54 protein-coding genes (2 of these 54 cut by a window edge) are annotated in these 57,671 nt (G+C 44.3%); 37 read left to right on the forward strand and 17 right to left on the reverse strand.

Annotated elements, in window-relative coordinates; genetic code table 11:
- Positions 1–99, reverse strand: the beginning of a protein-coding gene (locus BLQ81_RS00865; protein ID WP_092728060.1) for a TolB family protein. 1,005 nt of this gene lie to the left of the window's left edge; the window shows 99 of its 1,104 coding nt (coding positions 1–99); it begins with the start codon at positions 97–99; its stop codon lies beyond the left edge, outside the window.
- A gap of 75 nt (positions 100–174) precedes the next feature.
- Between BLQ81_RS00865 and BLQ81_RS00870 the strand changes: the two genes are divergently transcribed.
- The 3 genes from BLQ81_RS00870 (at position 175) to BLQ81_RS00880 (ending at position 2,296) form a co-directional block, all read left to right on the forward strand.
- Positions 175–1,416 (forward strand): M28 family peptidase, encoded by a 1,242-nt coding sequence (locus BLQ81_RS00870; RefSeq protein ID WP_092728061.1) that lies wholly within the window; start codon positions 175–177, stop codon positions 1,414–1,416.
- A gap of 234 nt (positions 1,417–1,650) precedes the next feature.
- The gene (locus BLQ81_RS00875; protein WP_092728062.1) at positions 1,651–1,899 is read left to right on the forward strand and encodes a ribbon-helix-helix domain-containing protein; all 249 of its coding nucleotides are present in this window, start codon (positions 1,651–1,653) and stop codon (positions 1,897–1,899) included.
- Positions 1,880–2,296: a type II toxin-antitoxin system VapC family toxin gene (locus BLQ81_RS00880; RefSeq protein WP_092728063.1), complete on the forward strand. Its 417-nt coding sequence runs from the start codon at positions 1,880–1,882 to the stop codon at positions 2,294–2,296. Before BLQ81_RS00875 ends, BLQ81_RS00880 begins: the two co-directional genes overlap by 20 nt.
- An 88-nt stretch (positions 2,297–2,384) precedes the next feature.
- On the opposite strand, the gene BLQ81_RS23055 is transcribed toward BLQ81_RS00880, so the two are convergent.
- Positions 2,385–2,507, reverse strand: coding sequence for a GxxExxY protein (locus BLQ81_RS23055; RefSeq protein WP_217636635.1), 123 nt, complete (start codon positions 2,505–2,507; stop codon positions 2,385–2,387).
- Positions 2,508–2,601: 94 nt separating this feature from the next.
- On the opposite strand from BLQ81_RS23055, the gene BLQ81_RS00885 reads away from it, so the two are divergent.
- The 17 genes from BLQ81_RS00885 (at position 2,602) to BLQ81_RS00965 (ending at position 19,671) form a co-directional block, all read left to right on the forward strand.
- Positions 2,602–4,761, forward strand: a complete 2,160-nt coding sequence (locus BLQ81_RS00885) for a TonB-dependent receptor (protein ID WP_092728064.1) — start codon at positions 2,602–2,604, stop codon at positions 4,759–4,761.
- Positions 4,762–4,865: 104 nt separating this feature from the next.
- Entirely contained in the window at positions 4,866–5,510 is a 645-nt protein-coding gene (locus BLQ81_RS00890) for a tetratricopeptide repeat protein (RefSeq protein ID WP_092728188.1), read from the forward strand.
- A gap of 350 nt (positions 5,511–5,860) precedes the next feature.
- On the forward strand, positions 5,861–6,937 hold the full coding sequence (locus tag BLQ81_RS00895) for a sensor histidine kinase (RefSeq protein ID WP_092728065.1): 1,077 nt from the start codon (positions 5,861–5,863) through the stop codon (positions 6,935–6,937).
- Entirely contained in the window at positions 6,934–7,686 is a 753-nt protein-coding gene (locus BLQ81_RS00900; protein ID WP_092728066.1) for a LytR/AlgR family response regulator transcription factor, read from the forward strand. The genes BLQ81_RS00895 and BLQ81_RS00900 overlap by 4 nt, the downstream gene beginning before the upstream one ends.
- A gap of 73 nt (positions 7,687–7,759) precedes the next feature.
- Complete coding sequence (locus tag BLQ81_RS00905) at positions 7,760–8,575, forward strand: DUF4349 domain-containing protein (RefSeq protein ID WP_092728067.1); 816 nt, start codon at positions 7,760–7,762, stop codon at positions 8,573–8,575.
- 66 nt (positions 8,576–8,641) lie between these two features.
- Positions 8,642–10,159, forward strand: coding sequence for an amidase family protein (locus BLQ81_RS00910; protein ID WP_092728068.1), 1,518 nt, complete (start codon positions 8,642–8,644; stop codon positions 10,157–10,159).
- Between the two features lie 10 nt (positions 10,160–10,169).
- Positions 10,170–11,066 (forward strand): cation diffusion facilitator family transporter, encoded by an 897-nt coding sequence (locus BLQ81_RS00915; protein ID WP_092728069.1) that lies wholly within the window; start codon positions 10,170–10,172, stop codon positions 11,064–11,066.
- A gap of 161 nt (positions 11,067–11,227) precedes the next feature.
- The gene (locus tag BLQ81_RS00920) at positions 11,228–12,292 is read left to right on the forward strand and encodes a DUF3500 domain-containing protein (protein WP_092728070.1); all 1,065 of its coding nucleotides are present in this window, start codon (positions 11,228–11,230) and stop codon (positions 12,290–12,292) included.
- Between the two features lie 8 nt (positions 12,293–12,300).
- A complete protein-coding gene (locus BLQ81_RS00925; protein WP_245693116.1) occupies positions 12,301–13,683 on the forward strand; it encodes a sulfatase family protein in 1,383 nt (460 codons plus the stop codon).
- A gap of 220 nt (positions 13,684–13,903) precedes the next feature.
- Positions 13,904–15,397, forward strand: a complete 1,494-nt coding sequence (locus tag BLQ81_RS00930) for an amidohydrolase family protein (RefSeq protein ID WP_092728072.1) — start codon at positions 13,904–13,906, stop codon at positions 15,395–15,397.
- A gap of 18 nt (positions 15,398–15,415) precedes the next feature.
- Positions 15,416–15,568, forward strand: coding sequence for an alpha-hydroxy-acid oxidizing protein (locus BLQ81_RS23060; protein WP_092728073.1), 153 nt, complete (start codon positions 15,416–15,418; stop codon positions 15,566–15,568).
- Between the two features lie 16 nt (positions 15,569–15,584).
- Positions 15,585–15,794, forward strand: coding sequence for a hypothetical protein (locus tag BLQ81_RS00940; protein ID WP_092728074.1), 210 nt, complete (start codon positions 15,585–15,587; stop codon positions 15,792–15,794).
- Between the two features lie 66 nt (positions 15,795–15,860).
- Positions 15,861–16,067 (forward strand): hypothetical protein, encoded by a 207-nt coding sequence (locus BLQ81_RS00945; RefSeq protein WP_092728075.1) that lies wholly within the window; start codon positions 15,861–15,863, stop codon positions 16,065–16,067.
- 50 nt (positions 16,068–16,117) lie between these two features.
- Positions 16,118–17,011, forward strand: a complete 894-nt coding sequence (locus BLQ81_RS00950) for an alpha/beta hydrolase (RefSeq protein ID WP_092728076.1) — start codon at positions 16,118–16,120, stop codon at positions 17,009–17,011.
- Between the two features lie 10 nt (positions 17,012–17,021).
- Positions 17,022–18,197, forward strand: a complete 1,176-nt coding sequence (locus BLQ81_RS00955) for a DmpA family aminopeptidase (RefSeq protein ID WP_217636631.1) — start codon at positions 17,022–17,024, stop codon at positions 18,195–18,197.
- 11 nt (positions 18,198–18,208) lie between these two features.
- Positions 18,209–19,120 carry an amidohydrolase family protein gene (locus BLQ81_RS00960; protein WP_175454137.1) on the forward strand — a complete coding sequence of 304 codons (912 nt, stop codon included), beginning with the start codon at positions 18,209–18,211 and terminating at the stop codon, positions 19,118–19,120.
- 137 nt (positions 19,121–19,257) lie between these two features.
- Positions 19,258–19,671, forward strand: coding sequence for a nuclear transport factor 2 family protein (locus tag BLQ81_RS00965; RefSeq protein ID WP_245693117.1), 414 nt, complete (start codon positions 19,258–19,260; stop codon positions 19,669–19,671).
- Positions 19,672–19,938: 267 nt separating this feature from the next.
- On the opposite strand, the gene BLQ81_RS00970 is transcribed toward BLQ81_RS00965, so the two are convergent.
- Positions 19,939–21,669, reverse strand: a complete 1,731-nt coding sequence (locus tag BLQ81_RS00970; RefSeq protein WP_092728080.1) for a Vgb family protein — start codon at positions 21,667–21,669, stop codon at positions 19,939–19,941.
- A 282-nt stretch (positions 21,670–21,951) separates the two neighbouring features.
- Positions 21,952–26,055, reverse strand: coding sequence for a hybrid sensor histidine kinase/response regulator transcription factor (locus BLQ81_RS00975; RefSeq protein ID WP_092728081.1), 4,104 nt, complete (start codon positions 26,053–26,055; stop codon positions 21,952–21,954).
- 381 nt (positions 26,056–26,436) lie between these two features.
- On the opposite strand from BLQ81_RS00975, the gene BLQ81_RS00980 reads away from it, so the two are divergent.
- The 5 genes from BLQ81_RS00980 (at position 26,437) to ggt (ending at position 31,139) form a co-directional block, all read left to right on the forward strand.
- On the forward strand, positions 26,437–27,063 hold the full coding sequence (locus BLQ81_RS00980; RefSeq protein ID WP_092728082.1) for a type IV toxin-antitoxin system AbiEi family antitoxin domain-containing protein: 627 nt from the start codon (positions 26,437–26,439) through the stop codon (positions 27,061–27,063).
- The gene (locus tag BLQ81_RS00985; RefSeq protein ID WP_092728083.1) at positions 27,047–27,280 is read left to right on the forward strand and encodes a nucleotidyl transferase AbiEii/AbiGii toxin family protein; all 234 of its coding nucleotides are present in this window, start codon (positions 27,047–27,049) and stop codon (positions 27,278–27,280) included. The genes BLQ81_RS00980 and BLQ81_RS00985 overlap by 17 nt, the downstream gene beginning before the upstream one ends.
- Positions 27,281–27,290: 10 nt before the next feature.
- A complete protein-coding gene (locus tag BLQ81_RS22150; protein WP_175454138.1) occupies positions 27,291–27,464 on the forward strand; it encodes a hypothetical protein in 174 nt (57 codons plus the stop codon).
- A gap of 332 nt (positions 27,465–27,796) precedes the next feature.
- Complete coding sequence (locus BLQ81_RS00990; RefSeq protein ID WP_092728084.1) at positions 27,797–29,437, forward strand: arylsulfatase; 1,641 nt, start codon at positions 27,797–27,799, stop codon at positions 29,435–29,437.
- A 4-nt stretch (positions 29,438–29,441) separates the two neighbouring features.
- On the forward strand, positions 29,442–31,139 hold the full coding sequence (ggt, locus tag BLQ81_RS00995) for a gamma-glutamyltransferase (protein WP_092728085.1): 1,698 nt from the start codon (positions 29,442–29,444) through the stop codon (positions 31,137–31,139).
- A 71-nt stretch (positions 31,140–31,210) separates the two neighbouring features.
- Here ggt and BLQ81_RS01000 read toward each other — a convergent pair whose 3' ends face one another.
- The 10 genes from BLQ81_RS01000 to BLQ81_RS01045 all read right to left on the reverse strand — a co-directional run bounded on the left by BLQ81_RS01000 (position 31,211) and on the right by BLQ81_RS01045 (position 43,101).
- On the reverse strand, positions 31,211–32,077 hold the full coding sequence (locus BLQ81_RS01000) for an RnfABCDGE type electron transport complex subunit B (RefSeq protein WP_092728086.1): 867 nt from the start codon (positions 32,075–32,077) through the stop codon (positions 31,211–31,213).
- 246 nt (positions 32,078–32,323) lie between these two features.
- Entirely contained in the window at positions 32,324–33,181 is an 858-nt protein-coding gene (locus BLQ81_RS01005; RefSeq protein ID WP_092728087.1) for a ferredoxin reductase domain-containing protein, read from the reverse strand.
- A 30-nt stretch (positions 33,182–33,211) separates the two neighbouring features.
- Complete coding sequence (locus BLQ81_RS01010) at positions 33,212–33,403, reverse strand: hypothetical protein (protein WP_092728088.1); 192 nt, start codon at positions 33,401–33,403, stop codon at positions 33,212–33,214.
- 15 nt (positions 33,404–33,418) lie between these two features.
- A complete protein-coding gene (locus tag BLQ81_RS01015) occupies positions 33,419–34,000 on the reverse strand; it encodes an electron transport complex protein RnfA (protein WP_092728089.1) in 582 nt (193 codons plus the stop codon).
- Positions 33,997–34,635 (reverse strand): electron transport complex subunit RsxE, encoded by a 639-nt coding sequence (gene rsxE / locus BLQ81_RS01020; protein WP_092728090.1) that lies wholly within the window; start codon positions 34,633–34,635, stop codon positions 33,997–33,999. Before rsxE ends, BLQ81_RS01015 begins: the two co-directional genes overlap by 4 nt.
- A complete protein-coding gene (locus tag BLQ81_RS01025; RefSeq protein WP_092728091.1) occupies positions 34,632–35,339 on the reverse strand; it encodes an FMN-binding protein in 708 nt (235 codons plus the stop codon). Before BLQ81_RS01025 ends, rsxE begins: the two co-directional genes overlap by 4 nt.
- The gene (locus BLQ81_RS01030) at positions 35,336–36,349 is read right to left on the reverse strand and encodes an RnfABCDGE type electron transport complex subunit D (RefSeq protein WP_092728092.1); all 1,014 of its coding nucleotides are present in this window, start codon (positions 36,347–36,349) and stop codon (positions 35,336–35,338) included. The genes BLQ81_RS01025 and BLQ81_RS01030 overlap by 4 nt, the downstream gene beginning before the upstream one ends.
- On the reverse strand, positions 36,342–37,679 hold the full coding sequence (gene rsxC / locus BLQ81_RS01035) for an electron transport complex subunit RsxC (RefSeq protein ID WP_092728093.1): 1,338 nt from the start codon (positions 37,677–37,679) through the stop codon (positions 36,342–36,344). Before rsxC ends, BLQ81_RS01030 begins: the two co-directional genes overlap by 8 nt.
- A gap of 18 nt (positions 37,680–37,697) precedes the next feature.
- Positions 37,698–42,611 carry a 2-oxoacid:acceptor oxidoreductase family protein gene (locus BLQ81_RS01040; protein WP_217636632.1) on the reverse strand — a complete coding sequence of 1,638 codons (4,914 nt, stop codon included), beginning with the start codon at positions 42,609–42,611 and terminating at the stop codon, positions 37,698–37,700.
- 127 nt (positions 42,612–42,738) lie between these two features.
- The gene (locus tag BLQ81_RS01045; RefSeq protein ID WP_092728094.1) at positions 42,739–43,101 is read right to left on the reverse strand and encodes a HEPN domain-containing protein; all 363 of its coding nucleotides are present in this window, start codon (positions 43,099–43,101) and stop codon (positions 42,739–42,741) included.
- Positions 43,102–43,648: 547 nt separating this feature from the next.
- Between BLQ81_RS01045 and BLQ81_RS01055 the strand changes: the two genes are divergently transcribed.
- The 3 genes from BLQ81_RS01055 to BLQ81_RS01065 are packed head-to-tail and all read left to right on the forward strand — an operon-like array spanning position 43,649 to position 46,863.
- Positions 43,649–45,682 carry a S9 family peptidase gene (locus BLQ81_RS01055; protein WP_092728096.1) on the forward strand — a complete coding sequence of 678 codons (2,034 nt, stop codon included), beginning with the start codon at positions 43,649–43,651 and terminating at the stop codon, positions 45,680–45,682.
- The gene (locus BLQ81_RS01060; RefSeq protein WP_245693118.1) at positions 45,679–46,125 is read left to right on the forward strand and encodes a nuclear transport factor 2 family protein; all 447 of its coding nucleotides are present in this window, start codon (positions 45,679–45,681) and stop codon (positions 46,123–46,125) included. Before BLQ81_RS01055 ends, BLQ81_RS01060 begins: the two co-directional genes overlap by 4 nt.
- Before the next feature lie 6 nt (positions 46,126–46,131).
- On the forward strand, positions 46,132–46,863 hold the full coding sequence (locus tag BLQ81_RS01065) for a DUF6090 family protein (RefSeq protein WP_092728097.1): 732 nt from the start codon (positions 46,132–46,134) through the stop codon (positions 46,861–46,863).
- A gap of 50 nt (positions 46,864–46,913) precedes the next feature.
- Here the strand turns inward: BLQ81_RS01065 and BLQ81_RS22155 are convergent, their stop codons facing one another.
- Positions 46,914–47,069, reverse strand: a complete 156-nt coding sequence (locus BLQ81_RS22155) for a hypothetical protein (RefSeq protein ID WP_175454139.1) — start codon at positions 47,067–47,069, stop codon at positions 46,914–46,916.
- A gap of 49 nt (positions 47,070–47,118) precedes the next feature.
- Here BLQ81_RS22155 and BLQ81_RS01070 point away from each other — a divergent pair, with 49 nt between their 5' ends.
- The 7 genes from BLQ81_RS01070 (at position 47,119) to BLQ81_RS01100 (ending at position 53,508) form a co-directional block, all read left to right on the forward strand.
- On the forward strand, positions 47,119–48,474 hold the full coding sequence (locus BLQ81_RS01070; RefSeq protein ID WP_092728098.1) for a DUF418 domain-containing protein: 1,356 nt from the start codon (positions 47,119–47,121) through the stop codon (positions 48,472–48,474).
- Positions 48,475–48,525: 51 nt separating this feature from the next.
- Positions 48,526–49,044: a YybH family protein gene (locus BLQ81_RS01075; protein ID WP_092728099.1), complete on the forward strand. Its 519-nt coding sequence runs from the start codon at positions 48,526–48,528 to the stop codon at positions 49,042–49,044.
- Positions 49,045–49,173: 129 nt separating this feature from the next.
- Positions 49,174–49,653, forward strand: coding sequence for a nuclear transport factor 2 family protein (locus BLQ81_RS01080; RefSeq protein WP_092728100.1), 480 nt, complete (start codon positions 49,174–49,176; stop codon positions 49,651–49,653).
- A gap of 38 nt (positions 49,654–49,691) precedes the next feature.
- Positions 49,692–50,708 carry a DUF3500 domain-containing protein gene (locus tag BLQ81_RS01085; protein ID WP_092728101.1) on the forward strand — a complete coding sequence of 339 codons (1,017 nt, stop codon included), beginning with the start codon at positions 49,692–49,694 and terminating at the stop codon, positions 50,706–50,708.
- Positions 50,709–50,824: 116 nt separating this feature from the next.
- Complete coding sequence (locus BLQ81_RS01090; RefSeq protein WP_092728102.1) at positions 50,825–51,457, forward strand: DUF2306 domain-containing protein; 633 nt, start codon at positions 50,825–50,827, stop codon at positions 51,455–51,457.
- A gap of 27 nt (positions 51,458–51,484) precedes the next feature.
- Positions 51,485–52,486, forward strand: a complete 1,002-nt coding sequence (locus BLQ81_RS01095; protein WP_092728103.1) for a cytochrome c — start codon at positions 51,485–51,487, stop codon at positions 52,484–52,486.
- 218 nt (positions 52,487–52,704) lie between these two features.
- A complete protein-coding gene (locus BLQ81_RS01100; RefSeq protein WP_092728104.1) occupies positions 52,705–53,508 on the forward strand; it encodes a sterol desaturase family protein in 804 nt (267 codons plus the stop codon).
- Positions 53,509–53,550: 42 nt separating this feature from the next.
- On the opposite strand, the gene BLQ81_RS01105 is transcribed toward BLQ81_RS01100, so the two are convergent.
- On the reverse strand, positions 53,551–54,282 hold the full coding sequence (locus BLQ81_RS01105) for a LytTR family transcriptional regulator DNA-binding domain-containing protein (RefSeq protein ID WP_092728105.1): 732 nt from the start codon (positions 54,280–54,282) through the stop codon (positions 53,551–53,553).
- Positions 54,282–56,228 carry a tetratricopeptide repeat-containing sensor histidine kinase gene (locus BLQ81_RS01110; protein ID WP_092728191.1) on the reverse strand — a complete coding sequence of 649 codons (1,947 nt, stop codon included), beginning with the start codon at positions 56,226–56,228 and terminating at the stop codon, positions 54,282–54,284. The genes BLQ81_RS01105 and BLQ81_RS01110 overlap by 1 nt, the downstream gene beginning before the upstream one ends.
- Positions 56,229–56,396: 168 nt before the next feature.
- On the opposite strand from BLQ81_RS01110, the gene BLQ81_RS01115 reads away from it, so the two are divergent.
- Together BLQ81_RS01115 and BLQ81_RS01120 are read left to right on the forward strand one after the other, a co-directional pair.
- Positions 56,397–57,164 carry a hypothetical protein gene (locus BLQ81_RS01115; protein WP_092728106.1) on the forward strand — a complete coding sequence of 256 codons (768 nt, stop codon included), beginning with the start codon at positions 56,397–56,399 and terminating at the stop codon, positions 57,162–57,164.
- Positions 57,165–57,180: 16 nt separating this feature from the next.
- Positions 57,181–57,671, forward strand: partial view of a hypothetical protein gene (locus BLQ81_RS01120; RefSeq protein WP_092728107.1) — the 5' portion only. Its footprint extends 37 nt past the window's final position; the window shows 491 of its 528 coding nt (coding positions 1–491); the start codon lies at positions 57,181–57,183; its stop codon lies beyond the right edge, outside the window.

Consider the following 57,671-nt stretch of genomic DNA (forward strand, 5'->3'; position numbering starts at 1 on the left):
GGAATCTGAAGCAGAATGAGGTTCGGGAGCAAGAATGGTTTCGGTTTTCGGACTGCAGGCAAAGGCTGCAATCAAAATTGGAACGAGGAGTTTTCTCATTATAAGGGCGATATTTAAAAGAATTGCTGGCCGAAGATACCAATTATTATCTTTGGACTAAATCAACACACGGCCATGAATAAAAATTTGAGATTTTCGTTTTTTGCAATATTAACTGGTGTTATCATCATCGGGTGTGATGGACCTCCAAGCGATGAAAAGCTGCTTTCCAACCTCAAAGAAGATGTGACTTTCCTCGCCGCCGATGACTTAGAAGGAAGGGCTATAGGTACAGAAGGGGAAGTAAAAGCCGCTGAATACCTCGCCCTGCAGTTCAAAAAAGCCGGACTTCAGCCAAAGGGAACCGATGGCTTTTTCCAATCATTTACCGTTTCCAAACCCTCAAATCCACATGAAGAGGCTGTAATCGGAACCGATGGAACAGGAATTACCGGCCGGAATGTGGTCGGATTTTTAGATAAAAAGGCAGATAAAACCATCGTGATCGGGGCACATTTCGATCACTTGGGTATGGGCGGATCCGGCTCACTGCACCGAGGCGATTCTGCCATTCATAATGGAGCGGACGACAACGCCTCCGGCACAGCTGCATTATTGGCTTTGGCAAAAATTCTCAAGCATGAGGAATTAAGCAGCAATGTACTTTTCATCGCTTTCTCGGGAGAGGAAAACGGGCTTTGGGGATCTAATTATTTTGTCAAAAACCCAACTATTGACCTAGCCAGTGTTAATTATATGATCAACATGGACATGGTAGGTCGATTGAATGAGGAAAAATCTCTTGCTGTGTATGGCATTGGAACAAGCCCAGGTTTTCCATCTATTCTGGATCCAATTAATTCTGACAGCTTGAAAATTGTCACTACCGAATCCGGAGTAGGACCTTCAGATCACACGTCATTTTACCTTCAGGATTTGCCAGTATTGCATTTTTTCACCGGACAGCACGAAGATTATCATAAGCCATCGGACGATTCTGACAAGATCAATTATGAGGGATTGGTGAAAGTGGTCCGTTACATCTCCAGAGTCATAGATCAACTGGATTCTGAACCTAAACTCGCTTTCACCAAAACCAAAGATTCCAGCGATTCTCCACGATTCACAGTGTCGATGGGTGTAGTTCCCGATTACATGTATGACGGAAAAGGAATGCGAGTGGATGGCGTATCTGAAGGAAAACCGGCGCAAGCCGCCGGACTCCAAAAAGGAGATATCGTCGTTCAGTTGGGCGACTCCACGATCTATGATATGATGAGCTATATGCGTGCGCTAAGCGCATTTCAAAAAGGAGATTCGACCAAAGTAGTGATCGAAAGAAGTGGACAGAAAGTAGAGGCGTTGGTGAAGTTTTAAATTGCAAAAAAGGGAATTCCTGTTGATTCCAAGGATAGAAAACTCCTTTGAGAGTCCACAGATGGGTTTTCATTTGAAGGCTAAATCCTCACTCACTTTTTTATTTTACATAATGAATAAGTTGGAACTTGGAAGTTGAAAATCCGCATTCAGTTTACCAATTTGAAAAAAACTTTTCCTAGCCCGAACTATTTTGTAATACATTTGTATTACATTAATAAAAACTAATTTAACATGCTCAATATCAGACTTGACGAAGAGATGGAGCGGAAGCTTGATCTTATTCGATTGAAAAAAGGAGTATCAAAAACCACTTTAGTAAAAGAAGCTTTGGATCAATATATCCAAGGAGAAATCCAATTACTTTCCGCTTACGAATTGGGAAAAGACTTATTTGGTACTGAGGAAGGTGGAAGCCCTGATGGATCAGTCAATTATAAAACAGAAATTAAATCACGACTTCATGGAAAATTCCCTCATTGATGCCGGTCCACTCATTGCATTATTCAATAAACGGGATCGATACCACTTACCCGTCGTTGATTTTTTGAAGGATTATAATGCAATTTTTTGGACTACTTGGCCGGTTATAACGGAAGCATCTCATATGCTTGATTTCAGTCTCAAGGCCCAAATGAATCTTTTGGAATGGGTAAATAGAGGCGGAGTCCATTTCGTTCCTTTGACAGAAAAACATCTCAATTCAATCATTTCCTATTCACAAAAATTTACTGATGTTCCCATGGATTTAGCTGATGCAAGCTTGATGGTAGCTTCAGAAATCATTCAAACAAACAAAATAGTGAGCATTGACTCTGATTTTTACATCTATCGAAATTTTAGAAATCAATACTTGACAAATGTATTTTTGAATTCTTAGACTAACCGCTGTAATTTGAAATCTCGGTTTGAAGAGAAAGAAAAATTTTACGTTGCCATTCTATCAAAATACTCGTTGACAAAAGCTCTCATGGATTTGGCGATATTGTCGGTATAAAATTGAACCAGAGACCCTGTAGCTTTTTAAGCAACTTCATATAGCTCATCAACTGGGCTGAATGGACATGTAAAAGTTCTTGGACAGTTTCAATAACCTACAGCTCAGTCACGGATTTTGACGCTTCAGTCAGCTTTAGTTTTTTGAACGGATAAAGCCCTTCAATTTTGGTTCATATCTGAATCGAAATGAACCTCCGGCTTTTTATTTTAACCTACTTATTCCACAGCCAGACAATGGCCTTTGGCCAAACCATTATTTCTGGAAAAGTCCTAGACGAAAAAGGCATTTCTCTACCTGGTGCCAATGTTTTTATCAAAGGGAGTTTTGACGGTACAAGCAGTGATGCCTCAGGTGCTTTTTCTTTTGAAAGCAGCGAATCAGGCGATCAACTCTTGGTCGTAAGCATGATGGGTTTCAAGTCACAAGAATTTCCTATCACCCTTTCCCAATCCAAGATTGAAATACCATCCATTAAATTAATTGAGGAATTCAATGAAATGAATACTGTCACGATATCAGCCGGAGCCATGGAAGCCTCGGATGAGAAAAAATCCGTCATCCTTCGCCCGATCGATATCGTCACCACCCCTTCTGCCATGGGTGATATTGTGGGAGCTTTTCAAACTTTACCTGGCACCTCCACCGTCGGAAATGACGGCCGCCTCTTCGTTCGTGGTGGTGATGCAAGCGAAGTAGGCATTTACATTGACGGGATGCGTGTAGGAAATGCCTATGGTACCACCGCCGGAAATGTACCTACCCGCACCCGATTCAACCCAAATCTGTTCAAGGGCACTTTCTTCTCCACGGGTGGATATTCTGCGGAATACGGTCAGGCACTTTCCTCCACTCTGGCACTGAACACCAAAGATCTGGCAAAACGAAGCCAAGGCGATTTGTCCATCATGTCGGTTGGCGGTGGCTATTCCCACACCTTGGCCAATGAAAAAAGGAGCATTAGCATCAGCGGAAATATCTTTGATCTGAAACCCTATCAGGCTTTGATCAAACAAAATTTTGACTGGGAAAGAGCTCCGTTTGGTCGGGATGTCGAACTTGCCGCCCAGCAAAAAACGTCCAAAGGCGGTCTTTGGAAAGTCCTCGCACGAACCGAATCCGGAGGAATGCAACTCTGGCAGCCGCAGCCGGGTATGCCCGATCGGGGATTGCTGATCGACCTGAAAAATACCTATTCCTATGCCCAAACTAACTGGAGAAGGGGCTTTGAAAACGGTTGGTCGCTCTTCGGTGGAATTTCTTTCTCCCAAAACAAGGACATCCTCAACTTGGGAGGTTTAGACTTGGAGCGAAAAAATCAACTCAGCCATGCCAAATGGACTGCTGGATATGATTTCTCGGATCGCCTTGCGGTGAAAAACGGAGTCGAATACTTCCGAAATGACTATTCCGAAGTCCTGACTCAGGAAAGTCTCGAGCGTAGCTTTGGCGAAAATCAGGGCTTTCTGTTTACCGAATGGGATTGGTATCTCAGCCGAAAATTGGTCCTTCGATCAGGACTTCGTGCTGGAATTTCCTCCCTTGCTGAAGAAAAATGGCTTGATCCGCGCACTTCTTTGGCCTACAAAATCTCCAAAAACGGCACCCTCTCTTTTGCCACAGGCCGCTTCCATCAATTGCCTGAAGAACGCTTCCGCATCCTGGCACCAAGCTTGAAAAATACCGAGTCGAAGCATTTGATTCTGAACTACCTCTACCAAAAAGACGGCAAGACCTTTCGGGCCGAGGCTTTCCACAAGTCCTATGACCACTTGGTCAGATTTGAAGGAATTCATCAAAACCCACGAAATGTCCGAAACGAAGGAGATGGTTTTGCCCGAGGTTTTGATGTGTTTTTCCGGGATCGGGAAAGCCTGAAAAATACAGACTACTGGATCACTTACAGCTTTGTGGACAGCAAGCGGAGTTATTTCCAATACATTGGACAGGTGCAGCCTGACTTTGCACCCAAACACAACCTGAGCGTGGTGGTCAAGCACTTTGTCCCAAGCCTGAAATCACAACTCGGCCTGTCTTGGTCCTTCAATGACGGCCTGGCTTACACCGACCCGAATCTCACAGGAGAAATGAACTCCAAAACAGGGATGTTCCAAAACCTCAGCCTAAGCTGGAGTTATTTGCCTCAGCCCAACCTGATCATCCATGGAGCGATCACCAATGTGACTGGGCATCAAAACATCTTTGGGTATCAGTATGCACAGAATCCAAACGAACAGGGACGGTTTGAATCCCTTCCTCTAGGTCAGGGGGCACCTCGCTTCCTTTTCCTTGGGATCTTCTTTACCCTTTCCAAAGACAAAAACGCAAATAATCTAAACAACCTCTAAATCTTATTATGATGAAATCGAGCGCAACACAAACAGCAAACAAATGGGATTTTACTAATCAAGCGAGATTCCATGTGGCCTTAAAAAAAATAAAACTCTATCACATGAAAAAGTACCTCTTCACTTTCGCTCTTTCCCTGATGTGGATCACGCTCGCTTTTGCTTCTGATCCTGCCTATGAGAATGCCATGAAAAAGCAGATCTCCTCGATGAATACCATCCAATCCTCAGAACAATCTCAGACGGTGGCCAATGGGTTTATCCGAATTGCAGAAGCAAAATCCGAAGAATGGCTCCCCCTTTACTACGCAGCTTACATTAAGGCCACGGCCGCATTTCGATTCGAGGTCAACAAAGACCAATACTTTGATCAAGCTATGGAGTTGGTGAACAAAGCCGAAAAAATCGCACCCAACAATTCCGAAATAACGGCATTGAAAGGCTTTGTAATCATGGGGAAACTTTCCGTCGATCCCATGAGCCGAGGTCAGGAAATGAGTCCCTTGGCCATGCAAACTTTTGGAAAAGCAATTGCCTTGGATAAGGAAAATCCACGTGCTACGACACTGATGGCTCAGATGGAATTGGGAATGTCTCAGTTTTTCGGCAGCGGACCCGACAAAGCCTGTGGATTGGCAAGGGTTGGACTGGAGCTTTTTTCCAAAGAAGAAGCCAAAGTAACCGAAAATTACATCTTGCCCACTTGGGGTAAAAGAGAAGCCGTGCAGGTTGCCAATGCCTGCAAGTAATGTGCGCTTTGAAAAACTAAACCAACAAATCCTCCACCAAAATTGCTCTTGGTGGAGGTTCAAATTCCGAAACTTGTACTGAGCTCTTCGAAGTATCCAAAATACTATGGAAGCCCCAGTGAGTGTCCTCACTCACTGGAAATCTGAAGATCTCAAATTGATCCATTCACTTTCCGGTAAGAATTACAAATAATCCAAATCTTGTGCTCCGCCAAAATGAGTATCTCACTCACTTTCAAAAAAAATGAATTCTAAAAAACACAAAACTTGTGCTGAGCATCTGTACTGAGCACCTTTAATCTTCCGAAACCTGACTTTCGATCTTCATTCCCTTTTTCCTAACTTCCGACATGATCCAAGCCGAGAAACCAACAGACTGTAAAGAAGACACAGGGATCTGGAGAGACCTTCGAAAATTTCTCCTGATCAATCTGGCAATCGCCCTGGTCTTGCAGGTGATTTTTTGCCCGATTTGCTTTTTGAGTCTGAAGGATTTGAAGGGACTTCTGCCTGATTTTATCTTTTCCTTTTGCGTGTCTATGGCACTGAGTTTTGGGGGCAGCCGGGTGCAAGAATATTGGGATGTTCGGATTTCATGGGTTCACGAACCTGTAAAGCGACTTTTGGCGACTGCCGCTACTTACATGGTCTATGCGTTTATGGTCAGCTTTATCATCGTGTTTTGTTATGCGTGGATCGAATGGAGGTTTCCCTCAGACCAAATCCCATGGCGGGGAATTCTGAAGTTCACTCTTACACCTATGACCATCGCACTGGTATTTATGGCGATTTTCACATCAAGGTCTTGGCTGATAGAATGGCGGAAATCCGCTATCGAAGCCGAACAACTCCGATCCGAAAAGCTAGCCAGCCAATACCAAAGCCTCAAGGACCAACTTAATCCCCACTTTCTGTTTAACTCGCTCAACGCCCTGTCCAACCTCGTCTATGAAGATGCGGACCGCTCAGCTGCTTTTATCCAAAAACTCAGCAAAATCTACCGCTACGTTCTCGATGTGCAGCAGGAGGAATTGGTCGAGCTTGACAGGGAACTTGACTTTGCCAGAAACTTCCTCGAGCTTCAGAAAATTCGATTTGAAGAGAATCTAAATTTCAAAGTGGATGTGCCAGATTGCAAAGGCTGCTTTTTGCCGCCACTTTCCCTACAGCTTTTGCTGGAAAACGCCATCAAGCACAACATCGCCTCCCAGGAAAATCCCCTGTTCATCTTCATTTTCCAAAAAGGGGATGAGCTTTGGGTTAGCAATACCTTTCAACCCAAAACCAGCCAAAATGAGCCTTCCACAGGTGTAGGTTTGGAAAATATCCGTTCCCGCTATCGGATTTTGAGTGATCAAATGCCTGAAATATTTCAGTCGGAACATGAATTTTTGGTTAAGCTTCCTCTTTTGAAAGTGAACGTATGAGGATCCTGATCATCGAAGACGAAAAGCCCGCAGCAGCCCGATTGAATAAGCTGCTGCAGGGATATTTTCCCCCAGCCGAACTGATCGGAAATCTGGATACTGTAAGCAGGTCGATTCGTTGGTTTACCGAAAATCCGGCACCGGACTTGATCTTTTGCGATATTCAGTTGGCTGATGGCTTGAGCTTTGAAATTTTTGAACAGGTGAAAGTAAAAGCTCCGGTGATTTTCACGACTGCTTTTGATCAATATGCGATTAAGGCGTTTCAGGTTAATGCAATTGATTACCTACTCAAGCCCATAGATCCCAAAGACTTGGAACGGGCAGTTGAAAAATTCAATTCCCAGAAGATTCAGCCCCATCTGGATTTGGAACTGATCAAAACACTGATCCAACCTCAGGCAAAATCTTATAAAAGCCGATTTTTGGTTCGATTTGGAGAAAAAATCCAAAGTGTTCCAGCCGAGGATATCGCTTTCTTCTTCAGTGAGGAGCGGGTGACTTTCCTCCAAACTCAGTCCGGGAAAAAGTATGTGCTGGACTCTACCTTGGAGCAGATGGAAGCCCAAGTCAATCCCGCAGATTTCTTTCGCCTCAACCGAAAATACCTCAGCCATGTAGACACAATCGAGGAAGTCCTCACCTATTCCAACAGCCGATTGAAAGTCAAACTCCGAGGCTGTCCCGATTCGGATATTTTGATCAGTCGGGAAAAAGTGGCTGAGTTTAAGGATTGGCTGGACCGCTAGGTGTTAAATTTCATATCATAAGCAGCGAAAAATCAGATTCCTCCGTTTGACCTTTGACCCAAACCCTCTCACTATGAAGCTTTTTCTGCTCAAACTCCCAATCCTCTTCGGCTTTATTGTGGGCGCCTGTGGTACTCAAGATACAGTCGATTTGGCACCTGAAGACGCTGCAGTTTCCTATGAAAAACTATTGGATTCACCGGAGACAGAACAACCCGCTGCCGGAACTGAATTCACGGAGGGAAAAGTCATCCGGGAAGGCGATATTTATTTTGAGTGTAGAGACATTCAGGAGACTGATACGTTTCTTAAAGCCGAAGTAAAAGCTGCCAAAGGCTTTATTTCCAATGAATCAGCCAACAGCTATGGCGAGCGAACAGAAAAGCGTTTAACCATCCGAATCCCCTCAGACCAGTTGGATCAGTTGCTGGAAAAAATCCAATCTCATGCAGTCCGCATCGAAAACACCAACATCCGAAGCGAAGATGTCACCGAGCAGTTTATCGATGTGGAAGCCCGGCTAAAAACCAAAAAGGAACTGGAAATCCGATATACCGAGCTGCTCAAGCAAGCCAAAAATGTCCAAGAAATACTTGGGCTGGAGCGGGAACTGGCAAATGTCCGCGGCGAAATCGAATCCATGCAGGGCAGGCTCAATTACCTCAGTGATCGAGTAGCTTTGAGTACGCTAAATGTCTCCTTTTTTGTGGAAGGAGAGCGTGCCTTTGGTTTCCTAAGCAAAGCAAAAGAGGGACTAAAAAACGGCTGGAGGAATTTACAGTGGTTCTTCATTTTTATCCTCAATCTTTGGCCATTCTTCCTGATTTTCGGCGCCCTCTTGATTTGGCTATTGAAACGAAAGAAATCTCCTCCACCTCCGATGAGCTAAGGGAAATAAACTATTGAAATTTTAGAGATTACTGGAAAAAAGCATGAAGGAAAGCTATATTCCGCAATGAATCGACTCGTAGCTTTCTTGATTTTAAGCTTGGCTTGGGCTTGCCAAGCGCCCTTGAAAGAACCCATCATTTTGGAGGAATTGACCATTTCAGAAATTCACCAAGCCTTCCAAAACGGAGATTTTTCAGCTGAAGATTTGGTAGAAGCCTATCTCAGTCGAATCGAGGCGCTGGATTCTTCGCTAAATTCCATCTCGGTCACTAATCCTGAAGCTTTGCCTACCGCCAAAAAACTTGACGCAGAGTTTTCCAAAACAAGGAAGCTTCGTCCCCTTCACGGCATTCCATTAATCGTCAAGGATAACATCAACACCAAAGGGCTTCCAACCACAGCAGGGGCTTTGGCTTTGGCGGATTTTTACCCGGAGGAAGATGCCTTTATTATCCAAAAACTCGTGGCTGCCGGAGCAATCGTCATCGCCAAGTCCAACATGGCCGAGTGGGCCTTCAGTCCCATGCACTCGGAGAGTTCAACCCAAGGGACTACCCGAAATCCCTACAACCTGGATCACGTTCCTGCCGGGTCAAGCGGGGGAACGGGAGCTGCCGTTGCTGCTAATTTTGGCACCATTGGATTGGGTACCGACACCGGCAATTCGATCCGTGGACCTTCCTCCCACCACGCCTTGGTAGGTTTTCGGACTACCTTAGGCTTGGTCAGCCGGGAAGGAATCGTGCCGCTATACCTCCGGAATGATGTGGTAGGCCCCATGTGCCGGACGGTGGAAGATGCGACCAAGGTTTTGCAAGCCATCGCCGGAATTGACCCAAAAGATCCGATTACTCACTATTCCCAAGGAAAGACCACCACAAACTACACGCAATTCCTAAAAAAAGACGGAATGAAAGGAGCAAGAATCGGAGTGTTTAGAACCTTGAGTGAAAAGGATACAGATCCCGAGATTTCTGCGCTGTTCAACCAATCCCTGAAAGACATGGCTATGCTAGGTGCGGTGATCATTGACTCGGTGGAAGTAGAAAACTTTGATTCCCTCCGTAGAAATCAATGGTGTCCCGTTTTCCGGCAGGATCTGGAAAAATTCTTGGCAGACTATGTCAAGCGAGACACAATGAAAACACTCGAAGATGTGATCCGGGTTGGGACGAAATCCGAATACGCCAAAGAAGGACTTGAAAGCTTTCGTGAAAGCGAATTGCCAGAAAATATGGTTGAGGATTGCGGAGATCCTTTTACCGATTTGCGACGAATAGCTTTTCGCGAAGCGATCGAAAAAGTCATGGATTCTCTAAAATTGGATGCACTGGTCTATCCAAGTTGGAATAATAAGCCTGCACGGATTGACAGATTCCAAGAAGAATACTTAGGTGACAATTCCCAAATTATCGCTCCGCATACGGGACAGCCGGCATTTACAATTACAATGGGATTTACTTCAGGAAATCTCCCTGCGGGACTTCAGTTTCTAGGGAAAATGTGGACTGAACCAACATTGATCCGCCTTGTCTACTCCTACGAACAAGGCACCAAACATCGCAAAGCTCCGGTATTTTAAAAGCTCATCTATGGCACACCATCATTCCCATGATTCCGGTAAAAATCTAAGGCTTGCCTTTTTTCTCAATCTGTCTTTTACCCTGATTGAGTTTGTGGGGGGATGGTATGTGAACAGTGTTGCGATTATTTCTGATGCGGTGCATGACTTGGGTGATTCAATTTCCCTGGGTACTTCCTGGTATCTGGACAAGCTTTCGAAAAAGAAAGCAACCGAATCCTATTCCTTTGGATATCGGCGATTCTCCCTTCTTGGAGCCTTGATCAATGCCATTGTTCTGATTTTGGGGTCAGTCTTTGTGATCCGGGAGGCTATTCTCCGACTCCAAAGTCCTGAAATGTCAGATGCCAAAGGCATGTTTTATTTTGCGCTGCTGGGAGTGGCAGTCAACGGCTATGCGGCCTGGAAACTGAGTAAAGGAAAAACCCTGAATGAGCGGGTGATTACCTGGCACCTGATCGAAGACGTTTTGGGTTGGATTGCAGTGCTTATCGCTTCGATTATCCTACTTTTCTATCCAAATCCCTATCTGGATCCGGCCCTTTCGCTGCTTATTGCTGCTTTTATTCTCTGGAATGTCATCAAAAGACTTCGGGAGACTGTTTTTATTTTCTTGCAAGGTCAGCCCTTGGATGTGGACAAGTCAGCGATTGAAAAGGAAATCCGGGCAATCGTCCATGTGGACTCCACCCATCATACACACATTTGGTCTTTGGACGGGGAGCATCATGTGTTCACATCCCACGTTAAGCTAAAGCCGCTGCAATCCATGGAAGACATTCTCCATGTGAAGAATGAACTGAAACGGATCATGAAAAAATACCCATTTGAACATTACACCATCGAAACGGAATTTGAAGGAGAGGATTGTGTCTTGCTGCGGGAAGAGAAACACGATCATTCCTGATTCTGATGCTTCTCTTAGTGGGAGATATTCGAAAAAATAAAAATCCCTGGCCATTTCCGATCGCTCTTGGCTTGTACTTCCCGCTCCAGGCTTTTTATTTGACACTGACCGAAACGGTTGGTTGGGAGAAATTTGTAAATTTTGTGTTTAATTGATCTTCTATGAAAATAATACCCGTTTTATTCTTCCTTTTCTTATCCTCACTTACGGCTTGGTCCCAATCTACAACCCTTCTGAAAAAAACAGCTGTTTCCTTACTTTCCACACTGGGGGAGGTGGAGAGGACTCAAGTGCAGCTTGGACTGGAGGATAGTGCTCGTACCGCTTGGACCAACCTTCCGCTGGGTCTCGCTCCCCGTGTCGGACTTCGATACGGCGACCTCTCTGAGGAAAGCAAAATTGCATTTCACAAGGTTTTGAGTGCTGTTTTCAGCTCACAGGGATATCTGAAAACCTTTGCGATTATGCAAGTGGATGATATTCTTCACGAGCTTTTTGAAATCCAGTTTCAGCAGGGCAAAGTGAATGAACGAAGTATGGAATTCATCCGAAAACTGAATTGGGACTATGGAAATTACTACCTCGCCATGGCAGGAAATCCTGAAACAGATGAAGCTTGGGGGTTGAAATTCGAAGGTCATCATATCTCGATCAACCTGACTGTGGCAGGAGACGAATTTACCATGACTCCCCTCTTTTTCGGATCTGATCCGGCGGTGGTCGAAGCCACACAGTATGCCGGTTTACGGCCTTTGAGCAAAGAAGAAGATTACGGCTTTTGGCTGATCAATGCCTTGGATGAAAGTCAAAAAGCCAAGGCAACCATTAGCGATAAAGTCCCCGGCGATATCATCACCAGCCCGGATCGACCGCAATGGCTTGAGGAATTCCAGGGAATAAAAGGTGCAGAATTATCCGGGGGACAGCAAAAAATCCTCCACTACTTAATCGAAGAATACATCGGAAATCTGGAAAAAGAAAAAGCCGAAGCCTACCTTGAAAAACTCCATACCCGGGGAATGGATGAAGTCTATTTTGCCTGGATAGGAAGTTATGAACCGATGAAAGCGCACTATTATGTAATCCACAGCCCTGACTTCCTGATCGAATACGACAATGTTGGCTTTCTGGACAATGCCAATCACATCCATACAATCCTGAGAGAAAAGGGAAATGATTTCGGTGAGGATATTTTGAAAAGGCACCGCCTGGATCATAAACACTGATAGAAATGATGAAAAATCCTTTTGTCTTATTTTTGGTTTTTTTGCTTTGCTCCTGCGGAGAAAAATCAAACACTTCAACTGTTTCAGCCCTTCCAAATATCGTTTTCATCTTCGCCGATGACCTTGGCTATGGTGATTTGGGGTGTTTTGGCGCCACGGATATTGCTACCCCAAACATTGACCGAATCGCTACTGAAGGAATAAAATTCACCTCTTTCCTGTCTGCATCTCCGGTTTGCAGCCCTTCCCGTGCGGGATTACTTACAGGCCGGATGCCACAACGCATGGGGATAAACTCGGTATTTTTCCCTGAAAGCCTGACAGGAATGGATCCCGAGGAAATCACTATGGCAGAAGTTCTAAAAGCCAAAGGATACCGAACCGGAATCGTCGGCAAGTGGCACCTTGGCCATATGGAAAAGTTTCTTCCGCTCAATCAGGGATTTGATGAATACTTTGGAATCCCCTATTCCAATGACATGGCCTCGGTGGTTTACATGAGGGGAAATGAAGTCGAAGAATTCAAAGTCGATCAGCGCTATACCACCAAAACATACACGGAAGAGTCCCTGAAATTCATTGATTCAAGCGAAGGAAATCCCTTTTTCCTTTACCTAGCGCACAGCATGCCCCATGTACCGATCTATGCTTCACCGGAGTTTGAGGGAAAATCGGAACTCGGTCTTTACGGAGATGTCATTCAGGAATTGGACTGGAGTGTGGGAGAGGTTTTAAAAAAGCTGGAAGAAAAAGGCATCCTCGAAAACACGCTAATTGTCTTCTCCTCAGACAATGGCCCCTGGCTGGTGATGGAAGATCATGGAGGTTCGGCAGATCCGCTGAGAGAAGGAAAGCAGTTTACGTTCGAAGGTGGAGTGCGTGTCCCTACCGTTGCCATGTGGAAGGGGAAAATTGATCCGGGCCAAGTCTATGAAGATTTGGCTACTCAGATGGATTGGTTTCCTACTTTTTGCAAACTGGTCGGCGCGGAAATTCCCCAAGACCGGGAGATCGATGGCAAAGACCTTGGCCCGGTGCTTTTTGAAAATGGAAATCGGGAAGAAGATACCTTCATTTACTACATGCTGGCCAGTCAGGAGGGTTATCGGGAAGGAGATTGGAAGATCAAACGACCTTATGCTGGATTTGCGGGTTCCAGAGGCATGAAAAAAGTGGATGCACATGATACCCTTTTGTTCAACCTTAAAAATGACCCCGGAGAAACCACAAATCTCGCTAAAGAAAACCCTGAAAAAACTGCGCAGATGATGCGGGCAATGGAATTGGCCGTGAAACAACTGGGTCCTTTACCAGAGAGTAAAGTTTCAAGGACTCCTCAGGACAACAGTCATTACGAATATTTGGAGAAGAAACGAAACCAGCAAAATTGAGGTATTCGGTTTAATAAATTTTTAGAGGGGTTATTCTCAAAATCTTCCTCCGAAAAGTATTCCCTTGCCTTGGGAAATATTTTGGTACAGTTCGTCCTAGGTTGAGGCAATGGTACATTTGCTTTTTTTAGATTAATAGAAACATCACGCTATAAATAGTCAATTCCTATTTACCCGTTTTCAGTAATTTTTCATTTCAACCTTCTTAAAAAAACAGCAAATGAAATCGAGGTATTTTAATTTCCTATTCAGTCTTTTTCTGACTCTTTACTTCGGGCCTGAGGGAAAGGCCCAGTCAACAATTCAATATGACATTATTTTGGAAGGAGGCCGGGTCATGGATCCTGAAACCAAACTCGATGCCATCCGGAATGTAGGCATACTCAATGGCCGCATTGCGATGATCAGTTCCGAACCTTTGCAGGGAAAGGAAACCGTCAACGTCAGTGGCTTGGCCGTCTCCCCCGGATTTATTGACCTTCATGTGCATGGGAGGAGTAACATAGAGCAGGAATTCCAACTGCATGATGGAGTCACTACGGCGTTGGAACTGGAGTGGGGCATAGAAAACCTGAAAGAGTGGTACGCCTCTCGAAATTCAAAAGCGTTGATCAACTATGGAGCCAGTGTAAGCTGGCCTTACGAGCGCTTTAAGGCAATAAACAAAGACGAAAAGATACTGGATGAATTACGAGGTTTAAGTAGTAGTGGGCTTTCTAGTTTATCGGCCATGCAAGATCGAATTCAGCACACTTACACCATTGACATCCAAAGCAATCAAATGAGTTCGGTGCTGGAGAACATCAAAGCCTCATTAGCCGAAGGCGGCATCGGAATAGGTGTTCCAATAGGATACTTACCCTCAACAAAACCTGAGGAAATGTATCAGGTGTTCAAATTAGCAGGCGAATTAAATGCCTTGGTATTTACCCATGTAAGACAACCTGACATCATTTCAATACAAGAAGTTATAGCCGATGCCATGCTCACAGATGCACCGCTGCACATTGTTCATATCAACAGCATGTCTTTGGGGAGTATTGACATGGCATTGGATATGGTGAATTCCGCACAGCAAAATAAGTTTGACATCACGACAGAATTATACCCCTACACAGCAGCATCAACCCGACTTCAAAGCGCCATGTTTACTGAAGGCTGGCAACAGCGGCTCGGTATGAGCTATGGGGACTTGCAATGGGTGGATACCGGTGAAAGATTAACCAAAGAAACATTCGAGGCCTATCGCAAAACGGGTGGAATGGTAATCATGCACATGATGAAACCTGAATGGATTCAAAGAGGAATTGCCGCACCCGGAGTCATGATAGGATCGGATGGAATGCCTTACAGTAAGCTTGCCCATCCCCGTACCGCGGGGACTTTCTCGCGGGTATTGGGCAAATATGTAAGAGAAGATCAGGTCCTTGACTTGAATACTGCCATTGAAAAAATGACCCTGATTCCGGCAAAGCGCCTGGAAGCAATCGCTCCCATGATGCGGTTCAAGGGAAGGATCCAAGTCGGTGCAGATGCAGACATCACCGTTTTTGATCCCAATACGATTATTGATAAAGCCACTTTTGAAAAAGGACTGGAATTTTCCGAAGGGATTGAATACGTGTTGGTCAATGGGACTTTTGTGTTGAAAAATGGGAAGACCGTCTCCAATGTTTTTCCGGGACAAGGGGTATATGGGAAGTTTAAGAAGTGAGAATTCCCCGCGTCCAGATTGTTTCCATTTTGCTGGGGACTTGGAGCGCTTGGTCAACAAGGTGTAGAAATAGCTCTGGAGATTCTACAAGGGGAGTTGATCCGTGATATGCAACTTGCCGGAACAACTTCAATTGATAAAATCACGAGAGACTTTGTAATGAGACAATAAATAAGATACAGCCATCATGATAAATACAAAGTTCACAAAAATGCTACTATTGAAATTTTTAATGTCACTGGTTTTCTTTTCAGCTTGTGACCAAAAATCCAATGAAAATAATTCAGAATCAGAACAGGTGGATCTAGCTGTACTTGAAAAAGAAATTGAATTTAGGCTACGGGAGTATGAAAATCATTTGCAAAATGAAGATTCAATAGCATTGGGAAATATGTAAACAATAGACGCCGAGGTCATTCCATCCACAGCAGGCAGGGATAATATCACAAAGGTATTTGGAAGAATGATCCGGGATAGTATTACCGGCTCGAGTTTCAAAACTATACACTTATGGGGAAATGACCAATTGCTTGTGGAAGAAGGAAGAGGCACTTGGTCTCATAAAAACGGGGAAATAGTTGGGACCGGAAGATATCTATTGGTTTGGCAAAAAGAGAAGGGAGAATGGAAAATCCTTCGCGACACTTGGTTTGCCGATAAAAAGAAGTAGTTCACAGTAAATCAAAGAATTACTCCCTGATAATCTAAAAGATAAAATGAATGAAAAATACAGCCATCTCTCTGACCCTCATTTACCTACTTATCGCATCAACCTACGCCCAAAAGCTGGCTGAAATTCCGGATTTGTCTCCTGAGGAAAGAGGCTCTACCTATGAGATATATAAAGATGTCTTCTATGGGTCAGATGCTGAGCAAAACATGGACATCTACCTCTCAAAACAGGCTGGCAGGTATGGGAAAAGCAATTTCACAATTGTGTTCCTTCACGGAGGAGGCTATTACTTCAGCGACAAAACTCAGGAGGAACGATACATCGAACCTTACCTCAAGAAAGGTCTGAATGTAGTCAACCTGAATTACCGCTTGAAAAAAGGGGTTCCAATGGCCACGAGCGATCTGACCCATGCTTTGAATTTTCTCAAAGCCAAAAACAGTGATTATGATTTGAATTTGGAAAACGTGATTGTGACAGGCTTTTCGGCAGGGGCGCATATTGCGACCAATGTAGGATTAGCCCAGAACAATCCTGAGTATCCCAATCGGCTCGATCAAGGCATCATAATCAAAGGCATCATCAATTTTTCGGGTCCTGTGGATGGCTTGGATGTGGTGGAGCGGATTTTTACCGAGCATCCAAATGAACAGTACCAAGCAGTGGGAAAAGCGCTGTTCTCTCCTGAGGAATATGAGTCAAAAGAGAACCTCGCTGTTTTTGAACCGATCACCTATTTCGACACGAATGATCTTCCGGTTTTTTTATGGCATGGAGGTCAGGATGATCAGATTCCGCCTGTGACTTTTGAACGATTTGTTCCCCTGCTAAGAAAAGATAAAGACTTCAGGATTTTTATCCCTGAGGCAAAACACAGCCCGACAAAGGAGGAATTGGAAAAGGCTTATATTGAGGTATTTAAGTTTTTGGATGAGTTATAAAAACCACATAATGAAAAACGCAAATCTACTTCTGATCCTTTTCTTCACGCTGTCAGTTTCCTTTGCCCAAAAACCCCGGGCAAGAGATCTAGGCGTGCCATTTAACGGCACAACTGGCCAATGGAATTCCATCACTGATGTGAAAGGCATAGAAGTAGGATACAGCACTATCATCTCCGGAGGCGGAGAAAATATCGTTGGTAAAGGTCCGGTCAGAACAGGCGTTACTGCCATTTTCCCAAGAGGAAAAGCCCAGAAGTTCAGTCCGGTTTTTGCCAATTGGTATAGCCTGAACGGGAACGGCGAAATGACGGGAACCACCTGGTTAACTGAATCGGGCTTCCTCGAAACCCCAATTATGATCACCAATACCAACAGTGTGGGAGTAGTTCGGGATGCCGTCTTAAAGTGGTATGTGGATTCCGATTGGTACAAAGGGGAAGAATGGTGGTACACCTATCCTGTGGTAGCGGAGACCTACGATGGATTCTTGAATGATATCTATGGATTCCATGTCAAGGAAGAGCATGCCCTCGAAGCAATAACCAATGCGGCATCGGGTAAAATAGCTGAAGGAAATGTGGGTGGAGGAACCGGAATGAGGTGTTTGGGATTTAAAGGCGGAACAGGAACCTCATCCAGAATCGTCAAGATTGCAGATTCCACCTATACAGTCGGTGTCTTGGTACAGTCCAATTTTGGCAGAAAACCCGATCTGACCATTGCGGGTGTCCCTGTCGGGAAAGAGCTTTTGGATACCCTAAACAATGAATTGAGGTTGCCTCCACAATCTTATCGCCAGGAAGGTGATGGATCCATCATCGTGGTGGTGGCGACGGACGCACCTTTGCTTCCGCACCAATTAAAGCGAATTGCGAATCGGGTTCCGATCGGTATCGGCCTGACTGGTGGAATTGGAACCAATGGGTCCGGTGATATTTTTATCGCTTTTTCCACTGCTAATCCTGAGGCTTTTCAGCGCTATGACTTCTCAACTGTTGACATGCTTCCAAATGATCTGATCGATCCGCTATTGGAAGCAACTGTTCAATCAGTCGAAGAAGCCATCATCAATGCTATGATCGCAGCAGAAACTATGGAAGGAATCAACGGAAATAAGTCTTATGCATTGCCCCATGGATTGCTAGTGGAGGTACTCAAAAAATACAATCGACTGAATGAATGAAATTGGACAAAATGAAAAAAATCTTAGCTCTTTTAGCTTTTGCACTTTTACCTACACTGGTAGCCGTTTCGCAAACTCGAATTATTGACATGCACATCCATTCCTACACTGAAAGTGACTTTGGTGAACGCGAAGCCCCCACCGACCATTATGGGGTAAAAGGATCTGTCAATGCAGAACAACATCGCATGGAGACTTTTGCGGCATTTGAAAGATTCAATATTGTCAAAGCCGTGGTCAGTGGAAATCCTGAAAGTGTAAAAAATTGGAAGGAGAAAGATAAAGACAGTAGGGTAATTCGGGGTATTTTGAGTTTTTTGCCTGACGATCACGGGATGAATATTGTCAAGTTCGAGCAAATGGTCAAGGCCGGCGAAATTCAAATTTTTGGAGAATTAGGCCCTTACTACAGCGGGACTACTTTAAGTGATTCCATTTGGCAGCCCTATCTGAAGATCTGTGAACAATATGATATTCCTGTAGCAGTTCATACTGGAGGTGGTGACCCACTGGGTAATAACTCATGGGCACCAAAAGCAAGGCTACCTTTGGGAGATCCCTACCTCATTGAGGATGTGCTGGTAAAGTATCCAAAACTACGGCTCTATTTAATGCATGCTGGAGGAGAAGATTGGCCGGAGCATGCCATTCGATTGATGGCCTACTATCCGCAACTCTACACTGACATCGCTGTGTTGCTTTGGGTGGAACCCAATACCCAGCGCTATGTCACTGATTTTCTTCGAAACATAAAGCATGCTGGCTATCTCGACCGTGTCATGTTTGGCTCCGATCAAATGATCTGGCCTTATGCAATCGAAAAGTCAATTGATTTCCTGAATAGCCTTGACTTTCTCACTGAAGAAGATAAAGAAGGTATATTCTATGGAAATGCTGCAAGATTCTTGAAATTGAAAGAGTAGTAGAAACAGAAAGCTATAATGAAAAAATGAAGAATTCAGTTGTGTTAAACCTGATTGTATTAGGTGCTTTACTCGTGCAATTTAGTTGCAGGGTAAACAGCAATAATTCCTCAAAGGAGGAAAAACCAATGCAAATTATGACCAAAACCCAACTGGAAGATGAAGCATGGCAAATGGAAGAACTGTATTGGGAGTATGTGCAAAAAAGTGATACTGTGAATTACAAAACCCTTTGGCATGACGACTTCATTGGCTATCCGAGTTTTGGGAATGGAGTGTCTGACGTAAGCAAAATTGCCAGTTGGATACCTGACTTGCATAAAGACCCGAATTTGAAATTCCTTTATATCCTTCACAAAAAGGCATCAAATGCAATTGAAGATGTAGTGATGGTATTCTATGATGCGGATGAGATCTGGACCAACAAGCAAAATCAAGTAGTGAGAAAAGAGACATACAAGTTTACCCATACCTGGAAAAAAGTGGATGGCAAGTGGGTGATCCTAGGAGGTATGGCTGCAGAGAAGAAACAGGAGGTATTGAACAATTGAAAACCAATTTTGGTGGATAAAATGTGGTGAATCCTTTCACAAAAAAACTCCCCCTTTTCCAAAAGGAAAAGGAGGAGTTGGTCACCCATCTAGTTTTTAAAAAATGTATTAATCCAGAGCGGATTTTCTTAAAAAGTCCCTGATTGATGTATTCACTCTGTTTAGATTCTTTCCCAAAGGCTTGGCCTTTGGGAAAGTTTCCAGTTCTCTTTGAAATTCCTCAACTGTTCCATCAGAATTTTCGACAGACTAAGGTTTTTATGAATCTCAATTTTTAGAGATACGGTAAATCACATTCTTGCCTCCACCCGACACATAGATATCGCCCGATTGACCGACGGCTACGCCATCAAATGCGTAGGTCGGAGGGAAGGCATCCAGCCCAACTGCAGGCGGACTAAGTTTGAGACCATCAGCTATCGTGCTCTTCACTCCGGTTGCCAGGTCTATCCGTGATAACCGGGAAGCACCAGTTTCAACTACCAGCAGTCCACCTTCTTTATCCCAAGCCAATCCTTCCGGATTCATTAATCCGAAGACAATAGGTATCGCCGGCAGTGGAATGTTGCCGTCAAAGCCTATCTGCCAAACAATCCCGCTGCCCCAGTCTGCGACCCACAACTTTTCTCCGTCAGTTGCCAAACCACTTGGCGCAAATACATTGGCGTTGTCAATTGGCAGGATCATCGAATGGTCACTGGCCCGGACCACACCTCCCAATACCAGATCGGATACAGCTATATCATTCTTGAATCGTATGGCATCTATAGGAGCCCCCACGTCAAAAGTTTGAACTACATGATCGGATTGTGGATCCCAGATTTGAACTACTCCTCCAAACCAAGAAGAAACGATCAGATTATTCCCATCAGCAGAAAGGGTGAAGGGTGTGGTCAGGTTTCCTTCACGACCGAGTAAATCACCTTTATAAACTTTTTCCTCTTTTCCTGTAAGACCATTGTATTTCCTCAATCGGAACAGGTCGGAAACAAACAAAGCGTCCTGCTTATTGGCTCCCGGTAGAACTGCCAAGCCCATAGGTGCGATCATCCCTCCCTTACTGACGGTGCGGGGCTGGCCACTAGGCAGAATTTCTACTATTGAGCCAAAATCTGCATTAGAGATAAAGAGAGAACCATTGGAGTCAAAGGCTAAGTTGTCAAGTCCCTCTTGGATTTTTACAAAAAGTGTTTTTTCTCCGGTTGTGGTATTTACTTTAAATACTTCCCCTGATTGATCCAAGACGTGCAGGACTCCTTTGGAATCGAACTTTGCAGCAACCGGAACTGTGAATCCTCCCGAAACCACTGTAACTGTTCCATCGGTGTAGGGACTTGTGGAGGGTGGTCCTGGTCTGTCGATGTCCACTTTCACTACGATGCCCGCGGCAAAAATAGGTCCATACAACCTGCCATCTGCGCCAAAATCAAATGCATTTAAAAATCCAAGAGGAAATTGATTCCCCTCGGAGGCAACGATGATCGGTCTTGGTGGGGCGATGAGGTCGGGATCCAGCTCGTACAATCCGTCGCCCAGAAAACAAAGTCCTACAAAAAGACGCCCGTCTTCTGAGAAGGTAATTGGATTGACTCCCGGTGCCACAAATTGCTTGGTCACCACCCCTTGGGGAGTCATGCGTCCTACATAACCAATATTGATATCAGTCCAATAGAGCGAACCATCCGGTCCAAAGGCCAAATCATCCGGGGAGATTACCCCCTTGTCGGATCCAATCCTCTTGATGATTTTGCCGTTTTGCTTATTCATCACAATTATTTCCTGAGGAAGAAAAGAAGCAATATAAAGATTGCCATCTGGGCCAAAGTTGATACCATTTGTTCCCTTTATGACTGCGCCCGTGGCAATCTCCTGAACCAAAACTTTTGAATTCTTCTTGCTATTTGCACCCTGAGGAATAAGCTCATTGAATTCCTGACATGCTGTAATAGCCAGCAGCAAACCCAGGGATGTTAGAATGGAATACAGTTTACGTTTCATGATTATTAGATTTTATGGGTTAAAAATTTGAAAATGGATTCTTATGTTAATTGAATTTCATTTTTTAAGGATTGCATTAGAACCATATTTTTGAAAAAACATACATCAAAATGCAGGTATGAATTCTTTGAAAGAATTAGGGAGGAAAGGTATTTTGACAAAGAGAAATCGACGGTAGCTATTGTTGCAGATCCTTTAGACTTTGTTCCAAATCAGAAAAAATGTTGCTGTATTATCTGTTTTGACCAAAATCAATTCCCAGAGTGAATCAAATTAAAAAAATCACCCTTTTCTAAAAAAGCTCGGGGCTTCCCCAAATTCTTTGGTAAACTCTTGTGTAAAATGACTGGGATTGCCATAACCCACTGCATAACCGATTTCCGAAATGTTCAAATCCGGATTGAGCAATAGTTTCTTTGCTTCCTGCATCCGAATGGTCCGGATGACTTGGGAAGTAGACTTGTTGGTCAGCGCCTTCAGTTTACGATGAAGCTGAGTCCGGCTTACTGCCAGTTCCTTGCATAACTCGCCAATGCCAAACTCCTCACTTTCCAAATGAGCATCCACGATGGAGCGAAGCTTTTTCAGAAAAGCATCCTCTTGTATTTCGGCATGAGTTTCGGGTGTACCCACAGGGTCAAGTGTCCCATAGCGCGCTGTCAGCTTTTTTCGTGCCTCAATCAATTTCCGCAGACGGACTTCCAGCTCTTTCTTCTCAAAGGGCTTGGCAAGATAGGCATCCGCTCCTCTTTCCAGACCTTCCAATCGTGATTCCAGATCTGCTTTGGCAGTAAGCAGGATGATGGGAATATGACTGGTGCGTTCATCTTTTTTTAGCCTCTCGACGAGTTCATAACCGTCCTCTTCGGGCATCATCACATCACTGACGATGATGTCCGGAATTATTTCAATGGCGAGTTGGATTCCCTGGAGGCCATTTCTGGCTTTTTGGATTCGATATTTTCCTTCAAGGCAAAGCTCCAGATAGTTTAAAACATCTTCATTATCTTCTACCAGCAAGGCAAGCGGGTGGCTTTCATCGTAATCTTCTTCTGTTCCAAAAGCTGACGCCTCCACCAAATCGGTGACAGATGACCGTGAATGTTGCGTGAATTCGCCTGCATTTCCTTTTGGAGCCTTATTCTCAACGGGAAGTCTGAGTGTGAATTCCGTACCTTTTCCTATCTGACTACTCACTTCAATAGTACCTGCCATCAATTGCACCAGCTCTTTGGTGAGTGCCAGGCCTATTCCGGTTCCTTCATCTGATCGGGTTGCCGAATCATCCACCTGATAAAAACGATCAAAAATATAGGGTAAATGCTGGGAAGGAATTCCTTTGCCGGTATCCTTTACTTTGATTTCCAAAAAATCCTCCATTTCTCTGGAGCTGATCTTTTCTATTTTGATGTAAATATTTCCTCCCGGGGGTGTGAATTTTATGGCATTCCCTACCAGATTGGAAAAAATGGCTTGAATTTTTTCAGGATCAAAGTCCATATACAACTGTTCAAAACCAGAAAGCAGATGTAGTCTGATATCCTTAGAATCTGCAAAAGAATGAAAAGACTCGGTGAGGTATTTCAGGTAACCCAAAATATTGTCATGGATCATGTTTGCGGATAATCTGCCCGACTGAAGTTTGGATAGATCCAGCATCTGATTGATCAATCTCAGCAAAGCCGCGCTATTCCGTTTGATCATTGGCAGTCCTTCTTTCAGATTCTCCGCAGAAGGTTGTGATAAAATATGATCCGCAATACCCGAAATCACCGTCAATGGGGTGCGGAATTCGTGAGTCAGATTGGTGTAAATCCTGGTTTTGAAGAGATCCAGATCTTGCAGACGTCCGACTTCGGCCTCGGCCAGCTTTCTGCGAAGCAAAAAGCCATAGACCAAATAAAGCAGTAAAAACAGCAATACGGCATACGCCAGCCAAGCCCACCATTGGGTAAACCAAGGCGGCAACACTACAATAGAAATCGATCGCTGCCCCATTTTTCCATACCGGTTAGTAGCCTGGACGTGAAAAATATATTCTCCCGGCGGTAATGAATAATAATCCGCTGTGTGTGCAGCTCCACTCCTCCAGTTTTTATCATAGTTTTCAAGGGTATAGCGGAGGTTTTTCTCAGACTCCAATGTCACGAAATCAATACTGCCAAATTCAAACGTAAAGGTATTCTGATGGTGAGGCAATCGGATCTCACTGGTTTCATTGAGATGCTTGGGCAGGATTTTTTTATCTGTTTGGGAGGATATAATACGGTCTCCCAGAAAAAAAGCCGATAGATAAGGGGTAGGCCCGGTTGGATATTGGTTTTCCAATTCTGCCGGCATGAAAGAAAAATAACCTGAGGCATTTCCGACAAAAATCTCTTTATTCTTGGAAATAAACGCGTTTAAAGAGTAGAATCCTGAATCGCTCGGTTTTTTCCAACTGTTCCCAAACATGGCTGCATTTTTAGTTTCAGGATCCAAACGGATGAACCCAATGTCTGTGTACAACCAAAGCCATTTTGATTCATCCTCTACAATCCCTGTGATGAGGAGCAAATCTGTAATCAGACCAGTATTGTCGTAGTAAGGATTGAAGATTCCTGCTTCCTGATCGAACAAAAAGAACCCTGACCTGTAGGAACTGGCCCAAATTCGCTTTTTGCTATCTTCATAAATTTCGAGAACAGGCACAGCGGACTTATCCAAAAACCGTTTAAAATCTGCCGTTTCTTCCCGATAAAGGTTAAGACCATTACCCGTCCCTATCCAAACTTTTCCATTGGAATCTTGAAGAAGACTATATATAGCATTTGCGCTAAGACTGTTCGGGTTGGATGGATCTTGGGTGAAATGCTTGAATTTTCCACTTTTTGAATTGAATAAGTCTAGCCCTCCAGTCGTGCCTATCCAAGTATTGCCGTCCGGGATTGGCAATATCACCTGGGGCATCGAATTGGAAAGTCCGTTTTTACCCTGCTCCTCCGGCCCATATAGCTTGTAGGTCATTGCCTGCCGATCGAAAAAGTACGCTCCGCCCCATAGGGTGGCGACCCATAAATTGTCCGAATTGTCAAATTTCAGATCCCAGAGAATTACTGATCCCACTGTATTGCGGACAAAAGTGAAAAAGCTATCCTTCGATTGGTTCACATCATGACCAAACAGTCCTTTCTCGGTGCCAATCCAAACACCGGCTTCTTGGTCTTGGGCAAATACCATAGCCCGTGTTCCGATAGGGGTATGATCAAAATGGTTTTGAAAGGTGGAAATTTGAAAAAGTACCTGATTCTCTGTTTCTGGCTCCCAGCCTGAAACCCACAGGAGATTATCTTTGGTTTTCAGTGAAGTCCAAAAGTCGTTCTTATCCACATAATGATAACCTGTTCCGGATTTACCAAAAAACTCCATGGTCTTCGATTTAGGATTGTAGCGGTTGATTCCTCCCGCATAGGTTCCGATCCAAATAGCCCCTTGGGAATCCTCATTGATAAAGGTAATGTGATCCACTGCATAGGATGCATTAATATTGACAGGTGGGCGAGAGAGTGCATTTGGGTTTTCAGGGACGTAGGGCAATCGTTGAAATGTACCTTGTTCGCGATTCATGATATGGAGTCCGTCCCCATCGGAACCAACGTAAAAATTTCCCTTGCTGTCCTCAAATAATGCCCGAATTCGATTTCCAACAAGCGAAAGAGAATCTTTCGGATCATGTCTGTATTGAGTGATCCGACCGGATTCTTTTTCAAATCTGTACAAACCTGATGAAGGATGATCACGAAGGTCGAAAGCGTTTCCTGCCCCAATCCAAATTGTACCGGCATGATCCTCATAGATACTTCTGACAGTTGCCTCTTTGAATAGGCGACCGGCAGGTGTGTCGTCTTGGATATGAACAAAACGACCCGTCTTCCTGTCCAAGGTATCAAGTCCTTTGGCAGTACCAATCCATAAAGTTCCTGTGCGATCCTCCAATAGGGCATATACCTGATCATCACAAAGACTGTGTGGATCGGTGGGATCATTTTCAAAATGTGTAAACGTTTCGGAAACCGGATCGAATCGATCCAATCCCTCATGATGGCTCCCAATCCAAATAATCCCTCCCTTTCCTGCATAAAGACATTCCAGCCGGTTGGTATGGAGCGAGTTGCTGTTATTTGGATTGGACTTATAATACCTTTTATTCGTCCCATCGTATTTTGTCAACCCATTATAGTTGTCAGCCAGCCAGATAAAGCCGTTATCATCCTGGCACATTCCTACAATATTGGTGAGTGATGGATCAAATTGGAAAGGAACGGCTGTGATTTTGACTTCTTGGCTTTTGCATAGAAAAGAGGTTGTTGCAAAGATAAAAAGCAGAAGAAACCTTAGGTTTATCATCGGTATACAACCAGTTTATTTTAAGGAACTTAGGTTAATTTTTTAAGCAAAGCAAAAACGAAAAAGCCCAATTCCTGATTTCTAATATTTTAAATCAAGCGGAATTTTATGCCTAAAGGAGCCAAACCCTCCCCCGAAAAATAATCCCAACTGTTGGGGAATAAATTGATGCAGTTCGTCCTAAGTTGATGCGCTGTGGCTTTTGATTTTTTTATCTTTTTAAATAAATGGCTATCTCAGTCGGATACAAATTATTTTTTAGTCCCCGTTAGACACTTGGCTTCAAGAGAATCAAAAAGTTGAGCTCAAAGAATTTTTCAAAGGTTTGACTTTTTCTCTATACTCGTTTCTATAAAACCTATTTTATTAGGATAAACAGAAATGAATATATTAGAATTTTCAAAAATTTTCCAAGGAATTCCTGTCTTTTCAACAAACGATATCGAGAAGAGATTTCCCGGATTTGAACGGGAAAACCTCCTGAACTGGCAGAAAAAGGGATACCTCCTGAGGGTACGAAATGGTTGGTATAGCCTTGCTGACGAAATTAGAACGCTGGAACAGGTCTATTATACTGCTAATAAAATCTATGCCCCATCCTACATCTCCTTGGAATCGGCTTTCGCGCATTATGGGTGGATACCAGAGGGTGTTTTTACCTTAACCTCCATTTCTACGCGCAAAACCACCTTGTTTGATACTCCCAAAGGCCGGTTTAGCTACGCAAGTATGAAACCAACTCTCTTCTTTGGTTACCGCATTATCAATAAAGAAGGGTATGGTATAAAAATGGCAGAACCTGAAAAGGCACTGCTTGATTTCCTTTATTTTCACCCAAAGGCCCAAGAGGAAGATGACTTTGAATCATACCGCTTTAATTTTCCCCAAATGCGGGCAGATATACGAAGCGAGCAATTAGAAGCCTACAGCGCCTTGTTTTCTTCACCCAGCCTGATGAAGCGTTTATCCACCATCAATAAATTGATAGACAATGCTCAATCTTACTGAAATTCTTTCAGCATATCCCGAAGGCTTGCAGATACACCGGGCATTTGTGTTGCGTGAATATTTGCAATACAAAATATTGGAAATCCTTTTCGATGGACCCTATGCTTCCAAATTTTGCTTTTTAGGTGGTACCTGTTTGCGGCTGGTGCATAACAATAACCGATTTTCTGAAGACCTGGATTTTGATAATTTTCAACTAAACGAAGCCGAATTATGATTACCTGCAGATGAAACTAGGCGTATCCAATTCCGGGCAGTTACGCGATCGAATCCGGGATCTGTATGCAAGTACAAACATTGAAGAAATGGTAGCCGACGTGAGCCCGTTTTTATTTTATCCGGCCGATGAAAAGAAAATCAGGCTCTTTCTACCTATTATTGAACAGGCAGATTTGGGCTAAAATCAAGGTTAAATATTTTACTGGCTTGAATTTAGAAAATTGCCTGAACAGCTATCAAGAACTCTATTTCAACAAATACTTCGGATCAAACTGAATCCCATTATTCCCCATTATTCCCCATTCTCCTTAGGGAAAGAATTCCATACCGTTGGGGAAAATATTCATGCTGTTCGTCCTGGGTTGAGAAATAGCGCGGATAATTTTTACGGATGCAGTTATCAATCTTTGGTCGAGACAGCGAACTCAAAATAACTACATCTTGAATTTCTTGAATTTCTGGTTAAGTTGACTGTTAAAAAACGGCTGCTACGTTTGAAAATAACAGATTCCGAATGATCACTAAATCAAAGCTAATCCTTCTGGGAATCCTTTTTGGAACTTCGTTTTTTCCCTTGCAAAAAGAAACCCCGTCCCAAAAACCCCAAAACATCCTCCTGATCGTAGCCGATGATCTGGGCTATGCCGACTTGGGCTCATTCGGAGGTGATATCGACACTCCCCATCTGGATGAACTTGCCAATCAAGGAATTCGCTTCAGTCGCTTTCACTCCTCTCCCCTTTGTGCCACGAGTCGGGCCATGTTCCTCACCGGAAATGACAATCATATCGCCGGAATGGGTATTCAGGGAAGAAGAGAGGGCGTTGTAGGATATGAAGGATATCTCAGTGAAAGAATCATCACCATTCCGCAGCTACTCCAAACAAAGGGATATCATACCTATATGGCCGGCAAGTGGCACCTTGGGGCCGAACCCCAGCATCATCCAGGTCAAAAGGGTTTTGAAAAGTACTTTATCACGCCCCAGGGAGGAGCCAATCATTACAATAATTTTGGAATCCTTCCCCAAGCTCCTATTTCAAAATACTACGAAAGTGAGAGGGAAGTGGAATGGCCGGAAGGAGCGTATTCCACAGATTTTTACACCGACAAACTCATCGAATATATCGGAAGCAATGCCAAAGATGGCAAACCCTTTTTCTCCTTTGCCGCCTACACTTCTCCCCATTGGCCGCTTCAGGTGGATGAAAAATATTGGAAAAAATACGAAGGCCGCTATGATTCAGGGTATGAGAAACTAAAGCGCCAACGCTTTGAAAGTCTAAAGAAAGCCGGAATGATTCCTGAAGATGCACTCTTGCCTCCTTCTCATCCAAATGTGAAAGCCTGGGATTCGCTTTCTCCGGAGGAGCAAAAAATGGAAGCGCGGAAGATGGAACTCTATGCCGGAATGGTGGATAATCTGGACTATAATATTGGCCGATTGATTCAATATCTAAAAGAGATCGGTGAATATGAAAATACGCTGATCGTCTTTATGTCTGATAATGGGGCTGCAGCCGAGGACTTCTACTATGAGGATGGTTTTAAAGAATTAATTAGGGAAAATCATACCGATGCTTACGAGGCGATGGGTAAACCCAACTCCTTTATTTCCTATGGCCCACAATGGGCAGAGGCGGGGTCTTCTCCTTTCAAATATTACAAGGGATTCACAACCGAAGGAGGAATGAATGTCCCCATGATTATAAGCGGTCCCGGAGTAGAAAACAAAGGCAGCATCAATGATTCCTTTTTGACTTTGCTGGATCTGGCACCTACTTTTTATGACCTTGCGGAGGCGAGCTACCCTGCAGAATGGAATGGTAAAATGGTGAAACCTCTTCTCGGAGCCTCACTTTTGCCGGTTTTGACAGGTAAACAACAAGCTATTCATGCGGATGATTATGTTTTTGGGATGGAGCATAATGGCTACGCAATGCTCCGCAAAGGAAATTGGAAAATCCTGAATACTACCCGTCCATTTCAATTGGATAACTTCCAATTGTATAACTTAAGCACTGATCTTGCCGAGCAAATTGATTTGAAAGATCAGGAACCTGCTAAACTTCAGGAGATGCTTGGTGAATGGGAAAAATTCACAAACAGGGTTGGGATTATCCTCCCAACTCCCACCGCTCAAAACGATAACTAATTTTATGAATCAAAGAAACACAGTTCTCCTTTTTTCCCTATTCTCATTACTCCTATTGCCAATTGGGAATTCCCTGCATGCTCAGACCTATGGCAAAAACGGCATGGTAGTTTCGGATCATTACCTAAGTTCCGAAGTGGGTATTTCTATTTTGAAAAAGGGAGGAAACGCCATTGATGCCGCGGTAGCCACGGCATTGTCCTTGGCGGTGACGCATCCTGAGGCGGGAAATATTGGCGGAGGTGGATTTATCGTACTGATGAAGTCAGACGGGGATGTCACTACTTTTGATTTTAGGGAAAAAGCTCCTTTAGCTGCAAGTCCCAGCATGTTTTTGGACGAAAATGGAAAGATCCGGGACAATTCCAATCATCGAGGATTGCTTTCGGTAGGCGTTCCTGGAACCGTGGCCGGACTTTACCAAGCGCATCAAAAATATGGGAAACTGCCATGGAAGGACTTAGTGCAACCTGCGATTGATCAGGCGAAAAACGGATTTCCAATGTCTTGGGGATTGTATACTGTGGCACTCAGGATGTCTGCATTGGATCCATCATTTGATATCATGCAGAACTTTTTCCGCGGGGCAGATGGAGAGGTCGTGGCCCCGGACGAACTGTGGAAGCAGCCTGCATTGGCAAAAACTCTTGAAGCCATTCGCGATCAGGGGAGAGACGGATTCTATAAAGGTGCTGTAGCAGCCGAGATCGAAAACTACATGAAAGCCAATGGGGGAATCATCACGCAGCAAGACCTCGCGAAATATGAAGCGGTGGAGCGATCTCCGGTGAAGACTACGTTTAAAGATTATGGGATTTTTTCCATGCCTCCTCCAAGTTCGGGAGGGATCGCGCTGATCGAGATGATGAATCTGATGGAAGCGGCCGATATCTCCAAAGTGGAATTTAACTCTACCGCCTATGTGCACCTTGTAGCGGAAGCGATGCGAAGGGCATATGCGGATCGGGCGGAGCATTTGGGAGATCCGGATTTCAATCCTGATATGCCGATTGAGCTTTTAACGTCTAAGGAATTTGCGCAAGAAAGATTTGCAAACCTTGACCTAACCAAAGCATCTCCAAGTGATTCTTCGAAGTTTGGCCAACTCTACGGCGGAGATCATACGACCCATTTTTCGGTAGTGGACAAAGAAGGAAATGCCGTCTCACTCACTTATACTTTAGAAAATAGCTATGGCGCCGGAATGGGTTCGGACAAGCTTGGCTTCATCTTCAACAATGAGATGGGCGACTTCAATCCTATTCCCGGAATCACTACCAATACCGGACAGATCGGATCCAGCCCCAATTTGGTTGCGCCGGAGAAACGGATGCTTTCCAGCATGACCCCCACGATTGTGGCAAAAGATGGCAAGCCTTACCTCGTGATCGGCAGTCCGGGCGGAAGGACGATTATCAATACTGTCTTCCAAACTGTCCTGAATGTACTTGCTTACGACATGCGGATCGATCGGGCGATCGAAGCCATGAAAATCCACCATCAGTGGCTTCCTGATATGATTATTTATGAGCGAAACTTGCTATCACCAGATACAAGAAAAGCATTGGAAGAAATGGGACACACACTTAGGCCTACAACCAACCTTGGAGTGTTGATGGGAATCACCTACGATGCGAAACTTGGCATATTTGTCGGAGCAGCAGATTCTGCCAGTGATGACGGAGCAGCGAGAGGGTATTGATCATTATCGGTCACTGTAAGGGTTTATACACAGCATTCAATTCATAAAAAAAAAATAATCCCTTAATCAGCCTAGCTCTCTCCCATTTTCAGCTTTCCTTTTCGGATGATTTTCTTGGCTTCGGCACCTTTGATTGGTCCTTGCTTTTCGTCCAGCCAAACAATCGCGCCGGTCGGGCAGCGCTGAATTGGTACTTGGGTTTGGTGATTTGCTGAGTAATTGATGACGGGCAGGTTATATTTCATCGTGATCAAATCTCCCTTCGCATCCATCGCGCACTTTCCGCAGGCGGTACATCCTACCTCGCAATCTTCCAAAACGCCGTCTCCGGCTTCCAGACTTTTGCATGCAACCCAGAGTCGATGACTGATTGGATGAAGAGAAAAAAGATCCTTCGGACAAACCTCCACACAATCGCCACAGGCGGTACATTTTGCTTCGTCGACGATGGGAATCCCAAATTCATTCATGCTGATGGCGTCGAAATCGCAGACTTTTTCGCAGTCTCCATGACCCAGACAACCCCAAGAACAGCCTTTGCCTCCTCCGGAAATCAGGGCAGCGCCTCGGCAAGACGAAAGTCCTTCGTATTCGGCACGCACTACTGCGACGTTACTTCCGCCGGCGCATGCGAGTCTGGCAACTCTCTTTTCCTCCATTCCGGCATCTACACCAAGGTAAGCTGCGATGGCATTCCTTCCATCCTCCGAACTCACGGAGCATTTACCGGGTAACATTTCTCCTTTTACCAGTGCTTCCGCAAAAGGCCTGCAACCGGGATAGCCACATGCCCCACAGTTGGCGTGAGGAAGCATCGCCTCCACCTCGTCAATTCGGGGATCCTCATAGACATAGAGCTTCTTATTGGCGATGATCAGCATCACTGCCAGAAAAAGCGTCAATCCTCCGAGGGAAAGTAAGGCTATGAGAATGGTCATGGTTTTCTACTTAAGTGAATTTTGATTTGAAAACAGCTCGGATGTCCGATGACAGATGACGGATGTCAAATAGTCCATGAAATATTTCTATCTAGGCAGCTTTCTGCATAGATATTTTTTTGGAAAGGGTTTTAATTGGCATAATCTTCAGCGCTTTCGATAAATGATTTTTGCCACTCATTCCAAGGAAAGAATCTGACTATTACTCAACTTCGTTCATCGGTCATCTGACATCGGTCTTATTTTTCAATAAATAACCTCAGCCCATTTCTTACCAGCCACCAATTCGGCTTTTCTGGTTTCCCATTTTTCTTTGGAACCCATAATCGTCATGAAAGCCTTGTTCAGGTTTTCTTTCACTTTCTCATACCCCGCGATGTAGATATAGGTATTGGAATGTGAAAGCATCTCAAAAATCTCCTCCCCCCTTGCCTCAAGGGCAGCACCGAGAGAAATCGGATCTTCCCAATCCGGTCGTGGACTCAGTGCATGAAAAGCTTCGAAAGTTGCCTCGTCATAGTAGTTCGTAAGATCACCGTCTTTGTCATTGAGGTACAGCAGTTCCAAGCCGCTTTTTGCACCATAGAACAATCTGATTTTTCCCTTCCATTCTTTTACATCGCTGTAAATATGTTTTACAAACGCCCGGAAGGGCGCGATTCCGGTGCCCATTCCGATCAGGATCAGGTTGGAATTTTTGTCCTCCGGAATTTTAAAAGGAAGTTCAAAAGGTCCTGTGATCGTGATCTCATCCCCGACTCTCCGGTCGCAGAGGTAATTGGAACCCACACCTTCGTACTGTTCCCCGCTGAAATCGTCCACATAAGTGCAGCGCTTCACCAACATTGTAATGAGCTTTTTCCCATTTTCGGTAGTTGGCAGATCGGCCACGCTATACAGGCGATGATGATGGATATTGCCAAATTCGCTTTTATGCTTCACCAAAACTCCAAAGCTTTGATCCACCTTGACGTTAAATTCTGGTTGATCGACTTCAAATACTATTTCGCGGATTTCCTCAGCGTTGGCTGGCGTGAGACGCTGAGTCTTCTTCACCTTGCCGGTGTATTGTTGGGTCGTATCAAGAGCTGATAGATAAGTCATAACAAGTATAGTTTATCGTTGAAAATTCTATTAAATCACCTTTTCCTTTTTGCACACTTTGGTGCAACCACAGTTGCCACAGCTTCTGCGCTCCGCCAATACATCCTCATCGGAGATATTTTCGGAGAACGTTTTTCTCCAGACAGACTGCACCCAAACCCAAGCCAGCATCAGGGCGACTATCCCGCCAATTGCAATTGCATACCTGAGAATTGTATCCATTTTTCTCTATTTTTTTTAAGATCCCAAACCCGAAAAACCCATAAAGGTCAAGGACAAAATCCCTGCAATCAGAAGTGTGATCGCGGTACCTTTTACGACTTTCGGAACATCAGCGAAATCAAGTTGCTCGCGCAAACCTGCCATCAGCACCAGTGCCAGCGTAAACCCCGCACCCGCTCCAAAGGAGTAAGCCAGGCTTTCGGCCAATCCATATCCTTTGCTCGTCTGAAAGAGAGCTACTCCCAGAATAGCACAATTTGTCGTGATCAAAGGGAGAAAAATCCCCAGCGATCTGAACAGGGCAGGACTCATTTTTTTGATAATCATCTCTACCAATTGAACTGTGGAGGCGATGACGACGATATAGCTGATTAGCTGAAGAAATGGTGCGTTGATAGCCACCAGCAGCAAATGAATACCATAGGCACAGACAGAGCTGATGATCATGACAAAAGTCACGGCCGCACCCATTTTGGAAGCCGTTTCCATTTTGCCGGAAACGCCCAGAAACGGGCAGATGCCAAGGAAATACGCCAGCACGAAATTGTTGATCAGACTGGCATTGATGAAAATGAACCAAAGAGATTCTTCCTTCATGATTTCGCCTTTTTAAGTTTATAATGATTGAAAATCAGCAGCCAAAAAGCCAGTGTGAAAAATCCTCCAGCCGGCAAAATCATAATGATCCATTCCTGATACGATTCTGGGAAAATGGGGAACCCAAAAATGGATCCATTTCCCAATATCTCGCGGACCGAACCTAAGCAGAAAAGTGCGAACACAAATCCAAAACCCATTCCCAGTCCGTCAATTGCCGATTTGCTGACTGTATTTTTGGAAGCAAAGGCTTCGGCTCTGCTGAGAATCATGCAATTCACCACAATGAGTGAAATGAAAGCCCCGAGGCTTTTATGCAAGTCCACGCTGATTGCCTGAATGGCATAGTCCACCATCGTGACGAAAGTGGCAATGATCAAAATGTAGGTTGCAATTCTTACCTGCTTGGGGATGAAATTCCGAAGGGAAGAAATGAGCACATTGGACATCACCAGCACAAATGCAGTTGCAAGACCCATTGCAAGTGCATTTTCAGCAGAATTGGATACTGCCAAAACAGGGCACATTCCGATCACCTGCACGAAAACAGGATTTTCTCTCCACAGTCCTTTGATGAATTCATCCGTGGAGCTTGGTGCATCCTTCAAGGCTATATTTTTTAGTTCCGGGCTCATTTCGTCGGGGCGTTTGGTGCGAATGCAAAACTCTCCTGCTGCTGATAAATCAAGGGGATCATCGTTGCGGTGCTTTCTCCCATGATGTTTCCGATCGCACGGGTTGAGATCGTAGCTCCGGTGATTCCTTCTACTTCCCAGGAATTTTCTTTGGTGCCAAATTTTACCGGAATGACCTTGTTAATGACCGTCTTAAAATCCTCAGACAATGCCACCGAAAGGCCGTTGAAATTGGAAAGGAAGTTCTCGTCCTTTTCGATTTTATCTCCCAATCCCGGAGTCTCTTTGCTCTCCAGCACATAAAATCCCACAATCGACTGCGAGGCAGGATCATATCCATACAAGACTTTCAGGATATCTGCATACCCTTGTCCTTTTGCTTCAATGGCAATTCCTTTCAAGGTATTTTGATCATCGTATCCTGCATAAACCAGCGTTTTGGTTCGGTCCTTTCCATCTGACGGAATGAATTTTCCCTCAGATGTGAGCTCAAAAATCCCGGTTTTGGTGATTCCCGGAAGAACTTTGAAAACCGCTTGCTCGAGCGCTTCTGCTTTGAGCATTTCAATTCTCCCAAAAGTACCCTCATAGGTGAAGACGATCAGTAAAGCACAAACAACGCCGATTCCCACCATGGCGATCAGCATTTTCTTGCTGCCGTCGTTGGTTTGAGTTCCGGGAGATCTCGTTTTGGATTCGCTCATGATTTTGTCTTTTTGGTTCCGTACACCCTAGGCCTGATGAAATTATCAATCTGTGGGGTCAGTGCATTTCCCAAGAGAATGGCATACATGACGCCCTCCGGAAGTCCGCCCCAAACCCGGATCACTACAACCAACAAACCGATGAAGAATCCATAAATCACCACTCCAAGCGGAGTAATCGGTGAGCCCACCATATCAGTGGCCATAAAAACTGCCCCGAGCATCAGCCCTCCGGAAAAGAGCATGAAAAGCGGGGATGGATAAATCGTGTCGTCAATGAGATATAAAATGCCGCTCAGGACAAAAACCGTCGAAAGAATGGAAACCGGAATCCTCCAGTTCATCATCTTGCGTGCAATGAGATAGATTCCTCCCAAAATGATAATCACTGCGCTCGTTTCACCTGTTGATCCGCTGATCAGGCCCAAGGCCAAATCTGAACTGTCGGTCATCACATGATCGAACTTGAAGGCTGAAAGAGGCGTCGCACCCGAGATGCTATCAACTTTTGGCTCTGCAAAAGGGAAGGCCAAAACTGAACTTGAAATGCTAAAAAACCGACCTTCCAGAAAGGCTGATTGCCATGTGGTAATTGCTACCGGAAATGCTGCCTGCAGAAAAGCTCTGCCGACAAGGGCCGGATTGAAAAGATTGTAGCCAAGACCTCCGAAGACAAATTTCCCAATTGCCACAGAGAATACTCCTCCGAGGAAAGTCATCCAAAGGGGAAAAATGGGAGGCAGCGTAAGCCCGAGAAGAATCCCGGTGATGACAGCTGACCAGTCGGAGATTGTACTCTCTTTATTGGACCATTTGCATAGCACATGCTCCGTGAGAACGCTTGAAACAACCGCCGTGACGATGACAAGAAGTGCGTTTATTCCAAAAGAGAAAACAGCGAAAATTAAAACAGGCATCATCGCCCAGACCACATTTTGCATGATCGTATCCGTGCTCACTCCTTTTCGGATGTGCGGAGAAGTGCTGATATGGAGAGTTTTGCTAAACATTTACTGCAGCCGGTTTGGCTGTTTTACGTTTGCGGAGAATTGATTTAGATAATCGGAAGTACTGAACCAACGGGATATTGGAAGGACAGACGAAAGAGCAGGAACCGCATTCGAAGCAGTCCATGAGATGGAAATCATCCGCCATGGTTTCGTAGGCTTCGGCTTTGGCTAAAATGCCGAGTTTGGAAGGATTGAGTGAGATCGGACAAGCGCCGACGCATGCGCCGCACTTGATGCATGGGAAGATTTTATCCGTTTTGTTGATATCCTGCTCCCCGAAAACTATAATTCCTGAGGTTCCCTTGGTGATAGAAATATCCAAATTGGAAACCGCCACTCCCATCATCGGCCCTCCCATGTAGACTTCGCTGATATTGTCTGCGGCGCCAACCTGTTCGAGCACATAGCGCAAAGGCGTGCCGATCGGGATCAGGTAATTTCCTTTTTTCTTCACTCCCGGACCGGAAATGGTAATTACCCTTTCCTGGATTCCTTGTCCATGAGGGAGCAATCTTCCGATTTCGGCTGTGGTTGCGACATTCACCACCACAGCGTGAACATCTATCGGCAATCCGCCGGACGGGACTTCCTTGCCGAGCAAGGACGTGATCAGCATTTTTTCAGCGCCCTGAGGATATTTGACCGGAACGACTTTTACCGTAACCGGCATCCCCGCGGGAATTTTCTGAGTCAGGAGATCCGCCGCGTCCTGTTTGTTTGCTTCTATTCCGATGATGACTTCTTTGGCACCTGTGCATTTCAGCAAATAGCGAATGCCCATGAAAATATCATCTGCCTGCTCCAGCATGACCCGGTGGTCTGTGGTCAGGTAAGGCTCACACTCAATCCCATTGATGACCAGAAATTCACAGGATTTTCCGTCAGGAATTTTGAGTTTAACATGCGTGGGAAAAGCTGCTCCGCCCAAGCCGACAATGCCGGCATCCTGAATTCCTTTGAGGATTTGTTCCGGACTTGCATCGACGCTGATAGGTGATCCCTCCGAGACTTCCTGACCTGAAGAATGGAACGATTCGAGGAAAATTCCCTCGGTCATTTGACCGGAGATAACCGGGACTTTTGAAATTTTTCGGATGGTTCCGGAAACAGGGGAATGCATCGGCACAGACATATAGCCATCTGCAGCAGCCAGAACTTGGCCTCTCGCCACTTCCTGTCCTTCCCTCACGATGATTTTGGAGGGCGCACCAATGTGCTGCTGCATCGGCAGTATAATCAGAGGAGCAAATGAAAACTGTCGGATCGGCAGCTTATTTGTCTCCTCCTTGTTCTCCGGCGGATGTACTCCGTGTTTGAAAGAATCTTTCATGAAGTCCGGATCTCTTTATCAGTTGAATTTTTCAGCTCTTTTGATCCATTTCTCGCTATCCGGAAAATTCTTGTCTGCCGGCAAACCAGGGTGAATGACACCTGCTGTGCATTTTTCGGCAGCTTTGACCAGATCTGTATAAGGCCCTCCATCCGGATTCTTGATGAATGCTTTTTTATCAGTGTTATAGGCGAAAATCTTTGGATTCAGCTTCGTACACTCATCACAGGAAGTGCATTGCTCGGTTTCCAGCCAGGGAGCCATATAATCCGAACTCACTGCAGCATTCGATTTTGCTTCACCATTTGAGTTTGATTTAGGTGCTTCCATCGCAAGATCCAGGATTCCTGAACCGTCATCTCCTGCCATCTTCATCAATCCTCTTGCGATTCGGCCGATGACTTCAGCTCTCACCTTGCTTTCCACATCCTCGATCTGAGATTCTTTTTCAGGAGTAACTCCTGCAATCGCCTTGAGCATGATCCAGAAATCCCGGCGTTCCTCACAGGATTCAACCAATGTTTTGGAAACCAGCACTCGACTGAGGAAATCTTTCTTATCTAGTGCCCAGATGAATGGGAATTTGCCTTCTCTTGCTTCCAAATCCATTTCGAGGAATTCGGAAAGGACGATCATGTTTTCATTCCAGGTGTCACGAGGAGCCTTGCGGAAATGCTTTCTGAATCTGGCTTCGGTGATCGCAAAATCCGCGAAAGTCATTGCGACTTCCATTGATTTCTGACGCCCGCTTTCCATATATTTCAACTCATAAGTTGGCCAAAGCTGATCCATGGCGGGGTTTCCTTCCAAGTTAAATGCCTCCTGTGGAGTCTTTCCATTATCAGGATTGTATCTGAAAATCGGGTAAGCCCGGGATTCCATCGCCAGTTTGGCTTGGTGTGCTCCCATATCATCCGCAACTCCATGCTCCGGTTGACAAGTAGTGTACAGGTTGAAAAGTGCAGGTCGCTTGGTCAGCAAACCTTCAATGAACCCTTCGATCATCTGACTGGTATTTGCCAGCGTTCCTTGAAGCACGTAGGTATTTCGATGTGCCATAGCGATCAAACCAATTTCTTTTCTCGGTTCAGGTTTACCTTTCCAGACTTTCCCGAATTGAGCCATATCAGAAACCTGTCCGATAAATCCTGAGGTACAGGCTTGCCCTCCGGTATTGGAGTAAACCTGCGTATCGACCACGATGACCTTGATCGGCTTGCCGGAAGCCATCATTCTGGAGAGATTCTGGAATCCGATGTCATACATCGCTCCGTCTCCTCCAAGTGCTACCACCGGAGGACATAATTTCCATTCTTCATCGGTGAACTGTCCCCAGTTGAAGTAGGTAAAGAAGTCTTTCTGATCTCTTGAATTGTAGGTTCCGCTTAGTTCCATTTCGGCTTTGCGGATCAATCTGAAGCCATCTGCCATTTTGGACATGTGGCCTTCAAAAAGTCCCATTGCCATGGATGTGCTATCCTGGAACAAGTGATTTGCCCAAGGGAAAGGATACGGATTGTATGGATAGGTACTGCCCCATACAGAAGTACAACCGGTGGAATTGGTCATTCCCATATTTGACCGGCCTTTTCCGGTAGTTCCGTCAGTGTATTTCCAAAGGAGCTTTTTCAATCCGGCAAGAACTTGAGTGGTCTCCGTAAGCCAATCCTGGTCGATCGGTTCAGATCCTTTTTCAGATTCTATTTTGCTGGCAATTCCCGACATCGTCAGGTCGCTGCCGTGGGTTTCTGAGATGATTTTTGACATCAGATCGGTATCCATCAGATTCATGGATTTCATCAACTTCACCTGGATATGTTTCTCCAGTTTGTCTACTAGACCCTGCAGATACTCGACATGCTTTTCAACCCGGGGAAGCATCAATGATTCGACCGTTGCCATGAACAGGTGAACGACTGATTTTTCGGAGCATCCGAGACAGGCTCCATCTCCACTTGCAAAACTCTGGTAAGCGTTTTTGTCCAGAAGGATCGTTTCCAGCGGACCGATTCGCTCTTCCAGATTATCTATTCTGTTGAATTTTTTTGGTGTGTTTGGCAAATCGCTCCACACGCTCCATTCTTCTCTGAGTTTGGCAACAGAGTCATCTGTCTGCTTCACCACTCTGAGCGCATCGTCTTCGCAGACTTTTACGCATTCACTGCAGCCTTTACAGGTATTTGGATTGATCGTGATGCTGAACAAGCCTCCACTGTTAGGTTGTTTTTTCTCATGAACATCATAGTAGGGTCGGGTAAGGGCAAATTGAAAATCTCCCAATTCTTCCCTGAACCAGCCAAGTTCCACAGAAAGTGCTGATCCTTTTTGCTCTTGTTCCAATAGCTGATCAAGTGCTTCATTGATCATGTTATTGACCGTGATTCCTTCGTGAGGAGCATTGAAAAGTGCCCGAACTTTGGGCTCTAATTGCTTGATCGTTTTGGGAAGGAATTCAACTTTTTCGTGATTTCGTTTGACCCGCTTCAAAATAGTTTCAAAGACGTCGGACAATTCACTGACCAATCCCGGGATAGCAGTATCCGGACAAATGGTGTAGCATTTTCCGCAGGCAGTACAATTATCAGCGATCCATTCAGGATGCTCGAAACGTATGCCGGTCATATCTCTGAAAACCGAAGTAGCTGCAGGCATCACGCTCAACCCAATAAACGGATCTGTGATGTTGTCATTTCCTCTTCCGCTTTGGTAGAAACTTCCCGTCTGCTCCCAGAATCGATGGATATCGCTCAGGTTGGATTCGCTTTTTGGGGTGTCTTTGAGCATGGTCGGGATAGCTGCCACCAACTGACCATTGGTTTTCTCGGCTTGCACCCCGAGCACCTTGTTTTTGATTTCATACACTTCGCTGAAACCACGCTTCACCACACGCATATTGTCATCGACTACCCGCTGTCCTTTTCCTCCAAACTTATGCTGCAACTGTTCTTCGATTGCTTTTAGCAATTCGAGGTCGGTCAGCCCCGCTTTCTTCATGAGCGGTGATGAGGCAAAAAATGCCCCCTGGAAGGCGATGCCCTGCATTCTGAGTTGAAGTTCGGGATCCGTAGCTTCCTCACGGGCGATTTTGAATCCATCTACATAGTAAATATGGATGTCGTTTTCGATGATGATTTTCTGATAGTGTTTGGGAATATCTGCCCAAACTTCGTCTGCTGTTTTCCGCTCACTTTGAATGATGAAGACACCTCCGTTTTTCAAACCTGCCAAGGCATTGGTATGCTTGAATACATTAGGATCCGGAGACAATACCACATCCACAAAATAGTACTCGCAATTGATGGTGATCGGTTCGGGAGCCGCTGCCAGATAGTATGTGGTTGGTTGGCCTTTTTTCTCCGAACCATATTTTGGGTTTGCCTTGATATCATATCCGAGCAAGTCAAAAAGTGTCATTGCCAGGTTTTTACCGGTCGTGATTGCTCCCCATCCGCCGACGGAATGGAATCTCACGGTGATGGCATCCTTTGGCATCAGGTTGGGATTTTCAGATCCGTGAACCGCCAGATCTTTCACATTTGGGTAAGAAGCCTGAATCGTTTCCTGATGGGCTCTTTGCTTGGGAGTGAAAGGATTTTCGCGGATGAAATCGATCGACAAGTAGAATCTTTTCTTGTGTTTGCCTTGTGGCAGCATGTTTTCCACCGCCCCGATGATTCCTTCCGGCTGAAGGTCACGGCTTCCCATTCCAAAGGAACCGGTATATAAAGCCGGCATTTCGTTGGCAGTATAGGATGGCAATTCAGGATATGGAAGGTTATTTTTATTGTTGCCGTTTTCGATGCATTTGGTGATCACTGAACGCACTTCCCGCATGATCGGAGAATCTTCCGAAAGCGGCTGATCGAGTCTTTCGAGGATAGTAACACCTTTTTTGCCTTTTAGAATTCTTCCCAGATAATCCGCGGGGAAAGGTCGGAACATCACCAAATCGACCACGCCGACTTTTAGTCCTCTCGTTTTTCGCAGATAATCTACCACCGCCTCAGCACTCGATACCACACTTCCCTGTCCAAGGATCAGGTAGTCGGCGTCTTGAGCCTTGTAGGTCATCACTCGCTCGTATCTTCTGCCGGTGAGCTGATAATATTCCTCAAAAGCCTGATCTGTGAGTTCCCGGATATGATCAAAAAAGAAAGGTCGCTGAGCGGCTACACTTTGCATGTAGGAATCCTGATTTTGGACGATGCCCGCCATCATGGGATTATCCACATCCCATACTTCTGGAATCCGACGACGCGTATCTCCGTAGATCATACGCTGGGCAGGAGTCGGTGTGTCAATGATGTCATCCGGCCGACCCAGAAATTCCTTGATCAGTTCACGCTCCGGAAGCATAAGAGATTCGATCAGGTGGGTGGTCAAAAATCCATCCTGAGCGATAATACCAGGGTTCAGGGCAAGCTCGGCTATTTTATGCGAGATGATGTTCAGGTCAGCCACGTGCTGCGCCTTTTTGGCAAAAAGCTGAAAGAATCCCGTATCGTCAATAGCGTGGTAATCGTCGTGACCGGCGTGAACGTTGAGGGTGGATTTAGTCATGGCGCGGGCTCCAATGTTGAGCACATAAGTCAATCGCTTGCCAACTGCAGCATAAAGAGACTCGTGCATGTAGGCAATCCCCTGACCTGAGGAAAAATTGGCAGACCGCAAGCCAGTCATCGAAAGCCCGGCAGTCACTGCGGCCGCGGCATGTTCTCCTTCCGGTTCGATGAAAATCAAAGGCCTGTCCGAGATATTCAAATGGCCTGTTGCTGCTTCCTCCGCCCAGTATTCACCCATTTGTGTCGAGGGTGTTATCGGGTATGCACCGGCAGCATCTGAAGATTCCCGTTCACACATAATGGCAACGGTGTTTCCATCCATTGCCACCCTGGTGCCTGGGTATTTGAAAGTGTTATTGGTATTGTCCATGACAGTATTTGAGTTTGTCAATTTTTATGAGGGAAAAAATATTGAGCGAATGCTCAGAAAAAACAGCGTTAGGAGGGTATTAAAAAGCATCGGCTCGCAGCTTTGGAGCCGCGAGCCTGATTGCCCTTTAATTTACCCCTACCTGAATCCTGGTTTGTTCAGCGAGGTCGATAAATTCATTTGCTGTTTTCATATTCATCCATAGATCCTCAGGATATCCGGCTCGAGTCAAAGGATCAAGGTTCAGTTTTTTAAAATCCGGGTCTATGGATCGACATTGATGCAGCAGATCATTGATAGAAAGAGAATTATGAATTCTAACCCCGTTTTTCACTAAAAATCCAGCCATGTACTTTTCTATTGCTTTGTATGCATGCTTGCATACCATGTATTTGACTACGTCCTCATCCGGACGACAGAGTTCTTCTTTGGCTTTTTCGAGTAAAATATCGGCCTCTGCAAGGATTGGTTTGGGATCAAGAACGGTCATGACTGAAAATTTAAGGTTGGAAAAAGAATAATTTCATCCCTTGAAATTATTCACATAACCCCTTAAAATTCATGACTATTATCACTTCAGACCATGATTCTCATCAAAGGAGAAATGGGGGGGCGATTGTGCGGTCTAATTTGATAAAATGGGGAAAAACGGCTTTGAGAATCTGTTTTTTTTAAAAGAGGGATTTCTGAAAAGTATAAGCCCCCATCCTTTTTTGCATCATTCAGAATTAACAGTAACTTATTGATTACCAAACAAAAATTGTTCTGATTACCAGCAATTGTACCACAAGCCTGCAATTCTTTGCTCTATGGGAGGGAAGACCGATGACCGATGACCGAAGTGGAGGTAATTTGATCCTCCTTTGTGGACTCTAGACATTAGAACATATTACTTGTAAAAAAGCGGATATCCATAAAAACTATTTTCACATTCTTTATTTATCAGTTATTTGTCAGAAGTGTTCTGGAAAATCAAACTTTTCCAAATTTGAAATTTTAACTTCCCATTTCCTTATATGCTAAACCCACACATTTAGATGAAAAGAATCTCAGCCGCCTTAATCGTCATTTTTGCTTTTTTCTACACGCCATTAGAAGCCCAGGAAAAAACCAAACTGGAACTGACCGACCTTTTCAACATGGAGTACGTCAGTGATCCACAGATTTCGCCGGACGGTTCACAAATTGTCTTTAGCCGAAATTTCAAAGACATCATGACTGACAGGGATTATTCCAATCTCTGGATCAGCAATGTGGACGGCACACGCATCCGGCAACTCACAATGGGAAACCAACGCGACTATGCTCCACGTTGGTCCAATGACGGCAAGAAGCTCGCTTTCCTCTCCAATCAGGATGATAATAAAGTGAAGCTTTATCTCATGTATCTTGATACCCGTGAGACTGTCGCCCTGACCAATACCGCGATTCCACCAAGTGCGGTCGCCTGGAGTCCGGATGACAGGCAGTTGGCTTTTACCCAATTTGTCCCAGAAACAAAAAAGTCCATGCTGGCGATCCCATCCAAGCCAGAAGGTGCCGAGTGGAATGCTCCGCCGATTTTCATCGATGAAATGAATTACCGTGGAGATGGTGCCGGATATTTGAAGCCCGGCAAATCACAGATTTTCACCTTGGGAATCGATGGCGGTACGCCAAGACAGCGGTCATTTACTTCAAATAATCATGGAAGTCCAATTTGGGCCAAAGACGGCAAAAGCCTTTTCTTCTCCGCCAATCTGAATGAAAACCATGAACTGGAGCCTGCAAACTCAGAGATCTATCGCTTGGATCTGAGTTCAGGTGAGATAAAGGCCTTGACCTCCAGATTTGGGCCGGATGCCAATCCTGCAGTTTCTCCTGACGGGAAAATGATTGCGTTTACAGGAAATGACGATACTTTTCAAGGCTATCAGGTTTCAAATCTCTATGTGATGAATGTGGATGGATCCGGTGTGAAAAACCTCACCGCTAACCTAGACCGGGATGCCGGCAATCCGCAATGGGAAGGAAATGGTCAGGGAATCTACTTCCAATACGATCAATTTGGCGATACCAAAATTGGGCATGTAGCATTGACTGGAAAGATAAGAACCGTCGTCGAAGGACTTGGAGGTTTGGATTTGGGCAGGCCTTATAATGCCGGAACTTTCACTGTTTCCGCCAACAACCGTTTTGCATTCACCCAAGGAGGACCAGAGCATCCGGCAGATTTGGCAGTTTGGAACGGCGGAGCAACCAAGCGCTTGACTGCTGTAAATGACGATTTGTTTTCCTTCCGGAAAATCGGAAAAACCGAAGAAATCTGGTGGGAATCATCCTTTGACCAAAAGCGGGTTCAGGGATGGATTGTTACTCCTCCGGATTTTGATCCTGCAAAAAAGTATCCATTTATCCTTGAAATCCACGGCGGACCATTTGCCATGTACGGACCTTCGTTCGCTTATGAAATTCAGGCTTATGCCGCTGCAGGCTATGTGGTGCTTTACACCAATCCTCGCGGTAGTACAGGGTACGGTCAGGAATTTGGAAACTCCATTCACCACGATTATCCAAATCACGATTACGAAGACTTGATTTCGGGAGTGGATGCGGTAATTGCCAAAGGCTACATCGATACTGAAAACCTATTTGTCACCGGAGGATCAGGAGGCGGGGTGTTGACCGCTTGGATCGTGGGCAAAACCAATCGCTTTAAAGCTGCTGTGGTAGCCAAGCCGGTAATTAACTGGACGAGCTTTGTACTTCATGCAGATTCCCCTGCCTTTTTTGCCAAATATTGGTTTGGAGCGATGCCTTGGGAAGATCAGGAGAATTATTGGAGAAGATCGCCATTATCCCTTGTGGGAAATGTGAAAACACCCACCATGCTGTTGACTGGTGAGCAGGATTTCCGAACGCCCATTTCAGAATCAGAGCAATATTACACCGCACTCAAACTGGTCGGAGTAGAAACTGCCATGGTCCGCATTCCCAATGCTTCTCATGGCTTGACGGGACGACCAAGTATGCTGATGAGCAAGACGGCAGCAATCTTGAGTTGGTTTAATCATTACAGAGATAAGCAGTGAATTGGGTTAGAACATCAATCTTTTCCCTGATCGGAATTTTGATAATCAGCATTTCGTATGGACAGGATTTGGAAAAAGCGCTGATCCTCGCCCAAAGAGAAGCTTCCAATCAGGCGCTTCGGAATTTTGATCATGAGTTGAATGCGACCTTCTCGACAGAGGACGCTTTCATTACCACAGGACTGGGAGTGCTGATCTCGGGTAAAGAAGAACAGGAAATCTACCTCAAATCCCTACCAAGTCCGAGAATGTATTGGATCCGAACCCCTGATGAGGTTATTGTCAATCACAAAACCCAACTAGCCTGGGAGACGGGAACCTGGAAAGGATATCTGGAAGATTCGGACGAAGCAGTAGTGGGAGGAAAATACTCCGCCCAATGGACCAAAACCTCAGGGACTTGGCTGATCCGATCGCAGTTGTTTGTCACATTAACTGACTGATAGACCATGATCTCTTTCCTCCGCAAAATCCGTCAAAACCTCCTTCGGGAAAACAAAATCACACGGTACTTGGCTTACGCCATTGGCGAAATCTTCCTCGTTGTAATAGGAATCCTGATCGCGTTGCAGATCAACAATGCCAATGAATCGAATAAGCTTAGAAAAAAGGAGGTGATTTTATTGAGTGAAATGAAAAATAATCTCCAAAGTGACCTGTTAGACTTAGAGTTTAACATCGATGGCAATAAAGATCGACTTACCTCAAATCGAATCATACTCACAGCCCTTCAGGATAAAGGGCCTTCCCATGATTCCCTGAAACCCCACTTTGGTAAAATCTTTGGAAATTATCAGCTATCCGAGAATACTGCCTCTTGGGAAAACTTGAAATCAGTGGGCTTGGACCTGGTATCCAATGACTCCCTTCGCAATCGGATTTCCAATCTCTATTCTACCCGTTACCCCTACTTGGAGAACCTCGAAAAAGGATTGGATGATCGTTACCAATGGAATTTTCTCTATCCTTTAGTACTCAAGAATATAGCCATGGATCAAATTTGGGTATCAGCAAGCCCTCAAGATTATGATGCTCTTTTGGCAAATATTGAGTTTCAGGAAGTACTTAAAATGAACGTGTTTATTCGGGAGTTCCAGCAAAATCAGTATGAGGAAATCCATGGAATTGTCGGGGACTTAGTCAAACAAATCGACCGTCACCTGAGGCTATTTAACGACTAAAAGCGGGATTCACTTTTTAAAAAAATACAATTCAAAAACACCTGCCGATTTTAGAAATAGACTTTTTGATTTGCTGAAAGCTTAACATCTTCAGAATTCTCATAGGAAAGAAATACCCCTATTTCGGACAGTAAATCAGGTCGTTCGTCCCAGCCAGATTCCTTTTTACTATCCAACTGGGTAGCTTGTCCGATACCAAACAGCATTATTCAATTTTTCTAAATCCAACCTATCCTTTCCCCCAGAACTCCAAAAATGGAACAAGCCTCCTCTTTACAAATCACCCCTATCCAGCAGTCGGACAGAATTCAGTCCCTGGACGTGATGCGTGGAATTGTCCTATGCGGAATTCTTTTAATGAATATCAACTCCTTCGGCTTGGCAAATTCCTACAATGATCCAACAGTAGCCGGTGGATTCACGGGATGGAATCTCTACACCTTGATAACGACAAACATGTTTTTTGAAGGAACCATGCGCGGCTTGTTTTCACTTCTTTTCGGTGTTGGGATGTTCATTTTTCTAGACCGATTGACAAAGCGTGGAGCTGGAATTAAGGCTGCGGACATATTTTTTAGGCGGCTCATTTGGTTGCTTGTATTTGGACTGATACACGGATACCTCCTCCTCTGGACGGGTGAGATCCTCTATGATTATGCTTTGATGGGTTTTTTGGTGTATTCATTTAGAAACATGGCACCAAAAAAATTGATCGTAGCAGCATCAGTTTTGGTTTTGGGAGGAATGATTTGGAACTATTCAGACTTTCGAAAAAGTGAAAAATTGGCTGCTGATGTAGCCCTAATTGATACCTATAAAGCGGAAAATAAAGAATTGACCAAGGAGCTTAAAGAATCCCAAACCCAATGGGAAAAGTTTCAGGAAGAACGCTCTCCCGAATTCATTGCAGAATTCAACTCCTCGATGCAGAAAGGATATTTTGATGTGGTTGCATTTTTGGCACCGATCAATTCTCATTACGATCAATTTATGTCCTATAGATATGGACTCTGGGATGTACTCAGCATGATGTTGGTCGGGATTGCGCTGTTCAAATTGAATATACTGTCCGGGGATAAATCCTTTGGTTTCTATGGAAAAATGGCCGGGATTGGTTATCTGATCGGCATTTCCATCAATTATTATGAGCTCCAAGTCGTTTTGAATGGTCAGTTTTCTCCTGTTGCGATAGCAAAGTCCAATCTCACCTATGACCTGGGAAGAATAGCTACTAGCATGGGCCATATTGGATTAATCATGCTATTCTCCAAATCGAATTTTTTGATTTGGCTGAAAAGCAGTCTGGCTTCGGTTGGCAAAATGGCCCTGACCAATTACATCATGCATTCTGTGATTTGTATGATAGTATTTACCGGAGTGGGTTTTGGTCTCTTCGGTAAATTGCAACGCTACGAACTCCTTTATGTAGTCTTCCCGATCTGGATCTTCCAGTTGATCCTGAGTCCAATCTGGCTTCGGTATTTTCATTATGGACCGCTGGAGTGGCTCTGGAGAAATCTGAGCTACCTCAAAGTTCACTCCTTCAGAAAAGAAAGCCCACAGGCAATTTTGCCACATGGAAATCTTGAGCCATTAAACATCGGCAATTAAAAAACGGAGAAGCCGAAAACCGTCCAGAGTAGGCCCAAAACAACGAGAAAAATGAACACAACAACTTATTCCCGAATTGCTCCTGCGCTTATTGCACTCACATTTTTCGGTCTTGCCGGATGCGCTCCTGCACCAGAAAATGTCGCCACTCCTGAACCTGTTGTGGTTGAGACCAAACCTGATATGTCCGCCATCAAAGCTGAGATCCAAGCCATAGAAACAGCATTTGCTGCTGCTGACAATGCTAGGGATGTCAATGCAATACTTGCTTTCTACAGTGATGATGCAGTGACGATGGGACCCGGTGAACCGATGTCTGTTGGCAAAGCCGCCATTCAAAAATCCATTGAGGCCGGTTTCGCAAAAAGTGCGGCAGGCAGTACAGTGGCATATGATGTTTTGGAGGTCTTTGGTGATGGAAACACAGTGACAGAGGTTGGTAAGTCAACCCGAAAAGACGCAACCGGAAAAGTAACCTACACGGGCAAGTACATGGCCATCTGGGAGAAGCGTGATGGCAATTATGTATGCATCAGGGACATCGGAAACAGTGATGCGAAGGAAGATTAGATCCTTAAGTCATTTCTCCAATTCTTCAAAAACTGAGGGGATATTTTGGGGTGTTCCCTCAGTCTTTAAAATTTTCAAATTGAAATCGAATTGGAAGCGAAAATCTCCAACATTTAACTAAAACAAACTATGAAAACTCTCAAAAATTACCTGTTTATCGCTGCCTTGTTTTCCATAACAATCCCAGCTATCAGTCAAGAAAATAGTGACTCGAAAAAAAACATGTCCATCGTAGAGGGACTATATAAGGCCTTTGCCGTAGGTGATATTCCTGCTGTTTTGGGAGGATTGGATCCCAATGTAGTCTGGAACGAAGCTGAAGGAAACGCCTATGCCGATGGCAATCCTTACATAGGGCCCGACGCAGTGCTCAATGGCGTTTTTGCCCGCATCGGTGCAGATCATGAATTTTTTAACCTGAAGGATATTGTTCTTCATGAAATGAGCAATGGCAAAGTGTTGGCCACCTTACGCTACGATGCCAAACACAAGAATGGAAACAGTTACAATGCTCAGGTAGCTCATCTGTGGTCCTTAAAGGACGGAAAAGTCGTGTCTTTTCAACAGTATGTGGATACCAAAAAATTAAGTGACGCTTTTAATCAGTAAAACCTGTCTGCCAGGCATTGTTAAATGACTCTTACACTATGAGGAAAATTGTAATTATCAGCCTTTTTGCAGTTGCATCGATGGTGATGGCATTCGGCCTAGGGTCTGAAAAACCTGCTGTTGATTTTTTGAAGTCTCTAACGCAGGCTCAGAGGAACAAAACACAGATGCCGTTCAATGACGAGTCTAGAACGCTCTGGCATTATATACCCAGTTCAATGTTTCCCAGAGCAGGAATTCAGCTGAATGAACTTGACCCAAGTCAGAAGTCAAAATTGGACGAACTCCTTAAGGCTTTTCTCTCAGAAACTGGATACATGAAAACTGTGAAAATTATCGATTTGGAAAATGTCCTTTTGGAAATCAGTGGGGATTCGGTTATGAGGAATCCCGAAAATTACTCCGTTGCATTTTATGGAAATCCTGAAAAGGACAGCTTATGGGCTTTCTCCTTCGAGGGACATCATGTTTCCCTAAATTTTACAATTCTCAACGGAAAAGTTGAAAATGCTCCCCGGTTTTTAGGAGCGAATCCAGCAAAAATTCTTTCCGGACCCAGAGAAGGTGAGCGCACGCTACAAAGGGAAGAGGACCTTGGCTTTGAACTGATCAACTCATTATCAGAAGAGCAAAGGAAAATGGCAATATTTCAGCAGGAACCATTTTTCGATATTGTTACCGGCAAATCAAAAGAAGTCGAGCCTTTAAGCCCTGTAGGAATCATGTTAGGTCAACTAAGCAGGAACCAACAACTGATTTTTTTAAAACTCCTTGATGAATATCTATCAACGATTCCAGCTGAACAAGCCGAAAAAAGAATGAATAGCATTAAGAATGAAGAACTAGATGAGGTAAGGTTTGGGTGGGCAGGAGCGACAGTTCTCGGTGAAGGTCACTATTACCGGATTCAAGGCAAATCGTTTTTGATTGAGTTTGATAATGTCCAGAATAAGGCCAATCACATACATACCGTGTGGAGAGATTTTAACGGAGATTTCGGTAGGGATTTAATTAAAGAGCATTATAAGAATTCGGATCATCATAAACATGATTAATAAAATGCCGAACAAGTTATCCCATGCAGAATACGGCTCATCTACAAAAAAAAAAAAATCTGACAAATACGAATTTATACCCTTAGAAAAAAAACGTTAACCACTTTATTAAAATCATGGCCAAAACCCTCACGCTAGTCCCTGATAAACCCAAAGCCTGGCTGATGCTATTGGCTTGGGCTTTTCTGATCCTTTTCGCAGGAAAATTTGTCCTGAATGATGCCTTACCTTACTTCGGTTTTGACCAGGAAGTTTTTGGAAGATATTGGGGAATGAAGTGGCCACTTATCGGTCATATTTCAGGGGGCCTGCTCGCATTGGTTTTAGGACCTTTTCAGTTTTGGGCAGGTTTTAGAAACAAATACCTAAAAATCCACCGATGGACAGGGAGGCTTTATCTGACCGGAATCCTGATTGGAACTATCAGTTCGGTATCGCTTGCTTTGACTACCGGGATTGCGATTCATTGGACATGGGCACTTTCCTTATTGATGCTTGCGATGGCCTGGTTTTTTACCTCGGGGATGGCTTTGAGATTTATCCTGCTCAAGCGAGTCAATATTCACAAAGAGTGGATGGTGAGAAGCTATGTCGTGACTTTTGCTTTTGTCTTATTCCGCTGGCTGACCAGTCAGCCTTTCTATTACGAATTGGGAACATTTCCGGAAACTGGACCGACTGCGATCTGGATTTCATGGGTCATTCCGCTTTTCTTCACTGAAATCATTTTACAATGGAATAAGAAATAAAAACCGTTCACCTAAACCCCAGCACTCATGTTCAAGAAAATCATTCTCGGAATTCTAGCCCTCCTAATTGTATTGATCGGAGGAATGGTGATTTATGTGCAACTATCATGGGATAAAACCTACGATATTCCCTACCCTGAACTTAAGGTAAGTACCGATTCAACTGTCATCGAAAGGGGCCGATACCTGGTTCATGGACCGGCACACTGCTCCAACTGTCATGTGTCCAGTCTCGAGGACATGATAGCTGCTGATGCAGGTCAACCTATTCCCCTGAAAGGCGGTGTAGATTTCCCATTGGGACCCATTGGTAAACTATACACCAGAAATTTGACACCAGATCCTACCACCGGGATAGCACGATATTCGGATGGTCAACTGTTTCGAATGATGCGCCATGCTGTAAAACCGGATGGATCAGCCACTTTATCAGTTTTGATGCCCTTTTGGAATATGGCAGATGAGGATTTGGTCGCAGTGATTTCTTATTTGAGAAGTATGGAACCAATCAAAAATGAAGTAAAGGATAACGAGTGGACCTTTATGGGAAAAGCTGTTCGGGTGATGGCTTCTTCTTTTAAACCCATTGAAAACCCAACTCCTCCTGCCTTTGCTCCAAAGATGCAGGCCACAATCGAACGGGGTGAATACATCTCCCGCTATGTGGCCAATTGTGTGGGTTGCCATACCAATAGAGATTTGATGACTTTTGAGGCCATTGGTCCCGAATACGCGGGAGGAATGGAATTCGAACCTTGGCCTGAATTTGCCTTGGCGGTAGGGGGTGATCCTGAACTTTGGATGCGCACGCCTAACATTACTCCACACCCCAACAGTGCTTTATCTAAATTCAAAACTGTGGAAGAGTGGAAGGAACGATTCAGAAAAGGTCGGCAAATCAAGATTTCACCCATGCACTGGGGGCCATTTTCCAGAATGTCGGACGAAGACCTGGAAGCGCTTTACCTCTATTTGACCAGTCTGGAACCTCAGGATTATGATCCGGGAGAATTGATGTTTAAAAAATGAGTTTTGGACTTGGTGTCTTAGAGCCTTTGTGGCCCTAAAGTTTAATTTAGCCACAAAGGCACGAATACGCTAAGTTGAAATTATTATAAGGCAATTCAATTTGGACTATGGACAAATCACCATAATTCTTTCTGCAAGAGAAATCAATGAAGGAAAAGGTTGAGACTGCGTTGGGTGAAATATTGAATTGAACCAGACACTTTAACTTCCTCTAAAAAATGAAAACACTGGAATACCTACTCTCCATCGACCTCAATTACATCGCAATCGGATTGATTGCGGTGTTCTTTACTTTAGAACACATCCTTGACACTCAATTTAATTTTCAAAGGCGAGGTCATCATTTCTGGAATAGTTTTCTGTTTATGGTCCCTTTTCTGATCGGAAATCTTTTTTGGGCAGTCATCTTCGTTTTTTGTATCGAATGGCTCAATCAAAACGAAATAGGATTATTTCATCTTATTGAACTTCCGGTTTGGCTGAAGTTGATCTTGGGGGTGATGATCCTGGATTTAGCTACCTATTGGTTTCACAGGATTTCCCATCTAGTTCCTGTTTTATGGCGTTTTCACCGAGTTCATCACAGTGATACGACTATGGATTCCTCCACTTATTTTCGTGGCCATCCCATTGAAGTATTGTTTTGGTTTGGCAGTGCCCCTATTCTGATGTCAGCGATCTTCGGATTGGATTTGTTTACAATAGGGGTGTATGTTCTCGTGTTGACCCCATTTCTGGTTATCGAGCATTCCAATCTCCGGTTCCCTTCCTGGTTGGACAAAACAATAGGCTTGGTCATTACCACACCGAACCTGCACAAAATCCACCACGATCAGGATCAACACTACACCGACTCCAATTTTGCTGACATCTTTATCCTTTGGGATCGTATTTTCGGTACCTACACATACAAACCTGCGGAGCAGGTGAAACTTGGCTTAGCCGAATTTGATGAGGACAAAAAACAGAGGTTCTGGTATCTATTGAAAAGCCCTTTTATCAGAATTGAAAGGAAGAATTAGGACCTAAAAATCTGAAGATTCAAGCTACCTGATTGACTTATATCAAACCTTATTCAGCATTCGATGCAAGTCTTCTTTGTATTGTTTGCCGATGGGAATCAGCTTTCCTTTCACCTCTACAAAGGATTCCGCCACTGCATCCAACTTTGAAAAGTTTACCACAAAGGATCGGTGGATTCGTATAAAATGCCTCGGGTCGATCTTTTCACACAGCTTGTTCATTGGACTGACCACAAGGTACGTTTGAGCTACAGTTATGATTTTACAGTAATTTCGGTCCGCCTCCACATAAAGAATATCTTCCAACATCACTTTGATCAGCTTATTATTGTTTCGGATAAAAATCCGATCCTCTTGGGAATCTACTAAGGTGTCCTCGGAGGAGAGTTTTTCCCGTTTTTCTTTGACCTTATCCTCTACCAAAGCAATGGTACGTTCGAGATTTAAGTTGGTAAAAGGCTTAGCAATAAAAGCGTAGGGATGGGTTTCCTTTGCTTTCTGGAAAGTAGAATCGTCCACATTTGCCGTCAGGTAAATCAATGGGATGTCAAGATACTTTCGGATGGCATGTGCGGCATCGATTCCATTGGATTGGCCTTTCAGGTTGATATCCATCAAAATCATATCGGGTTTCACTTCCAAGGCATGATGTACTGCTGTCTCCGCTTTGGTTTCAATTCCCGTCACCTCGTATCCCAGGTTTGACAGCTGCAAACTGATATTGGAGGCAATGATCATGTCATCTTCCACAATCAATATTCTGGTTTTCTCCATTAGGCAGCTTTGTTGAGATGAAATTCAAAAAAAATTGCTGTTCCATTTTGTGCTTGAAGCGTCATCTTGCCATCCAATTGAACCGTAAGCAAACGAATCAATTCCGTGCCAAATCCAGTCCCGAGTATCGGTGGATCCGATGTCATTCCAACTCCATTATCTGTAACTATGAGAAACAAATGATTGTCTTTTTCTACTAATCGGACTCCTATCTCCCCAAAGCGATTTTCTGGAAAAGCATACTTTAGTGAATTGGATATCAATTCATTGACAATGAGACCGATCGGAATGGCCAAGTCCACATCAAGTTCAAGGGGTTCCATTTCAGAACAAAAGTGGATTCGGTCTGAAGCATCAAATGTATCAATGATGTAATTTCCAAGACTCTCAAAGAATCCCTTCATTTCAATCGACTTCATATTTTCACCTTGGTAAAGCCGCTGGTGGATCATTCCCATACTATGAACTCTGTTTTGGGTTTCTTCCATTATTGCCTGGAATTCCCTACTTTCAATTTTTGAGGTTTGAAGGGAAAGTAGGCTGGAGATAGTTTCAAGGTTGTTTTTTACCCGATGGTGAATCTCTTTGAGAAGAAATTCTTTTTCGAGGTTCTTATTTTCCAGAAGCTGGCTGTACCTCTTTTTCCGAAGAAAAATCCGATAGAGGATAAAAAGAAAAACCACTAAAATCCCGGAAAGTGTCAATATAAAAGCCTGAAGAATCTTGCTTTTCGAGAGTTTTGCTTCTTGCAGTTTGATGGTGTTTTCTTTTTGGGAGAGCTCCATTTGAGTTTGTAAAAGGGAAATCTGTTCGTTGGCTTGATCGGTAAAGACATCCTGTCTAAGTTGATCATACTTGCGGCTTGCCTCCAATGCCAAGGCAAATTGCTGACTCCCTTCCAATGCCTTGCTTAGCTCAAGGTAAACCAAACTCAGGTAATACTTATCCCCAAAATCAGGTGTGGCGACTTGAATACTTTTTCCCAAAAAATCAGAAGCTGCATTGAAATTTCCTGCTGCATTGCTCGCTCTTCCCATTGCTAAATAGGATCGCATGATCATAAAATCATTTTCCAACAGCTCTGCATATTTGAGCGCTTCCTTTCCTGAAGTTATTGCATTTTCATATTCTTCTTTTTTAACATATAGCTCAGAAAGCGCGATGTGACTATCGCTCAGGTTATTATAAAACCCATAGTTTTCTCCGATTTGGATGGACTGCTGAAAGTATTTTTCCGCCTGTCTCAGATTTCCCAATTCTACCAAATTGTTCCCAACCACATGGAGCGTAAAATCATAGTCCAAGTCTTTGATTCCTCTTTTCTCAAAAATGGCAAGTGATTTCAACCCATATTCCAAGCCGATATCAAATTTTCCCTGCTTCCAAAAAAGATTGCTCATATCGGAATAGGCCATGGCGATGGCTTTTTGGTCGCCATAAGTTTCCCCGATCTTTAGGGTTTTGGCCGCAAAATCAAACGCTTTTCCCAAATCCCCAAGCCTTTCGAAAACATAGCCCAAATTGGTATAGAGAAGCCAACTCTCTGCCTCTGGAATTTTTGATATGGCATTTTTAAGTATGAGTTCGGCCAACTCAAGTTCTTCCATGCGAAGCAGAATTGCCCCTTGGGATACCTGAAGCCTTCCCTGCCAGTACGTGTTATTCAGGTCGGTCGCTTCATTCAGCCCCTGATTAATCAGTTTAAGTGCTTTATTCAGATTTCGAGTGTGGTAGTGATAACCCAAATCATTTAAAATCTGCAATCTCATCAGTGAATCGTCTGTGATTTTAATCAAAGAATTTTCCAACTCTACCAGATACTCCGGACCAAAATAATCCGATTCTACAAATACTTTTTTGTAGTGGAAAAGCCCATTCTTTTCCATTATCTGAGCGATGGCCAGATTCGGAATTAAAAAAATCAGAAGGATATAAATACGCTTCATGAAATAAATGTAACAAATTATAAGCTTTTGAATATCAATTTTTTGCATTTCAAATATTTTGGAAAAGTTTTTCATTTGGTTCGGACGATTTTCAACCCCTTTCGTCCTAGCTGCCTTTTTATCTTTTTACCCCATATCCATATTGGCAGGAAATAACCCAAGATCATCATGGAAACCCGTTTAAAAAACCTCTTCAAAGTGGTGGTAATTGCTCCGCTATTCTTCACCACGCTTACTGTTTCTCTTGGACAGTCTGATCCACTCGGTCCGCTTATGTCGGTAACAGAATTTACTATAAAGCCCGGACATGAGGTCCAATTTCAAGAGGGTGTAAAAGCCTGGAAATCCTGCTATTTAGCTGAAAAAGGAGAATGGACCTGGAGAGTATGGCAAAGACAACAAGGCGAAGGAAACGTATACGTCTTGGCTTCAGACATGCCCAATTGGGCAGAAATGGATAAAACGGATCCGGTAGGAAGCAACTGTGCTTCATTGGTGACGGCTATAATCAATCCCCATATTGAAAAGGCAACTAACCATATTACCCGTCTCCATCCGGCTTTAAGTATGAGTACTCCTACTACAGACGAATTGATCTCCGTTGGATTTTATGAACTCCACGCCTCGGAAGCTCATAAATTCATTCCCATAATTAGAGAGATCGCTGCAAGTCTGACAAAAGCAGAAGGAGCTCCCAGAGGGTATTGGTACAGCTGGGTAACAATGAGCCCTGATAGTCCAAATTACCACGTGGTCAACCCGTATAAGAATTTTGCTGCAATGGATATCACAAGAAATAATGTATGGGATATCTATGAAAAAGAACACGGCAAAGAAAAGAGGGATGCCATGCAGGCCCAATTCCGGTCAACACTTAAAAATGTCTGGACTTATCTGTATAAACTGAATAAAGACATGAGTCGTCCTACCAAATAACCTAAAACCCAAAAAAATGAAAAATCTAATCGTAATCGGTCTATTCGCTATCCTTTTATTTGCCTGTGATGGCAAGCAGCGCTACACTCAACAATCCTCTGAGATTGAAACAATCAAATCAATCATGACCAATTACGTCAATGGGGAATGGGATGCCTACCAATCCAATTATGCAGAAGGAGCACAACTATTCTTCAATGCAACAGAAGATAAACCTGCAACTATTCAGCAAATCATCGCTCAGCAAAAACTGGAGTTAGAACCACTCAACGCTTACTCTTTAGACAGGGAAAATGAAGCCATTGAAATGGTTTTGGATGATAAAGGAGAAACTTGGGTAAACTATTGGGGAGTCTGGAAAGGAACCATGGCCGCCAACGGAAAAACATACGAAATTCCGATTCACATCACGTCTCAGTTTGTCAATGGTAAAATCGTCAAAGCCTATGGCTATTGGGACAATTCCCCAATCCAACTGGATGCGATGGCGATGCAAATAGCTGCCGA

It is taken from the genome of Algoriphagus alkaliphilus (genome assembly GCF_900103735.1).
GTDB lineage: Bacteria > Bacteroidota > Bacteroidia > Cytophagales > Cyclobacteriaceae > Algoriphagus > Algoriphagus alkaliphilus.

Bases quoted from the DNA above. Each gene is read 5' to 3' on its own strand.
- BLQ81_RS00905 (WP_092728067.1), top strand. From the start codon at position 7,760: ATGAAGCTTTTTCTGCTCAAACTCCCAATCCTCTTCGGCTTTATTGTG.
- BLQ81_RS00925 (WP_245693116.1), top strand. From the start codon at position 12,301: ATGAAAAATCCTTTTGTCTTATTTTTGGTTTTTTTGCTTTGCTCCTGC.
- BLQ81_RS00955 (WP_217636631.1), top strand. From the start codon at position 17,022: ATGAAAAACGCAAATCTACTTCTGATCCTTTTCTTCACGCTGTCAGTT.
- BLQ81_RS01015 (WP_092728089.1), bottom strand. From the start codon at position 34,000: ATGAAGGAAGAATCTCTTTGGTTCATTTTCATCAATGCCAGTCTGATC.
- BLQ81_RS00870 (WP_092728061.1), top strand. From the start codon at position 175: ATGAATAAAAATTTGAGATTTTCGTTTTTTGCAATATTAACTGGTGTT.
- BLQ81_RS01025 (WP_092728091.1), bottom strand. From the start codon at position 35,339: ATGAGCGAATCCAAAACGAGATCTCCCGGAACTCAAACCAACGACGGC.
- BLQ81_RS00960 (WP_175454137.1), top strand. From the start codon at position 18,209: ATGAAAAAAATCTTAGCTCTTTTAGCTTTTGCACTTTTACCTACACTG.
- BLQ81_RS00900 (WP_092728066.1), top strand. From the start codon at position 6,934: ATGAGGATCCTGATCATCGAAGACGAAAAGCCCGCAGCAGCCCGATTG.
- BLQ81_RS00975 (WP_092728081.1), bottom strand. From the start codon at position 26,055: ATGATAAACCTAAGGTTTCTTCTGCTTTTTATCTTTGCAACAACCTCT.
- BLQ81_RS00885 (WP_092728064.1), top strand. From the start codon at position 2,602: ATGAACCTCCGGCTTTTTATTTTAACCTACTTATTCCACAGCCAGACA.
- BLQ81_RS01100 (WP_092728104.1), top strand. From the start codon at position 52,705: ATGAAAACACTGGAATACCTACTCTCCATCGACCTCAATTACATCGCA.
- BLQ81_RS01010 (WP_092728088.1), bottom strand. From the start codon at position 33,403: ATGGATACAATTCTCAGGTATGCAATTGCAATTGGCGGGATAGTCGCC.
- BLQ81_RS01090 (WP_092728102.1), top strand. From the start codon at position 50,825: ATGGCCAAAACCCTCACGCTAGTCCCTGATAAACCCAAAGCCTGGCTG.
- BLQ81_RS00880 (WP_092728063.1), top strand. From the start codon at position 1,880: ATGGAAAATTCCCTCATTGATGCCGGTCCACTCATTGCATTATTCAAT.
- BLQ81_RS00985 (WP_092728083.1), top strand. From the start codon at position 27,047: ATGCTCAATCTTACTGAAATTCTTTCAGCATATCCCGAAGGCTTGCAG.
- BLQ81_RS01115 (WP_092728106.1), top strand. From the start codon at position 56,397: ATGGAAACCCGTTTAAAAAACCTCTTCAAAGTGGTGGTAATTGCTCCG.
- BLQ81_RS01070 (WP_092728098.1), top strand. From the start codon at position 47,119: ATGGAACAAGCCTCCTCTTTACAAATCACCCCTATCCAGCAGTCGGAC.
- rsxC (WP_092728093.1), bottom strand. From the start codon at position 37,679: ATGAAAGATTCTTTCAAACACGGAGTACATCCGCCGGAGAACAAGGAG.
- ggt (WP_092728085.1), top strand. From the start codon at position 29,442: ATGAATCAAAGAAACACAGTTCTCCTTTTTTCCCTATTCTCATTACTC.
- BLQ81_RS00890 (WP_092728188.1), top strand. From the start codon at position 4,866: ATGAAAAAGTACCTCTTCACTTTCGCTCTTTCCCTGATGTGGATCACG.
- BLQ81_RS01080 (WP_092728100.1), top strand. From the start codon at position 49,174: ATGAAAACTCTCAAAAATTACCTGTTTATCGCTGCCTTGTTTTCCATA.
- BLQ81_RS01000 (WP_092728086.1), bottom strand. From the start codon at position 32,077: ATGACCATTCTCATAGCCTTACTTTCCCTCGGAGGATTGACGCTTTTT.
- BLQ81_RS01005 (WP_092728087.1), bottom strand. From the start codon at position 33,181: ATGACTTATCTATCAGCTCTTGATACGACCCAACAATACACCGGCAAG.
- rsxE (WP_092728090.1), bottom strand. From the start codon at position 34,635: ATGAGCCCGGAACTAAAAAATATAGCCTTGAAGGATGCACCAAGCTCC.
- BLQ81_RS22150 (WP_175454138.1), top strand. From the start codon at position 27,291: ATGAAACTAGGCGTATCCAATTCCGGGCAGTTACGCGATCGAATCCGG.
- BLQ81_RS00950 (WP_092728076.1), top strand. From the start codon at position 16,118: ATGAAAAATACAGCCATCTCTCTGACCCTCATTTACCTACTTATCGCA.
- BLQ81_RS00990 (WP_092728084.1), top strand. From the start codon at position 27,797: ATGATCACTAAATCAAAGCTAATCCTTCTGGGAATCCTTTTTGGAACT.
- BLQ81_RS00980 (WP_092728082.1), top strand. From the start codon at position 26,437: ATGAATATATTAGAATTTTCAAAAATTTTCCAAGGAATTCCTGTCTTT.
- BLQ81_RS01030 (WP_092728092.1), bottom strand. From the start codon at position 36,349: ATGTTTAGCAAAACTCTCCATATCAGCACTTCTCCGCACATCCGAAAA.
- BLQ81_RS01040 (WP_217636632.1), bottom strand. From the start codon at position 42,611: ATGGACAATACCAATAACACTTTCAAATACCCAGGCACCAGGGTGGCA.
- BLQ81_RS01075 (WP_092728099.1), top strand. From the start codon at position 48,526: ATGAACACAACAACTTATTCCCGAATTGCTCCTGCGCTTATTGCACTC.
- BLQ81_RS01055 (WP_092728096.1), top strand. From the start codon at position 43,649: ATGAAAAGAATCTCAGCCGCCTTAATCGTCATTTTTGCTTTTTTCTAC.
- BLQ81_RS01045 (WP_092728094.1), bottom strand. From the start codon at position 43,101: ATGACCGTTCTTGATCCCAAACCAATCCTTGCAGAGGCCGATATTTTA.
- BLQ81_RS01085 (WP_092728101.1), top strand. From the start codon at position 49,692: ATGAGGAAAATTGTAATTATCAGCCTTTTTGCAGTTGCATCGATGGTG.
- BLQ81_RS00945 (WP_092728075.1), top strand. From the start codon at position 15,861: ATGATCCGGGATAGTATTACCGGCTCGAGTTTCAAAACTATACACTTA.
- BLQ81_RS00920 (WP_092728070.1), top strand. From the start codon at position 11,228: ATGAAAATAATACCCGTTTTATTCTTCCTTTTCTTATCCTCACTTACG.
- BLQ81_RS01105 (WP_092728105.1), bottom strand. From the start codon at position 54,282: ATGGAGAAAACCAGAATATTGATTGTGGAAGATGACATGATCATTGCC.
- BLQ81_RS00940 (WP_092728074.1), top strand. From the start codon at position 15,585: ATGATAAATACAAAGTTCACAAAAATGCTACTATTGAAATTTTTAATG.
- BLQ81_RS22155 (WP_175454139.1), bottom strand. From the start codon at position 47,069: ATGCTGTTTGGTATCGGACAAGCTACCCAGTTGGATAGTAAAAAGGAA.
- BLQ81_RS00930 (WP_092728072.1), top strand. From the start codon at position 13,904: ATGAAATCGAGGTATTTTAATTTCCTATTCAGTCTTTTTCTGACTCTT.
- BLQ81_RS00965 (WP_245693117.1), top strand. From the start codon at position 19,258: ATGACCAAAACCCAACTGGAAGATGAAGCATGGCAAATGGAAGAACTG.
- BLQ81_RS01110 (WP_092728191.1), bottom strand. From the start codon at position 56,228: ATGAAGCGTATTTATATCCTTCTGATTTTTTTAATTCCGAATCTGGCC.
- BLQ81_RS00895 (WP_092728065.1), top strand. From the start codon at position 5,861: ATGATCCAAGCCGAGAAACCAACAGACTGTAAAGAAGACACAGGGATC.
- BLQ81_RS00915 (WP_092728069.1), top strand. From the start codon at position 10,170: ATGGCACACCATCATTCCCATGATTCCGGTAAAAATCTAAGGCTTGCC.
- BLQ81_RS00970 (WP_092728080.1), bottom strand. From the start codon at position 21,669: ATGAAACGTAAACTGTATTCCATTCTAACATCCCTGGGTTTGCTGCTG.
- BLQ81_RS01095 (WP_092728103.1), top strand. From the start codon at position 51,485: ATGTTCAAGAAAATCATTCTCGGAATTCTAGCCCTCCTAATTGTATTG.
- BLQ81_RS01065 (WP_092728097.1), top strand. From the start codon at position 46,132: ATGATCTCTTTCCTCCGCAAAATCCGTCAAAACCTCCTTCGGGAAAAC.
- BLQ81_RS00875 (WP_092728062.1), top strand. From the start codon at position 1,651: ATGCTCAATATCAGACTTGACGAAGAGATGGAGCGGAAGCTTGATCTT.
- BLQ81_RS00910 (WP_092728068.1), top strand. From the start codon at position 8,642: ATGAATCGACTCGTAGCTTTCTTGATTTTAAGCTTGGCTTGGGCTTGC.